Here is a 57,671-nt window from a genome sequence, read left to right as displayed (position 1 = left end):
TTCAAGAAGAACGGTTGAATTTTTTTAACTTTATTTTTGATCTACTACTGTAGAGATTGTTTGTGTTAACATGATGAATATTCTCTTGATGAGGGAGGGGTCCTAGTTGAATATTCTGTCACTAGCTCGTAAGTGGTTTGGTCGACTTCGCTTTAAAAGCAAGGTTATAACGGTATTTCTTCCGCTAATTATTATTTCTCTGCTTGTTCTTGGACTGTTGTCCAACCAACTTTTCAGCCGTTCTTTGATAGAGCAAACCACCAGTAATGTTGTCGATGAGTCTCAGCTTATCTTGTCTAGGACCGATTACATATTCAGGAGTGTGGAAACGGCGGCCAATATTATGGTCACGAATATTAACCGGATGTATGATTCATACGGTGTCAAACCTGATACTGCCATGGAGCCTATTCAGTTTGAAAACTTGATGCAGAGCCGCCTATCCATTGATTTGTCAATCTTTCGTGAGGTGGATGCCGCTGTATTTATTGATAACGAAGGGACGATTTTCGCCTCTTATACCGAAAGCGGGGATGATCGCAAGATCTATAGCATGCTTAAGCGGGTAAGGGAATCTGAAAGTTATGGACAGGCCCTCTGGTTTGATATGGAGAAGAGGGATTTCCTAACACCAGATCCGAGCTCTCCCGTTTTGACGCTGGGGAAGACGGTCATTAATATAGACACCGGCGAACCCTATGGAACGCTTTTTCTGTTAGTGAAGGAAGAAGGTTTGTCCGATTACTTTCGTTCCAGCGATCCAGATGCGCCCAAATCTTATTATTTTTTAGATAACGAAATGCGCGTGGCTGTGGCAGAAGACAATGAGATGCTGATGAATCCGGTGAATCCACAGCTGGGTGAGTCCATCCAACGTTGTGCACCTAATGCATCCCATGGAACGTGCTCATTCGAGTATGAGGGCAATCTGGTAACGGTCACGGATTACAACCGGATGGATTGGAAGTTGGTCAATATTGTTTCTCTTAGCCTGCTTACGGCTGATGTCCGGCAAAATGTTAGACTGTCGCTCTTAATCGGCGTGTTATGTCTTATTTTTTCCTGGCTGGGCGCTAGCTTTCTATCTAAAATGGTCGTTAGCCCTCTCGAACAACTAACTAGGGCCATGCGGACTGTTGTAACCGGTGACTTGCAATCGGTTACAACAGTCCGCACAGAGGATGAGATCGGTACCATTGCTGAAGCGTTTAATTTTATGATAAGACGAGTTCGGGAGCTGCTGGATGAGGTAAGGCAGGAACAGAACCGTAAGCGTGAATATGAACTTGCACTGATAAGTGCCCAAATTAAACCGCATTTTCTGTACAACACTTTGGATACCATTTATGCACTCAATGAGTTAGATCGTAATGAGGAGGCTAGAGATACTACAAAAGCGCTGGCAGATTTTTATCGAATGGTGCTGAACAAGGGACGGGAATTAATCACTTTAGAAAAGGAAGCCCAGATTACTGATGATTACCTGACGATTCTGCAAATCCGTTATCCCGATGTGTTTCGCTATGAAGTGGATATCCCTCCCGAGCTTGCAGGTACACCGATCCCGAAGCTCTCGCTTCAGCCGCTTGTCGAGAATTCGATTTACCATGGTCTTAAGAAGAAAGAAACAAAAGGTTTTATCCGTATTTTTGCCTTTAAACAGGGCGATAAGGTGGTCGTTCGGGTGCAGGACAACGGTGTGGGGATGGATGAATTCCAAGTTCAGACTATCATGTCCAGACATTTACCGAAAGAAGGAATACGATCAATCGGTACCTACAGTGTTCAGCAACGACTGAGCCTGTATTTTGGCGAGGAGTATGGGATATCCGTGCAAAGTGTGCTCACGGAGGGAACAACTGTTGACCTGTTGCTGCCGATGCTGCCAAAGGGGAGTGAACACCAAGATGTATAAAGTGATGATTGTCGATGATGAACCGCTGTTCCGAGACTTTCTGCGTATTAAGATAGATTGGGAAAGTCATGGCTTTCGGGTTTGCTGCGAAGCAAGGAACGGCCAGGAAGCACTTCAGGAAGCCGAGCGGCATCAGCCGCATCTCGCCCTCGTAGATATCAATATGCCCTTTATTGACGGAATTGAATTAGCCGAGAGGTTAAAAGTCAAGTTCGAACGCATCGTTATTGTATTCATATCCGGACATAACGAATTTGAATACCTACAGAAGGCGGTTCGAACCGGAGTACAGGATTATTTGTTGAAGCCGTTCAATGCAGAAGAAATGCTCTCGATGTTGGAACGTATTAAGCCGAAACTACCAGTGTTTCCACAAGAGAGCGAAAGTACCGAGTGGGGTAAGCATGGTAGCGAAGCGTTGCACGGCAGAGCAGGTATGCCTGATTTGGGCCATCTGCGTGATGCGGTCGTGCTAGACCTCCGAATGAAAGACAGTGAAACGTTAGAGGAGGTCCGTAAGGCAATCCGGCAGCTTAGTATATACAAGTGGGGGGATGAATACGCGGATGCGATGCTTATGGGAATCGTATCTCTAGCACTTTCCTTTGCAAGTGAACGCGGTATTCCTTATGATCGGCTATGGGATGAAGGAGGGAACAAATCTCCTTACGACCGGCTGCGGGAGTTGGATTCCTGGGAGGCTGCTGAAGGTTGGATGCTCGCCCTATACCGCAAGCTGATCCAGCTGATGGAGAATATGCGTCCTACGAAGGCTTCCAATTTGTTTGCGGCGGCGATCAATTATATCGAGGACCATTATGCAGACACAGAGTTGTCTGCTGAGCAGGTTTCGTGCGGAGTTTTCGTCGATCCCAGCTATCTCCGGCGCGTTTTTCGCAAGGAGTCTGGCTTCTCCATAGTGGATCATATTACACACATCCGGATGAAAAAGGCCAAGGAGCTTTTGCTAAATGGAAATCGGAAGCTGTCAGAAATCGCTGAAAGTGTTGGATACAGTGACCCCAATTATTTCGGCAAATGCTTCAAGAAACGCTTTGGCATGACACCGACTGAATATGAGCAACTTAAAAAAAGGTAGCGCCTTTCCTACGAGGCAGGACAAATCGCTTTAAGCCTGGCGGTTTTCCTATATATGGAGAACCGCTGCTCTATTTGTCCCGTTTTTTACTGATTAAGCCCGTTTTATTCCTTAATCAAAAAAAGAAGCGGATGTATACTGTAGTCATGCAAATGAAAGCGTAATCATAAAAACACACTGCATGAGGGGGATTAAACACATGAAAAAAACTTACAGAAGTTGGAGTGCAGCTTTGCTAGTGCTCACCATGTCTATTGGATTGGTCGCTTGTGGCGAAGATAACTCGACCTCTTCCAAGAGCGAGGCAGGGGACGGTACGATCAAATTGAAGGTGTATGCGCAGCATTTTGATGACGATACCATAAAGCCGTTCGATTATGCGGTGGAAGAGCTCAAAAAGAAGATGCCAAACGTAGAGATTGAACTGGATCCTGCCGTGCAGGATGGAGGCCAGAAGCTGAAAACCTATGCCGCAACGGGAAACATGCCGGACATCTATTTAGCGGATTGGTCTGTTCTGCAAACTTTCGCAAAATCGAAAAATGTTGAGGTGCTGGACAACTATGACACAACGGCCGAATTCAAGAAGAATCTTAACCCTGGTGTTGAATCGCGTTTGGTAGCTCCAGACAATCATGTATATGCTTATCCCGAAACCGGTATAGAATTCCAAATGATCTATTATAACAAGTCAATTTTTGAGAAGGTCGGAATCAAAACACCGCTTAAGACGATTGACCAGATGGCCGATGCAGCGAAAAAGTTGAAAGACGCAGGTTATGTGCCTATGTCAATCTTTGCCAAGGAAAAATGGATAACGACCGCTTTTTATAATGGACTGGTTACAAGGGAGCAGCCACATGGATTCGGAGCACTTGATCAGAAAGGTGTAATAGCATTGCCGAAAGCATTTGTAACAGCAGCTCAGCAGATGAAGCAATTGCAGAGAGCCGGATTGTTCGACGCCAACGCCACGAATACCAATTATGATCAGGCATCGTCCTTATTTTATCAGGGGAAGGCTGCTATGTTTGTGAACGGACAATGGGAAATTTACAGTTCACAAGAAAAGCTGGGCGACCAGGTCGATTGGATGTACTGGCCTGCAAAGGATGAAGCAACCTACGAGAATTCCAAATATTTCATAGACGGCTCAGGTTCACCACAAGGTTACGCAGTATCACCGAGTAGCAAGAACAAGGAAACAGCTGTAAAGGTAGCGGCCTTCCTTGCCACCAAGTCAGCCGAGTATAGATACACCCAACTTGGAAGTCCAATTGTTTCGCAGAAAGTGGATAAGCCAATGGCCTCCAATGTCCCAGCAATGATGCAGCGAGTCGTCAAAGAGTTGCTGCCAAACGCGCAGGAATATGCTCAACTTCTGAGCAATACAAAAATTCAGAACACCATTAATGACAATACTCAAAATTTAATGGTAGACAATTTCTCTGAACAGGATTTTGTGAACAATCTGAATAGTACATTGGAAAAAGAAAACTGAGAATTCAGGAATTCGGCAACCCTTGGCGGATAAGTCGCTGGGGGATGCTGTTCCAAAGATAAGGGGTGGAAGCAAGACATGAATAAATATTTGGGGAACAAATCGGCGCTCGCACTGTTTCTCCTCCCTGCTTTGATACTGTATAGCGTGATACTGATATATCCCGTTCTGCAAACTGTTCTTCGCAGCTTTTATGATTGGGACGGCCTGAGTACGCTGACCTTTTCGGGACTGAGTAATTATCGGGAACTGTTCTCCGATCCTCTACTTGCTACTTCGCTTAAGAACGGATTAATCTTTGCCATTGTGCTGGCGGTCTTTCAGATCGGACTGGGAACACTATTAGCGCTAATCTGTGCGGACCCGCGCACACGCGGGCGAAAAATACTGAAAACGTCTTATTTTATCCCAGTTGTCTTATCGGTAACCGTGGTGTGCCAGCTGTGGATTGCAATCTATGACCCAACTAACGGATTGATCAACCGGCTGTTTGATCTCTTGAACATCCCTTATCAGCAAAATTGGCTAAGCTCCCCGACAGCATCGATTATTGCCATCGCCTTCGTTAATGCCTGGCAGTTTATGGGGTATCAATTTGCGCTGCTATATGCAGGAGTTAAGTCAGTACCCGAGGACTACTTTGAAGCCGCCACGATTGACGGCTGCAGCAAATGGAGAGCGCACTGGCATGTCACACTTCCTCTGATGAGGGAAACTTACAAATTCTGCTTTATTATTGCGATTACCTCTGGAATTGGGGCCTTTGTGCAGATGCTGATTATGACAAATGGTGGCCCCGGCACTACAAACTATACAATGACATTCATGATTTACCGCTATGCTTTCATGGAAAGCAACTATGGGTATGCATGTGCTGTATCCGTGCTGCTTGTACTAATCTCACTATTGGCAACTGTAGTCATCAATAAGCTGTTCGACCGCGGACAAACCGCCTGATAAGGCGTGTATCGAAAAGGAGAACGAAATGAGTAAAACCGCTTTGAGCAAGTTCAGACAAGCTGTTCTGCAGATACCGCTGTGGTTGTATTTTATTGTTTCGGTCTACCCGTTGTTCTGGATGGTTTCCTACTCGTTCAAGAACAACGATGAGATCTTTGTCTCTAATCCATTTGGATTGCCGACGCATTTTCGTTACGAAAATTACATTAATGCCTGGACGCAGTTTAATATTCCCCGTTACTTTCTGAACAGTCTGGTCGTATCAACGATTTCGACTCTGTTCATCCTTTTACTGGCTCTGATGTTTGCCTTCGCAGTGGCTCGTATGAGATGGAGGTTTCGTTCTGCCGTTCGGACTTATATGATCATAGGAATGTTTATGCCACTGCAGGTTATCATGATACCGCTGGCGATTCTGGTTCGCGATTTTCATCTTACCAATACGTATGGAGCTCTTATTCTTCCTTATATCGCAATTGGACTTCCTTTCTCGTCCATGATTTTTTACGGGTTTCTTATAGCAATTCCTAAGGAGATTGAAGAGGCGGCATGCATGGATGGAGCTAATATTTATAGACTGTTCCTGAAAATCATTTTGCCACTTGCATTGCCCGCAATTGCGACGGTGGCCATTTTTCAATTCTTGAATAACTGGAATGAGTTCACTTTGGCCTATATTCTAATTTCTGATGAAAATATGAAGACATTACCACTCGGATTGCTTTTCTTCCAAGGTTCCTACAGCACGGATTGGGGAGCCATGGGAGCTGTTATGACTATGGCTTCCTTACCGATGGTACTCGTCTACCTGTTCTTGAGTGAACAAGTGGAGCGGGCGATGACGGTAGGTTCGGCTGTAAAAGGATAGAAAGGATAAACTGCCCGGGGTTGAGAATCAGAAAAAGATTCTCAACCCCGGGCAGTTTTGTTATGTATATACGTTAGTTCAATCCGACGATGGTCTGTAGGTAATCAGAAACCTTACAGCAAAGAAATGTTTTTGTAAGATTCAACTGTTGTTCGTTATGTAGAAACTAATTATGCTGGTAAATAGCTAGGCAAGGAAAGAAGTGAGCAGAATTGAAAGATCCAAAGCAAAGTTTCAATGAAATATTAAAAAATCGTAAAAAAACCATTATAACAGTAATAGTTGTCGTTACTATAATTATATTGTTAATCACTCTGGTATTTGGCACCATGCATATTATCCGGGGTTCTATATACACCACCACGAAAACCTCCTAAATCTACAACCAAAGGGGGTTAGATTGTTGTTATTGCTTGAATGATCAAATAAAGGCATTATAGAGAAATCAGTTGTTAAAAATTCAAGCACTAAGAAGGTAGAAAACACAATGCAAAAGATATTAATAGTAGAGGATGACCCTCAAATCAGCTCCTTGCTCCAATCATATCTTGAAAAATATGGGTACCAAGGAGTTATTGTTTCAAATTTTGATCAAGTTTTAGTTGCCTTTCAAAAGGTAGAGCCTGATTTGGTACTACTTGATGTGAATCTTCCTCGTTTCGATGGATTTTATTGGTGTAGACAAATACGGACTCAATCTACATGTCCCATCCTTTTTGTGTCTGCACGCGATGATAAAATGGATCAGGTCATTGCTTTGCAAAATGGAGCAGATGATTACATTACGAAACCATTTTATCCCGAAGTACTGTTAGCCAAAGTAGAAAGTAATCTGCGACGTGCCTATGGTTCTTATGCCGTTGCTCCAAAATCACGTTCCTTAAAAGTGTCAGGTTTGACGCTATATCCCGATATTATGGAACTTGTGTTCCATGACAAGCAGGTCGAAATTAGCCAGAAAGAAGCAGCGCTGCTAGAGCTATTAATGACGTATCCTAAACAGGTTGTGGGTAGAGTTCATCTCTTAGAGGCTTTATGGGATGATCACCAATATGTGGGCGAGAACACATTAAATGTTTATGTCACTCGTGTCCGTAAAAAGCTGAGCGAGCTGGGACTGGGGGATATCATAGAGACGGTTAGAGGGGCTGGCTATCGGCTTCACTTGACTGAGGAGGATGAACGGTGAAGCTTTTTTGGCGTGACCATTTTTCGCTGGTGATTTTTAATATCATCCAACTTTTTCTTGTGTTAAGTATCTATTGGTTGGATGGTTACCGTAACTGGCCGACGGCCCTGTATTCCGTCTTTTTTGGGGCTTCCATATTGCTGGTTTATTTGCTCTTCCGATATGTCCTGTACTCTGGTTTATATCGAATATTATCCACTGCGAACCTAAGAGATTTAGATGAGCTTATTCAGATGAAGGTACTTAATCCGTTAGCCTCTTCTTTGCAACACTTGCTTTTACAATATTACCGATTGTATCAGTCTCGAATTCATCAGTTAGAGCATCAGCAGCGTGATCATATTACATTTATCAATCAGTGGGTTCACCAGATGAAAACTCCTCTTGCTGTTATTCATTTAATCCTCAAAGGAAAAATAGATCCTGAATCTGATCAGATTTACGATGAAATTGATCGAATGGGAAAAGGACTAGACATGATTTTATATATGTCACGGTTGGAATCCTTTGAACCTGATTTTCATGTGGAGCCTGTTGTATTACGAAAACTGGTTAGTGATGTGATCTATGATAACAAAAGACTATTGATTCGTAACGAAATTTATCCTTCCAATGAAGTGGACGAGCAGTTGTGTGTGATAACCGATGCCAAGTGGCTAAGATTCATAATTAACCAATTGGTGACCAATGCGGTGAAGTATTCTTCAGGTCATGCCCACAGTCTGAAACTGATGTCTCACGTAAGAGATCATGTCATTGTGATGGAAGTACAGGATGAGGGGATTGGTATCCCTAAAAAAGACGTAGAACGGGTATTTGAGGCTTATTACACAGGTGAAAATGGGCGGAAGTATCGTGAATCAACCGGGATGGGACTCTATTTGGTGTCTGAAATCTGCAAAAGACTGAATCATAACATTCAGTTAAAATCGACGGTTGGTGAAGGGACGACGGTTCAAATTCTGTTTCCAATTCGCAAATGAGAAACCTTACAACAGATTTAAGGTTTTTGTAATGTTAATCGATCGCTTCACTTGTCTGGATGGATTATGATCATGACATAGGAAAAAGAAAGGAATGAATTATGGAGATTGTACGAATGGATCAAGTCACCAAAATATACTATGGCAAGGTTCCCTACCGAGCCCTTAACAACATCCATTTAACGATCAAACAAGGCGAGTTTGTTGGCATTATGGGGCCGTCTGGTAGTGGGAAGACTACGTTATTAAACATGATTTCAACCATTGATATGCCGACTTCTGGCGAGGTTTGCATTAAAGGGGAAAATCCACATCAGCTCAAGAAGGATAAGCTGGCTTTATTTCGTCGCAAAGAGCTGGGATTTGTATTTCAGGACTATAATTTGCTGGAAACTCTCACTTTGGGAGAGAACATACTGTTTCCTCTGATGCTGAATAAAAAAGGATTAAAGGAAATGGAGCACAAACTGGAAGAGGTAGCGAAGAAACTGGATATTATTGATATTTTGGATAAACGGCCTTATGAGGTGTCAGGGGGACAAAAGCAAAGGGCAGCTATAGGCAGGGCTATTATTCACTCTCCTTCACTCTTGCTCGCAGATGAACCCACTGGAAATCTCGATTCCATGTCTTCACGTGTTGTGATGGAAATGCTGGGGCTTATCAGTCGTGTGGATCATTCCACAATCGTGCTGGTAACACACGGAGCCGTGGAAGCCAGTTATTGCGATCGGGTTATTTTTATAAAAGATGGTGAGTTATATAATGAAATCCATCGTAGTCATAGTCAGCAATTATTTTTTCAAGAAATTATAGATATACTCTCCTTTTTGGGGGGAAGTAGACATGCGCATGAGCTTTCGTCTGTTAGCATGGAATAATCTCAAGCACAATGTGCGTGCTTATGTACCTTACTATGTAAGCAGCTCATTGATGATTTCGATTTTTTTCGTATATGCGATATTTATTTTTCACCCGGATGTCTCAGATGCAATCACAGCAGCTAATGTGAAAAAGGGATTACAAGTTGCTGATCTGTTGATTTTTGTGTTTTCCTTTTTCTTCGTATTATACACAAACCATATTTTTGTTGCTGCACGAAAAAAAGAATTTGGTATACTGACCATTTTAGGGACACATCACAGACAGATTTATTTTTTGGTCGCATATGAAAATCTAATTATAGGCTTTTTATCCTTAATTACCGGGATTATCGGAGGATTTGTTTCAGCGAAATTCTTTCTACTTTTGGGCTCGAATGTCGTAAGAATGTATTTAACGTTTTATTTTCCTTGGAAAGCACTGGCTTTCACCGTGGTGGGCTTTATGTTTTTGTTTATATTGATCTCATTTGTGTCTGTTTTCTTCATACGCCATTTTAAATTACAGCAGCCTTTTAGCAAGGTTCCACAGCTAAAAAAAGGTTTAAAAGCTTCATGGAGCCTGTCCTTTCTTGCCATAGTATTAATAGGAGCGGCTGTATATTTGATGAGGATTGATTTTCCACCCTACATTTATCTGGCACCGTATCGTTTGGGGACTCTTTCTTTTTATATATTACACTATTCAGTTGGAGACACATTTAAATATACAGTTGTAATGGGATTTATTGGTGTTTACTTATTTTACACCCAATTATGTGTACTATTCATTCAATTGCTTAGAGCTAACAGAAAATGGTCTTGGAGCGGAATACGCTTATTATGGTTATCTGAGATCACATACAAAATTAGGAATAATGCCGGGCTGTTTTCATTAATTACCCTAATTTCTATCATTTCCTGTGTAGGAGCAGCGTCAACGTTTGACTCCATGCAGCAGCAAAAAAGATTTCTTAAGGAGCAATCTTATTCATTTGCACTTACTTCTGATGTTGTAAGTTCTATAGAGCTTGAAAAAGAGATTGACCAAAATCTTCATACGGCTGGGGTAGATTATTCGAAAGGTGAAGTGTTGATCTTTCCCTTTCATGAACAGCTCGCGCCAGTGATGAAACAATCCAATTATGAGGCTCTTGCTTCCAGGTTTAAGGAGCTAAAACAGGCAGTAGCGCTTCGGGATCATCAAGGCTTTTTCATTTTTGATTCAAACGGGATGTCTTTAGAAGAACAGAAAACCTTTTTTGAAAAAAAGCTAACTTACAATCAAGGAAAATCTCAGATTATGAATATTCAGATTATGGATACTCAGAAGTTGGACCATAACTTAAAGTCTGATGAAAACATCATCTCTGAACTAGCACGGTTACTTGTTGTTCCAGATCGAACTTACGACCATTTAATTGAACAACGGTATTTCAATGATCCATTGGCATACAAATCTGTTTACTACTTTGTGCCAAAATGGAAGAATGGTCAACTTTCTTTAGATACTTCAGAAACTCAACAGGAGATATGGTTGTATTCCATGTTGGCCCACAAGGTGAATAAAGGGGTGCTTAACTCTAGAGCAGTGGATTATTTGACATCGGAGATGGATCTGAATATTAGCGAATTTATTGGCGGATTTATCGCCATTATTATGTTGGCAAGCACTGTAAGTCTGTTGTATTTCAGATTGTATGTAGATCTTCAACGGGATGAGGAAATATACCGAGCTTTATCGAAAATCGGACTAAACTCAAGAGAAATGAGACGAGCTGCCTCCAGACAAATTGCTTTCTTATTTCTTCTGCCATTAGTCGTATCATCCATAGGAATAGTGCTTTGTTTAGTTATGTCAGAACCATCTGGAATATATGTAGCACCCTTTAGCATTACGCTTATTCAGATTATGCTGTGTTTTTGGGCAATCCAATTCTTTTCCTTTCTTATTGTACGGTTCCTGTACCTTCGTCAATTGGATTTGAAGATGTTATAAGGAACGATAAGCTGTGTGTAAAAAAGTTGCAGAAAGGGGAGGAGTGGTTCCTCCTTTCTGGAATCTCCACGGATTATAGACGATGCAGCTCTCAATTCACGATTTCCTTGATGGGGAGTCATACAAAGAAATTGTAGTGTAGAGGAAAAATTGTAATTCATATAACAACGTATTTATTAGACTTAATAAACTTAGAAAGAGGGGGGATATCTATGAAAAAAAGTGTGTTTATTTTATTGTTGTTGGCCTTATCAACCAGTTCTTTTTCAGGGTCCTTTGTTCAAGCAGAGGGGCAGCAATTGGTTTCCAATGCAAGTGTGAAGCTAACATTGAGTCAAGCCCAGCAATGGGCACGGTCTAATAGCTTTAGTTTGAAAGAAGCCCAGCAAACGATAGATCGTAATCGGATTAACCTAAAAAATGCAGGTAAGAATCTGGATTTCATTCCAGCAGGTGCAGGCAACGGTGAAGAAGACGCGGCTAGTAGCTCAGCTTGGAAGGGGTATGCTTCATCGACGGTTTCTTATTTGGAATCAAAGAAGCAAATCGAACTTGCTCAAGATCAGACAGACTACACCACAATGAAGGACTACTACGACGTACTTTTGGCTGACAACAAAGTGAAGAGTAGTGAGGATGCACTTGCGCTTGCGTTATTGGAGGAAAAAGCTGCTGAGGCGAAAGCCCACCGTGGAAAAATATCTCCAGGTGAACAAAGCACCGTTATTCAGACTCGTTTAGAAGCAGAAAAGAATGTAGAGATTGCAAAATCTGCGCTGCAAAAAGCGTTAGAGGTGCTAAACACCCAAATGGGGCAACCGCAAGGTACGGTATATGAACTGGTTGATCGACCCGCTTACCGGAAAATGGATAACACGAATTTGGATACGCTTGTGACGCGTGCAATCTCGGCGAGTCCTTCTGTATGGAGACAGGAGGAGGCTGTCAAGCTGGCGAAAATGGAAGTTAAATATTACACATGGAACTCGGGAACGGACGATTATGAAATTAAACAGATTGATGTAGACTCGGCAGAAGGTGGACTCAAAAATACCAAGGACCAATTGGCAGAATCACTAAAGAGTATCTACTTTAACTTACAGCAAAATGATGAACAATACGAACAAATGCAAAGTAATTTACAGAACGCTATTAAAGTGTTGGACATATCTCGTAAAAAAAGGGAACGTGGATTTGCCACAGGTACGGAGGTCGCCACGAATCAGTTAAAAGTGAAGCAAATTGAACGGAATAAAGATGAACTCATTATTCAAATGACAATGCTGCAACATGCTTTAAACAAACCGTGGAGCGTATAGGTTTTAGAAAAAATACATTTTAAGGGGATATAACATTGTCGGAAACAGAAAAGAAAGATGCATTGCAAGTGTTAAAAAGGAAAAAAAGATTGAAAGGGATCATAGGTATTCTTGTCTTGATTATTATAGCGGGAATTGGCAGTACTGTTTATATGAATAGAATTCAGGAAAAGCCCGTGGAGGGTCCTGCGAACCAGATCGTACAGGTACAGAAAACAAACATGACCGAATCGCTTAAAGTAACTGGAACCGTTCAGGCTTCTAAGGAAGTCAATATCAATTTTACAAATGTTGAGGGTGCCAAGCTCATTGCCGTCAATGTTAAAGCAGGAGATAGTGTTAAAGCGGGTCAGGTGTTGGCTCGTTTGGATGATTCGGATTCCAAGTTACAAATTAAAAATGCTGAATCCAATGTAGCGATTGCCCGAGCCAAGGTGGAGGAAGCCAAGCGTGGACCAAAGCCTAGTGATATTGAGCTCCAGAAGGCAAATGTCCTAAAGGCTCAGATGGCCATTAAAACAGCCAAGGATTCCATGGAGCTGGAAGAAGTCGCTGCACAAAAAGAGGCGGCTCAGATGACTTTGGATAAAGCCCAGAAGGATTATGATGACCAGACTTATCTAGTCCAGAATGATGCAGCTGCAGAAAGTGACCTGGCGACGGCCAAGCAAAACCTGGATAAGGCAAAATTGGATATGAATAATGTTGAACTTCAATACAAGAAGGCAAGGAATCGACAAGTTCAGGCGATTGAGGATGCGGAAATGGGCTATAAAACAGCTTTAATACAATTAAAGGCAGCACAGTCCCCGCCTGATGCCTCCAATATTCAATCCGCACAGGCTTCTTTACAACAGGCTGAAACGGAATTGGAACAGAAGAAAAGTGTTCTGAAGAAATTACAGGTTACGACACCGTGGGATGGAATTATTTTGAAGGTTAATGGCGATGTGGGTACCAGTCCTACAGCCCCTTTCATTGTTATGAACAACTCCAATACAGGCGTTATGAAGGTTAGTGCCAAGGTTAACGAAAGTGACATTGCTAAAATGAGGACTGGGCTCCAGGCTACGTTACACACGAATTCATTCCCGGACAAACGATTTAAAGGCGAAGTCCTCTTTGTTTCTCCAGAGCCGGTTACGGAATCCAATGTGACTACATACAAAATTGAATTGTCTTTGGATAGTCAAAAGATAAGACTACAACCAGGGATGAACATGGATGTGTCACTCCTCTTGGCTGAACATAAAGATGCGTTGTCTGTTCCATTGTTCGCATTGAGATCCGAAGGTGGAGTGGACGGAGTATATGTAGCAAAGAACCCGGCTAACCCTGCAGATTATGAATTCAGACCAGTGAAGCTGGGGGTCTATACAGCGGATCAGGCCGAAATCAAGTCCGGTGTCAAGGAAGGCGAAACCATAGTAATTCCGCCTCAGGGTGGTAGTGCTGGTCCGAATGGCAGTCAAGAGGGTCAGGACCTTGATGGAGGTCAGGCACAATGAACGAAGTTCGTTTGAATAAAAGCGTTATTGAAATTAAAGAACTAAAAAAAATATATGAGGTGGGCGGTCAGGAGATTCAGGCTCTACGTGGTGTTGATTTATCTATTAGCGAAGGTGAGTTTGTTGCCATAATGGGCCCCTCTGGTTCGGGTAAGTCCACTATGATGAATGTCATTGGTTGCCTTGATCATCCTGATACGGGGAAGTATTATTTGGATGGGTATTCCATTTTGGATGCTCGTGAGAACGAGCTTTCCGAGATTCGAAATCAGAAACTGGGTTTTGTATTTCAGAAATTTTATCTACTTCCCCGAACTACAGCATTAGCCAATGTAGAGCTACCAATGATGTATGCAGGTATACCTGCCAAGGAACGCCGGGAACGAGCTGTGGAGGCGCTTCGAAGTGTAGGGCTTGCAGAACGGATGTACAACAAGCCTAATGAGCTATCTGGTGGTCAGCAGCAACGTGTCTCCATTGCGCGTGCGTTGGTGAATAATCCTGTTATTCTGCTGGCGGATGAGCCAACGGGGGCACTAGATACAAAGACGAGTGTCGAGATTATGGAGCTGTTTCAAGGTTTGAATGAACAGGGGAAAACCATTGTCTTGGTTACTCATGAGCTGGAAATTGCCGAATATGCCAAGCGCCTGATCAGCTTTCGTGATGGGAATATTGAGCGGGATGAGAGCATTATGAATAGAAGAATTTCATCAAGGATGGCAAGCCTATGAATTTAATGGAAACGATCCGTGTATCAATTAACAGTTTAACAACCAATAAGCTACGCTCCTTTTTAACAATACTCGGTATTATTATCGGGGTGGCAGCGGTTATTGCCATTATGGCGATTGGAAACGGCTCTACAACCCGCATAAAGGCGGAAATTAATAAATTAGGGAATAACGTATTGATGGTTGCGCCAGCTATGACAATGGTCGATGGTGAAATAGATTATGACAACACTCCATCGTTTACTTGGGCTGATGTCGAGGCGTTGGAACAAAAGAATTCCATAGATGCGTTGATGCCAAATATAACGAGCAATTCAAAAGCTACGTGGGGGCGATATAACTATAACGCCACTATTGTAGGGACTTCCGCTTCATTCTATAAAGTCAAAAAGTTTTCCTTTGCCGAGGGCAGAACATTTACCAACGATGAGATGGATAAACGCATGAATGTCGCCATTCTTGAAAGCCAGGCGGTTCAACGTCTTTTTGGTGGAGATACCCAAAATGTATTGGGACGAACGTTTCAAATTAAACAGATCCCTTTCAAGGTAATTGGAGTATTAAATACTCAGCCAGTAACGAAATTAAGTTACAGCACTAATGAACAAATTTACATCCCTGCTACAACCATAATGAACCGTCTGGGTGAGAAGAACATTACAGGATTGGACATATCCGCCAAGTCACCAGCTTTGATGGATCAGGCTCGTTCAGACATATTGGATAGCTTGCGTTTAACGCACCAGCTAAAACCCTCGGAACCGGATCAATTTCAAATTATGAGTCTGTCAGAAGCAGCAGGTGCTGCTTCAGGTGTAGATAATATCATGACCAGCTTGCTAGGAGGTGTAGCCGCGATATCGCTCGTAGTAGGGGGAATCGGAATTATGAATATTATGATGGTGTCGGTTATAGAGCGTACAAGAGAAATCGGTATTCGAAAAGCTATTGGCGCCAAGCCGAGAGATATTATGATTCAATTCCTATCTGAAGCGGTCATCTTTGGTCTATTAGGAGGTACAATCGGAGTTGTAACAGGCATAGGGGCATCCAAAATACTTGAGGCAACTGCACATATGACCATTGAATTTACGATCTCGCCTATCATATATTCGTTTCTTAGCTCTGCGGGCACAGGCATCCTATTTGGAGTATACCCGGCTTATAAAGCAGCAAGTTTGAAGCCTATAGATGCATTGAGATACGAATAATAAGCAGGGATATGAATTTAAAACTATCAAGTAACGTACCGATTTAAATCAAAACAGAAGGGATAAGCAATAATATGGATATTAAAGATGTGGAGGATCTATATTTATCTTGCAAATCAGATCTCTTTGGATATCTATTGAGGATATTGCATAACAAACAGGATGCCGAAGATTTGTTGCATGAGTGCTTTATTCGGTTTATAAGAGCTTCACCTGACTTGCCTCAAGATCGTATTCGATTTTATCTTCTGAGAATTGCCAAAAATTTAGCTATAGATTTAATAAGAAAACGAAAAAAGATGGATGAATACAACTTACGTAAGGAGCTGCTTTACTACCACTGGGATACCGTCGATTTTGAAATTCAGGAGGAGGTCAATCGAATTCTTTTGATGGCAAGTAATACCGAGCAAAGGACGGTACTTGAATTGCGTGTAGTCCGAGGATACTCCATAAAAGAAACGGCTAGAATCTTAAACAAGAGTGAAAATTCAGTAAAGTCTTCGCTGCACAGAGCTTCAAAACGCATTAAATTAAGATATATTTCCTGAACTGATTTGGATGAAAAGCGGAGTAGACATAGAGTCTGCTCCTTTTTTTGCTTGATACAGAGATATAACAATAAGATCGATATTTTCCACCATAATAGATAATAAATATCCCCTTTTTTTGGATTGTTTCTATTTATAATGAAAGCGCACCCATAACAATCAAAGGAGCTGATTTGTTTTGACACGTAACAAACGCTTAAGAAGATTGTCCACCGCCATGTTAACGGTGCCTATGCTCACGATGTTCGCTTCAGGTGCAATGGCAGAGCAGGAATTGAACAGACATAAGCCTCCGGTTTCTACTGGAAGCGGCGTATTTTATGAAATTTATATCAATTCTTTTTATGATTCGAATGGAGACGGACACGGTGATTTGAAAGGAATCACACAAAAACTTGATTACTTAAACGATGGCAAACCCCATTCGGGTAAGGATTTGCAGGTCAGCGGCCTCTGGCTTATGCCCCTAAATCCATCTCCAAGCTACCATAAATATGATGTAACTGATTACTATCAGGTGGACCCGCAGTATGGGAGTCTAAATGATTTTCGCACCTTGATGAAAGAAGCGGACCGAAAGGGCGTCAAGGTGATCATGGACCTTGTTATCAATCATTCGAGCAGCGAGCACCCATGGTTTAAGGAGGCCAGTGCCAACCCACAAAGCAAATACCACAACTATTACGTATGGGCGGATGAGAACACAGATCTGGATGAAAAGGGCTCGTGGGGTCAGCAGGTATGGCATAAGAATCCGAACGGCGAAGGATATTTCTACGGTACATTCTGGTCGGGCATGCCGGATCTGAACTTTGACAATCCCGAAGTCCGCAAAGAAATGATCAAAGTCGGCAAGTATTGGCTGCAGCAGGGTGCAGACGGGTTCCGGCTTGACGCGGCGATGCATATTTTTAGAGGACAGACGAAGGATGGTGCGGATAAGAACATCGCCTGGTGGAATGAATTCCGTTCCGAGATGGAGAAGGTAAATCCAAATGTATATCTGGCAGGAGAGGTATGGGACAAACCGGAGACCATTGCTCCTTATTACGGACCGCTCCACTCCCTGTTTAATTTTGACCTGGGTGGAACGATTTTGAACTCCGTGAAAAACGGCCGGGATCAGGGTATCGCGACATTCGCCGAGAAAACGCTGCAACTGTACAATTCGTATAATAAGGCGGCACTCGATGCTCCGTTCCTGAGCAACCATGACCAGACCCGTGTCATGAGCGAACTGGGCGGGGATGTACGAAAAGCCAAGCTGGCCGCTTCCATTCTTTTGACGCTTCCGGGGCAGCCATTCCTGTATTACGGGGAAGAAATCGGCATGAAGGGAGAGAAGCCTGATGAGTATCTTCGTGAGCCTATGCGCTGGTACAAGGGAGATGGCCCTGGTCAAACGACGTGGGAGAAACCCAAATACAACACAGGCGAGGTATCGGTGGAAGCGCAGCTGAGGGACGATGATTCCTTACTGGAAAGCTATCGCACACTCATCCGTCTGAGGGAAGAACATGAAGCTTTACGCAGCGACAGTCTGCAACCTATACAAGCAGGTTCTGCCAGCGTGACCGCATTTAAACGTACTTCAGGCAAAGAAACAATGTATGTATATCATAACCTGTCTGGAGAGCCGGTTACCTTGCAGATAAAAGATTTCGATAAGGGTAAATGGAAAGTGGTCTTCTCCACCTCAAAGGATGTAAAGGTGAAGAAAGGAACAGTTACAATTCCAGCTTACAGTTCTCTAATTACCGAAGAAGACAGAAAGAGCTGAATATAGGGCAAAATTACCGTTCAGATGAAGCAGGATATATATCGATGAATCCAGTTTGGGGTGTTAACAGCACCCCATTTTTCTATATAAGTTTTGCTACATACGAATAGAGGATTTAAAACCGTCAGGAGATCAGTTATATGTCAAAAAGACAGTTTTTACGACAGTTGTGTGTTGAACCGGGAAATTACTGGTTTCAACTAGACCACTTCGATGTAAAGCACGCCCCTTAGAGTACACACAGGGAAGGATAAATGACATTCTCCCGTATATATTCCAAGGGGCATTATTTAATACCCTCAATCATAGTAAAGATCGGACGATTCCATATGATTATAAAGGAGGTATACCTTCCGGTACCTTTCAGCTCTTGCTCTTAGCAAGCAACTGCTCATCGAACGGTAGATTCTCTTTGATCGCCCACAGGTCGTCATAGCTGAGAATCCAGCGATCGGCTCTGGACAGATCCTGCCGGCCGGAGCCGGGGTTGTGAAAGCCGATGCAGTACATTCCTGCACTTTTGGCTGCCTGGACCCCGTTCTGTGAATCCTCAATAACGATGCAATGGGCCGGTGCAATGCCTAGCTGCTCGGCGGCGTATAAGAAGATGTCCGGTGCAGGCTTACCCTGCAATACCTCTTCACCGGTGATTCGAATGTCGAAGTAACGGCCAAGTCCTGTCTTTTCCATAATGAGATCAATCAGCGCCCGTGGAGAGGAAGAGGCCACCGCGACCGGAATCCCTTTCTCTTTCAGCCAGTCCAGCCACCGCTCCAGTCCGTCAATCGCCACAAGGCCCTCGTGTGCAATCATCGTCTGCATCACATTTTTTCGGTGATAGGACAGGACCTCTTCCACCGTATTGGTGAGCTGATGCCTGTCCAGCACTTGACGCCACATGGATTCGAGTGTCACTCCGACATAGGTGTGATGCTCTTCTTCCGTCATGGGCGCACCGAAATGGGCAAAGGAGCTGCGTTCGACCTCAAAGTAAATCGGTTCGCTGTCTACTAACACACCGTCCATGTCGAAAATGACCGCTTTGACCGGAACGGACGCTGATAGGTCTCCTGTGCATTCATTATTGGTCGGTGTAACATGATGGATGCTCGTCATGTCCATTCTCTCCCTTGTTAGTAGCTAAATTTAGTTGCCGGAGCCATTAGATTGCAGTACAATCTTGATCGCCTGAGACGAAGGCTGAAGTGTCCGCTCGCTGATATTGCATCCAAGCGTCTTAAAGGCTTCATGGTAGTCATCAAGCGGATACGAGTGGGTTATGATTTTTTTGGCGGGAATGATTTGTTGCTCAATCAGGTAATGCGCCGTGGAAAACGTGCCCAGAGAATCAATCGAGCCGATGATTTTAAGGCTACGGTCAACTACCTCTTTCGGATTAAACGAACTTATCCCATCTCTCAGCCCCACCAGCATCAAATACCCGCCGCTCGCAAGCTGGCTTAGTACCTCAGTGCCGACCACTCCTGTGGTATCCACAATCATGTCCACCTGATTTTTTAACGGAGCCAGCTCATGAATGGCCGACTCCAGTGTGGCGTGCGCGGACCACCGTTCGGGAGCAATAGAATCCGCTATAGCGAGCCGTTCCTCCGAGATGTCAACAAGGCAACCAGTTATGCCTTTCGAAGCAAGAGCATAACTGTACAGAATCCCGATCGGACCTGCGCCTAAAATAACGGTTGTGAAGTTCGGCAGCAGGTGAATCTGGTTGATTCCGGTCAGCATACAGCTCAGCGGTTCGGTCAGCGTCGCTTCTTCGTAGCTGATATGGTCCTTCAGCTTGTACAAAAAACGGTCCTCAGTCACATAATAATCGGTGAACGTACCGTCGGCGCTGACTCCGGTCTCGGTTACGGATTTGTGTGTGCAATGATTCTGTCTTCCTGTCCGGCACATTTCGCATTGGCCACAGTAGTATGTTGGATCAATCACCACCCTGTCCCCAGGCTGCAGTGAACTGACGGCTGATCCTACAGCGATCACATCCCCCGCTGATTCGTGGCCCAAGATAGTGGACGGAACGGCATGATATTTGCCACTAATGATACCTAGGTCCGTACCGCATACGCCTGTCGCCCGAATTCGGACGAGTACATCGTTATCTTTTTTTATCTCCGGGATAGGTCTTTCCTCAAGTGCGACATCCCAAGCCGATTTGTATACCAGTGCAAGCATAAATAGTCCTCCTTTTGCCTGTTAGGCAGATGGTTAGTGAAGGGTGGTCAGAACAGCGTCAAGCCGCTTGGCAATTTCGACAATTTCATCTTCCGTAGCCGTGAGGGAAGGTCTCACTTTGACCACATTGCCGTAACCGTAACGGGAGCCTCTGAGAATCAGCTGCTGTTCGGCAAAAGCGCGGTCGATAATCGCATTGCTCTTAACTGCGTCTGGGGCATTATCCTCGTCGACAATTTCCAGTCCCCACATCAAGCCGACTCCGCGAGCCTCACCAATGATACAATCGTGCTTGTCGGCCATCTCCGTCAGCAGGGTCCCGAGCAGGCTTCCTTTGGACCGAACGGCTTCCAGAAAACCGGGTTCAGATACAACCTCTAGCGTGGCTTTAGCTGCCGTAACCGAGATTAGATTACTACCTGAGGTGAAGGAGTGCTCGTGCTTCTCGAGCACATTAAGACGAGACTGCATCAATACTGCTGCTACCGGTACACCAATGCCGCCGAGACCCTTGGCGAGAGTAATGATATCTGGCTGGATATCAAACAGTTCACTTGCAAACATATAGCCTGTCCGCCCAATCCCGGTCTGCACCTCATCAGCGATTAGGATCAGCCCGTACTCGTTGCACAGCTGACGGAGACGCTTAAAATATCCTGCAGGTGGGATGATATTGCCTCCGTTGCCCAGGATGGGTTCAATAATCATACAGGCCACAGAACCTGAGCTTGCATACTCAATGGCATCCGATATGGCTTCGACGCATTGATAGCCACACTTGTCAGGCGAAGAATTAAACGGGCAGCGATAGCAGTAGGGAGCAGGTACATGCAGGGAATTCGCTGCAGCCGAGTTGGGAAACTTCCTCCGCCGGAAGGCGTTGCCGGATATGCCTGTTGCGAACTGGGTCTGCCCATGATGGGATAGATACAGGCTGATTATATCGAGCGCTCCCGTATATTTCTGGGCTAGCTTCACAGCGCATTCGTTCGCCGTGGAGCCGGTAATATCTCTCATCCATCCCGCGTCGATGCCGTTCGGCGTATACTGGATCAGATGATCCAGGACTTCCTCGACGTAAGGCTCGGTAAAGGATGAGGACATGTGGGCAAGATTGGCGACTTGTTCCTGTACTTTGGTGACGACATGAGGGTGATTATAACCGAGCGATAGATTGAAGGTGCCAGACACGCCATCCAAATATTCCTTACCGGAATCGTCAATCAGAGTAATGCCTTTTCCGTATCTGAAGCGTTCTTTGGTTAAGGTATGCACGATGTTTCCCTCCATATCAGAATATACATTCTCATTAAGTACATCCTTAAAAAGTGTACTGCCCTGTTACAACATAAAGCGGTGGGCCTCACCTCCCCCAAGAATAAAGAATCTCATCCCTCCTTGCCCTGATGGACAAGGGAGTCAACTACCCGTCTGCTCCTGCCATTCCACAGATGCGAGAAAATGACCGCCAGCAGCAAAATTAGGCTGAAAGCCGCCAAAATCCAAAGGGTAGCCGTCACCGACCATTCGCTCATGCTCCAGCCTGTTACATATTGAAGCACTGCTCCGCCAATTCCGCCTGACGCAATTAGAATGCTGGTCGTTCTCTCGGTCATTCCCGGAATCAGCACGTTCGCATAGACGAGGGCAATACAGAAGAGACCGGACATGAATAACCCTGCACCAAAAATCAGAAGGTATGTAGCCCACTGACTGGAGACAAACGCCATTGCGACCAGAAAGCAGAAAGTTCCGATTCCGCTCCAAAGCAGGAAAGGAATATATCCTGCGGACTCTGCAATCTTCCCTGAGAACATGCGGCCGATGATCATCGCAATCCATAGTATGCTAACACCCAACGAAGCTACGGATTCCCGAATCTGCAGGGTCTCGATCAGAATAGAGGGCAGGAAGTTCATGAGCCCCAGTTCAAGCCCCATGTAAACAAAGAAGAATACAATGAATATTCCCAGTAACACACGGTGCTGTAGAGAGTACCGGGCTTGTTCGACCGATCGCTCAGAGGTTTGGAGATCTGCTTGGATAAGGTGGGAAGAGGAGGAAGTAGGCATGGTAATCCAGAATAGCCCCAGAATAAACGTCAGAAGGGAGATGGTGTAGAAGGTCAAATACCACATTCCAAGCCAGATATACAGGCTTACCACTGCGGGAATGAGCAGTGCACCAAGTGCAAAATAGACATCCAGCTTGGACATGGCTACGGCTTTCTGCTCTTCGGTGAACTCAATCGTGAACGCTCCGATGGATGACTCAATGATGCCTGAGCCGAAGCCAACCCAGATGGTCATCACGATAACCCAGGTCCATGAGGGGAGTACCCCCAAGATGGCATACCCTGCTACGATACTAACCAGGGCAATGGACAGCATAGACTTGCGACCGATGTGTAGAGCCATGAAGGGGGAGAACAGAACACCGACAAGAAATCCGAAAAACTGAAGGAACAACAATAATCCGCCATCGCTGTACCCCAGTCCATAGTAAGGCAGTAGGACCGGCAGTAATGCTCCAAGCACCACACTAGTAATGCCGATTAACAGATAGAAAGCACAACTTAAAGCGAATAGTCTCTTCAAGGTCCGTCCCTCCATAAGTCTATATTTTTTATATGGATTCTGTTGCTTTACTAGATTATACCTTTTTCTTGGAAATGTACATATGTAATTATATAAAAATTGTAAAAATAATCGTTCGACAATTTTACACGTATTTGCTTAATCCAGTTAAGGCGAAACCTGTTTATCTGAAGAAACTGCATGCGGAAGGGAGAAATAAGATCAGCCCAAATTGTTTTCGGGCGCCAAACCGCTCATAATTGAGGCATAACTTTGTGTTTGCAAAATTAGGTTAGTAAGGATACCTAATAGTTGTTTTACTTAATACAACTATGATTGATAGGGTAGGAAAAAGAATGTTAACCGCTTACAAGTTAAAAGGGAGAGGGAATTTATTCGAAAGTCGAGAAGGAGAAAAATGAAGAAGGCAAGAAGAAATGCAGTGCAGCATAATTATCAATAGTCATGTGTACGGCTTTTTTGAACTTTACAACAAAAGGAGTCTACCAAAATGAATTTTTATTTAGAAATCCCGGAGCTTGACCGACATTTTCCTTTCCGGAGTTTTATTAATAAAGGCGACGTGCTTTGCTATCCTCATTGGCATAAAGAAATTGAAATTATTTATGTGACCCAGGGAACCTTGGATCTGGGAATTAACGATATTTCGATACGCATGAAACAAGGTGAAGTTCAGTTTATAAATGGGGGTGATGTTCATTATTTCTTGGCTTCTCCCGACAGCGAACGGGTGGTTATTCAATTTGATCTGAGCTTTTTTCAAGAGGTTTCCACATTAAGTGATCAGAAACGCCCTCTTAGATATATATTTACGGAGATGGAGCAATCAAGCTGGAACTGGCCAGAAGAAACAGTAGCTAAAATGCTTCCTCTGATTCAAAGCATTTATGATGAGAACGTCAACCACCACGAAGGTCATGCCTATATGATCAAAGCCAAGTTGTTTGAGATGTTGACTCTTATTATGCGTGAAGTGCCGAGAAGCATGACGCCAAGGCTTCCTGAAATCTCTGAAAGACCCTTAACACAATCAAAGGACACCCTTAATAAACTGGAACGTATTTTTGAATATGTGGAATGCCATTATCATGAAACCATTTCGCTGAAGAATGTCGCTGATTATATGGGGTTCAGTCCCTATTATTTCGCCAGGCTATTTAAGAAGAATACGGGGATGACCTTTGTGGCATTTTTGAATGATTACAGACTGAATAAGGCAAAATGGATTTTGTTGAATGAAAATAATCCGATCACTGAGGTCGCAGAGGCAGCAGGGTTCAGTAGTGTAAAGACGTTTCATCATCTCTTTAAAGAAGCAACAGGAACATCACCATTGAAATACCGCAGGACAATATTCGGGAATAAAACAGCAAGAAATGAGGAGGAAAGCTTTTCATGAGATTTGTATGATAGAGCTATCCGACGAAGTGAAGGGAGAGTTACGAGGACATTAAAATTTATTGATCTATGAGCAACCACTTGATATGCGGTGGGCTTAAATCAGGAGTGGAGGAAGATGAAAATGGGCAATCGTATATACAATGTAGTCATTATCGGTTATGGAGGCATGGGAAGCTACCATGTTCAATTGATCGAATCTAATCAGCAACTTGCCGTTGGCGGTGTATATGATATTGTCGATTACCGAATGGAACTGGCTGCGGCTGCCGGCTATAAAACCTATGCCAGCTTGGATGCCGTCCTTGCCGATCAGGCCGTGGATATTGTTTTGATAGCAACACCTAATGATGTTCATAAGGAAATCGCGATCCAGGCACTGCAAGCCGGAAAACATGTCATTTGTGAAAAGCCGGTTACGATAACGAGCGCGGATTTATTGGACATTGTCGAGGTGGCGAAGAAAGAAAATCGTGTGTTTACAGTACATCAGAACCGTAGATGGGATGAAGACTTCCGAATTATCAAAGATATAATTGGCAATAAGACCGTGGGTGATCTTTTCCACTTGGAATCGCGAGTTCAGGGGGCTAATGGCATCCCAGGTGACTGGCGGCAACTAAAGGCGTATGGAGGAGGAATGCTACTGGATTGGGGAGTACATCTGTTGGACCAGCTGCTTCAGATTACGGACAGCAAAATAGAAAGCGTAGCTGCTACCCTTAGCTATATTTTGGGGACTGAAGTGGATGACGGCTTTACCAGCTTTATTGAGTTCAAGGACGGTCTGACCGCAGTCATTGAAGTGGGTACAACCAATTACGTAAAGCTGCCGCGCTGGTATATTAAAGGAACTGAAGGAACCGCAATGATTAGAGATTGGGATTTGAGTGGAGAGATCGTCACCCGAAATCCAGATGTCGCTCACGTGGAACCCAAGCCGATTCAAGCAGGTCAAGGATTGACGAAAACGATGGCGCCGCCGTCTGAGGAATCCACCCTTAGGTTCCCGATTGAGAAAATACCTGCTGCTGCAGAAAGCTTTTATGAGAATTTTGTCTCCACCATCGAAGGAAAAGCGGAGATTGCGATCAAAAATGAAGAAGTACACCGTGTATTGGTGCTGATTGAGACGATTTTTGAGGCGGCAGCAACCAAAAGCGTGATTCGAAGAACTATTTAAATCCGCTCTATTTTTCGATCCATCATAAGAGAGAGATATAGGATCCTGGAGAGAACCAAACAGTATTGATCTAATGAAATTTTGGGATTCATTTAAGTAATCAGTAAACCTTTGAAATGGTGAGCAAAATAATTTTGCCCACCATAAAACCAAGCGGGTATCGCTCCACAACCGAATTCTATTGCTTGATCATTTTTAAGTTGCTGAGATTTCAAATAGGTTTAATTAACACGTAACAAGAGAAAAGAAGTTTTTACATAAAATCCGCTATTTCCTCCTTATAAATCAACATATTCTACTCTGAATTCTTCCATAAAAACATAAAATAATCCATGAGAGTGATAGAATAATCATTTGTACGAGAAAAGAGGAAGGGAGAGATCGTCACGGGGATACTTGTATTAACATCTGTAATTGTTGTAACGCCGATCAATGCTGATCAATGCAAAAAACGTCGATGCTGACCCTTCGAACAACCGAGGTGGTGCGAATCATGTTTCAAGCGGCAATGCAGCCAACAGTGATCCAATGAGAGTCACCAGGTGCAACCTACCAGGATTTGATTAATGCTGAACACGATAAAGATATAAAATCATACAGGATGTTGTGTACAACTACTCTAGCCGCTGGGGTGCAAAAGGTTTATTGTACTTGATCTCCCGGATAATCCTGCCTCCGGTAAGATCGGTGAAAACGGGCCTTTCTTGAAGCCTTAATTTTTAAAATATAAGAAGCATGAAGGAATGACATTCCTAGGAGTGTCGGTGATTTGAGGTTTTAAAAACACACTCATAAACATATGGGTGTGTTTTTTGGTGTTGAGGATGAGTCGTTCATGCCATTAACTGAATTTTATCATGATTAAGTAATTCGCCATATTCCTCTTCATTGATTGAAAGTAGCACAGATGACAAGAAGATGTAGCATTTTCTGCAGCTTATTACGTTAATGTAGACACCCTAACATACTTAAGAGTATTCTTATGTGTACTTAAGAGGGACCCCATCGCAACCAAAACTAATGAATATGCAAGTAGATAAAGGAGGCCCATATATATGAAGTCTCACACCTCTGACCGTATTAAAATCCCGCTAGGATTGTGGGCAGGATTATGTCAGTTAGGGTTTGGCGCCCACGACGTAGCTCGCAAAGCACGATTGCCGATCACCATTAGTACTGAAACAGTAGTCACCACCGCTCAATATTTCGCGATTTGGCAGGCATATTCTGATCTCATTGGTGACACTGCACAAGGAATCATCAAGCTTGCGACCGTCTTTGATACAGCGAAGTACCCACCGACTGTCTTAGCGACTTACCATGCTCGGGACTACCGCGACGCTCTAAACCGAATGGCTCGGTACAAACAACTGTGTCCCCCGGAAAACCTACATATCACTGAGAAGGGCGAGCACTGTACAATTGATCTGGAATGGCTGTCTCCCGAGCAATCTGGCCCGCCGATGCTGGTGGGTATTACGCTGGCTTGTCTTCTGGAGATTGGACGCCGGGGGACAGGTCAACCTTTGACAGCGCAGCTTGTTGAATTTTCGCACTCCATGGGCGATGTACAAGCCCTTGAAGCATACTTCGGCTGTCGCATCCGAATTGGTGCAAAATGTAACCGACTGACGCTACATCGAAGAGATCTGGACCGTCCCTTTGTCTCGTACAACAAAGAGTTGCTGGAAATCCTGACTCCTGCTCTGGACCGATCGTTGGATGAGCAGCAGCGCAGCCGCTCAATTGCTGAGATGGTCAAATGGATCATGAAACGTAGCCTTACAGGAGGGCGTCCTGACATTCAGGCTGTGGCGAAGGAGCTCAGTATGAGCGATCGTACCTTGCAGCGCCGGCTTACTGACGAAAATACGAGCTTCAAGTTTCTATTGACACAAGCTAGGCATGAGCAGGCACGAGAGTACTTGGCAGACCCCTCGCTCGATATTAAAGAGGTGGCATTTTTGATTGGATATGAAGACCAGAATTCGTTTTATCGCGCCTTCCGCCAATGGGAGGGTGATACACCTTCAAATTGGCGGACTGAACACTTAGGTACAAACTCGATATCAGGAGCACGTTAGGACTGCCTAATGAGTTTTATCATTTGGCGTGTTAAACAAGAACTTTGGCGCAATATGCTAGTTACTGGACAATCCAGACAAGATAATATAATCACTATCCAGAGCTCAAGACTGTTTTGAAAAAGGAGAAGTGTATTATGGATATGGGGTTAAAATATAAAACAGCTTTAGTTACAGGATCAACGAAAGGCATAGGTAAAGCAACTGCCATTGAACTAGCCAAAGAAGGTGTTAATGTACTAATTAATGGACGAAATTATGAAGAGGTAGAACGAACTGTAAATGAAATTAAGTCAAATTTCCCAGCGACCTCCCCTCAAAATGCGACAGCCGATATTGTGGATATTGGACAAAGAGAAGCTTTATTTGAAAAATACCCTAGTATTGATATTTTGGTTAACAATACGGGCATTTATGAAATTATGCAATATGAGGACGTAGACGATGAAGTATGGGAAAAATACTTCCGTACTAACGTTCTTGCTGCAAATGGATTATCAAAATTTTATTTACCTAAAATGTTGAAAAATGATTATGGCCGCATTATTTTTATTGCGAGTGAAGAAGCAATTATGCCTTCAGGACAAATGCCGCAGTATTGTATGACAAAATCTATGTTGTTATCATTGTCAAAAAGCTTATCTAAATTAACAATAGGGACAGAAGTTACAGTCAATACGATCATGCCAGGACCAACACTCTCTGAGAATGTGCACCAAATCATTGAGAGTATGTATCCTCATAAAGATATGACTTTTTCAGAAAAAGAGAAAGATTTTATGGTTACAAACCTGCCTCAATCTGAAATACAGCGATTTATCAAGCCTATTGAAATAGGTAGACTAGCTACATTTGTATGTAGTCCTTATGCATCTGCATTTAAAGGTTCTCCAATCCGTATGGATGGGGGAATGGTACCGACTATTTTTTAGCGCTTGTGGAGAAGCTTGCTGAAATTAGCGCTGACATTGCGGAACATTATAATAAGATGAAGTCAAATATCACTCGAGGGTAGGATGAGGATCATGAACCATTTTGCTATGTATGGAAAGTTGACGGCACGTCCAGGGCAAAGGGATGCTCTTGCAGACATCTTGCTAGAAGCGGCCGATCTGTTGAAGTCGAATAATGACTGCTATTTGTATATAGTCAATGTGTCAGACGACGACCCGAATGCGGTGTATGTGACCGAACTGTGGAAAGATGCAGATGCCCATGCAGCCAGCCTTAAGAACGAAGAGGTACTGGCGTCGATACAACGCGGCCGACCGTTGATTATTGGAGCGGAGCCCATTAAACTGCGTGCTCTAGGGGGAAAAGGCCTGTAGGGTCATGCTGCAGTTGCTGCTACCACTGCAGCCGATCACTCGGTTGCTTTTAAGCTAACCAGCAGGATAGTCCTAATGAAACACTTTTGAAACATGTGAAAGGTTGGCAGATAAAATTGGCCCTGGTATAATAAGGGTAATTCACTAAGGAGAGATTTTTTTGTCTGGAGCTGTTCTTTACTAATCCAATTCCATAAAAAGAGGTTTTCATGCACCTACTATTCGTCTGCCCAATTTTTGTATTACGGGTGGGGATTTGAAAGCTTCGGAATTAGTTAAGAACAACGGATACTACCAGATCCTTAGGGATACCTGTTATAATGAGTCCAATCCGTGCTGGTTCAGCGCGGATTTTTTTGTGGCAAAATAGCAGGTGATATGAGGGTAGGAATGACGTATGTTCATTCCTGCCCTTTTCTAATTTTAGCAAAGGGGGATAGAAGGGAATTACTCCAATTTGGTCCAATACAACCAGACTTCTTGAATGAAAGATTCAATCTAAGTAAGTAGAAAGGTGGACAATACATGAAACTTCAAACGAATCGGCTCCTATTAAAAACACTTGATCTTAATTTAATCGAAGCAGCAGCCCAACGTGATATAGGTGCTATTGAAGCTTTGGGTTATAAAACCAGTGATGAATGGCCGGGTCCTGATTTTTTTGAAGCTTTACCTTATTTTCGAGAACTTTTGATAAAAAATAATGGCACTAGAGGTTTTGATTCTTGGATCATTGTGGAGAAGGATACCCAAGAAATTGTTGGAGGGATTGGTTTTTTAGGAGATCCTGATCAGAACGGTAAGATTGAGATCGGTTTTGCAACGAATGAAAGTCATCGCCGCAAAGGCTATTGCTATGAAGCCGCTCAAAAATTAATAGAGTGGTCCTTAAATCATGAAGAAGTCCAAATCGTAACGGCAAGATGCGTACCTGACAATAACAGCTCTAAGAATTTGTTATTGAAGTTAGGATTTCAAATTGATCACAAAGATGAAGAATTTCTTTATTGGAAATATCAAATGAAGAAAGTAGGAGGGGGTCAGCAGAAATGATCCGTCGAGATCTAGATAACGTAGATTTCATAAGAGCAAATTTAATGGGGCCTAGTTCGATTATCATGCTCGAGGAGCTATCGAAAAATTTGATTCTGCAGAAAGGAATGCGAGTGTTGAATTTGGGCTGTGGGACCGGACTTACTTCTATCTATCTGGCGCAAAAGTTTGACATAACCATATTTGCTGTCGATTTATGGATTAGTGCAACTGAAAACTATAGAAGATTCAGAGAGTTTGGTTTGGAAAGCCAAATTATCCCCATCCATGCAGATGCCTGCCACTTGCCTTTTGCGGAACAATACTTCGATGCAGTTATAAGCGTAGATGCGTATCAATATTTTGGAGCGAATGAGCTTCCCAGTCCTATGGGGTGGAATTCGCTAAACTAACTAAAAACGATAGTTCAACGCTACCAAAAACAGCCGAGCGCTCGGCTGTTTTTTAACTAACGGGCAGATTACACTAATGCAGATTCCTCATCGCATGAAGCGGTTAATCGATGCTAGGATCGAACTTACAGGCTTAGGTCAAAAGAGTAAAAAGCGAGAACGGGCCATGAAGGCCTCCACAAGCTTCCTCAATTCCCGACGGGTCTACCCGAATATGGAGAGGCTTTAGAACTTGTATCCATAACATTTTTAAACACAGATTGTCGATATTCCAAAATACTGTTTAACAGTGCTTTTTTCTCTCTAATATCATCATTTTCTTTTGAAATGCCGATATAAAATTGAGTCTATAGAACTATTTTATACATAAATTTTACCTAAAGGAAGTGGAAAGAGATGTTGAAAAAGAAATGGCTTATCACTCCGTTGGTTGCGACGACACTGTTTTTCGGTCAATCTGCATTCGCGGCAAACACGTTTCCTGATGTGGAAGGAACAAAATATGAATGGGCTGCCGAATCGATTCGTTCCATGGTCGACAAGGGCGTTGTCAAGGGCTATGCAGATGGGACTTTCAAGCCAAGCAAAACCATAACGAAAGCGGAATTTGTACATATGTTTCACAAGCTTTTTCCAGAAATCGATCATTCTTCCGGCGAACCTTCCGACTTTGTGGATGCGCGTAAACACTGGGCGAATAAAGATTTTGCAGCAATATTCAACGGGGACTACGTCTGGCCGTATGCTGAAAGTGTTGGCGGGAAATATCCAAACTATCAATTCTATGTCAAACCTGACAAACCATTGACCCGCTGGGATGTGATGATGATCGCCTCTCTTCGGACGGATTATACCAATCAGACGCTTCATCCTGAGATTGAGGAAGTGATTTCCGCAGCTGCGCAGTACAAGGATATGAAAGTTCGTCAGGCCAATTACAATGACAATTTCTCGGCCTACTATCCGGTGCTGTACATCGACAAGACTGGAGAAGAGTACAACTATGATGGAGATTCCCAGGATCAAAAGGCAGAAGCATTCTACACCCTAACCAAGATGGGAGTCCTTACTGCTAATGAAGGATACCTTCACCCAAAAGCGCTAGTCACACGGGCTGAAGCTGTTACCATTTTACAGCGTTTGTACGAAGCTACAACGAAGTCAGTGGAGGATCGACACTAGCCGCTTGCACATTGTAGCCATTAAGGAAACTGCATAAGAGATAAATCGCTTTGCATTTTTCTACTTATTTAGTTACGTATCTATGACGATGCCTAACCGTCGATTACTGTCGAATGAAACAATGTATAAAAGTCGCCAAATTGGCGGCTTTTTTGTTTTAACGATAGATGCCAGTCAATAGTTTAGAATATGAAATTTTCATGTAAATTCATTAAAAAGCTGAAAACAATTCCTTTTTTTAAACAAAAGAGGGGATTGTTTTTGTTTATAAAATATATGTATTATATATCACTGTACTTTAATTCATTTTAATGTTTATAATAAATTAATAGCCTTAATCTATGTTTTACTACACTCATCTATGATGCTGAAGTTTCTAAGTATCAAGCCTGAACTTCCAGCACTCTCCATTTTTTTACACTTCCAAGTCTACTTACACACTTTTTATTTCTAACTACATCATGAAACTCAAAAACGATTTACTTTAACATGTCGATTACTGTTTGTTTGTGGCAAGACATTTTGTTGTTTTTGCTGTATCTATTTTAAATACATAGGAATGTGAACATCTGGATCCCATAAAACATTTGTTTTACCGCTTTTTTTATGGTGAGGAAAGGGGTTGGACATGAACCGCATGACTTTGCTTTTTTCGGGACAAGGGTCTCAATATGTCGGGATGGGAGCGACATGGCATGATGGTTTTTCAGAGGCAGGTCACATTTTTGAAGAGGCTGCTGATATTTTGGGGTATGATTTGAAAACTTTATGTATGGAAGGACCCATCTCTCAATTATCGAGAACATCCTACACCCAGCCGGCACTTCTCACGATCAGTGTCATCGCATTCAGACGTTACATGCACGATGTTGGGATTATTCCTGAATTTTCGGCAGGACATAGTTTGGGTGAGTACTCTGCATTGGTAAGCAGCGGAGTCTTGTCGTTTGGCGATGCTTTGCGGGTGGTGCAAGAACGAGGACGCTTTATGGAAGAAGCCTCAGAGGCCGGAGTGGGTTGCATGGTTGCTGTTCGTGGGGCTGATTTAAATCTGCTAGAAGAGCTGTGCGATCATTATGCCGTAACCAGTCAGCCTATTACCATCGCATGTTATAACTCTTCCTATCAATACGTCGTTTCTGGTCATCATGCCTCTGTTGCTGCGGTGGCAGGACAATTAGAGCAACGCGGGTTCCAAATTACCCGCTTGCAGGTCAGCGGCCCTTTTCACAGCCCGCTTATGCAGCATGCTGCTGACCGATTAGCATTGGAACTGCAAAAATATACGTTTCATGAACCACTGTGGCCTGTCATTTCTAATGTTACAGCACTACCATATTCGGATGCCAACAGCATTCGTCAAGGTTTGCATTTGCAAATGATCCGTCCAGTGCGGTGGATACAAACGATGCAGTATATGGAGAAACATGGGGTGAAGCAGGGGATTGAATTAGGACCGCGAACGGTGCTGAAAAACTTGGCAAAGGAAACAAACATCGCTATTGAGGTGCTTTCCTTGGACAGAGACTTGGATCGGATTGAACTGGAACGTCGTTTTTCGATCCGTGATTGGTTGGTCAAACCGCTGGCGGTGGCGGTGTCCATACCCAATGCCAATTGGAATGAGGATGAGTATCATAAGGGGGTTATTTTACCTATTCGCAGGTTGGAGGAGTTACTCAAAAGCATAGAATCGGGCAAATCTTCTTCTGCTTATGAACTAAGACGCGAAGCGCTGAAGTGTATTCGCCTGATATTGCAAACCAAACAAGTATCTGCAGGAGAGCAGGAGGAAGTTTTAGACCTTTTGAGGAGGGATCAGGATGGAGCAGTTTCAAACTTTAATTGAAATCATTCAGGACCGAGCCAGTAGAACTGAAAATGGAATTATTTTCATTTCGGGTGATACACAGGAGGAGTATGTAAGCTACAGTCAGCTTCTGGAGCAAGCACTGCAGGTACTTCATCAATTGCAGGAAAAAGGAGTACAGCCTGGCAATAAGCTAATTATGCAAATTGAAGACAATCATACCTTTGTGAATGTGTTTTGGGGCTGTCTGCTCGGGGGAATCGTCCCCGTACCTGTAAGTATCGGAAATAATGATGAACATAAAATGAAGCTGTTTAAAATCTGGAGTACCCTTACTTGTCCTTACATGATTGCGGATCATAAAGTATTAGAGCAGCTAGAAAAGTATTCTCACCAGCATGAGATGCTGGATTTCTTTGATTCTGTAAAAAAAGCGACCTTTTCTAGTCATGATTTTAATTATTCCGATCAGAACAAAGGGACCATACATGAATCCAGACCGGAGGATTTGGCGTTTATTCAATTTTCCTCTGGTTCGACAGGTGATCCAAAGGGAGTCATGCTGACGCATGAGAATCTCGTATACAATATTCGGGATATCGCCAGTCAAACGGGAATGACTTCAAGTGATGCGTATCTGGGCTGGATGCCACTCACACATGATTTGGGATTGATCGCTTTTCATTTAACCTGTATCATCGCCCATGCCAAGCAGCTCATTATGCCAACAGCTCTTTTTATAAGACGTCCTTCATTATGGCTAAAAAAGGTGTCGGAGCATAAGGTGACTCAAATCTGTTCTCCTAACTTCGGCTATAAATTTTTCCTTGATCAATATAAATCTAAAACAGCGGATAACTGGGATTTGTCAAGTGTTCGCATGATTTTAAATGGGGCTGAGCCCATATCGGTGGAGCTTTGCCATGTTTTTATGGAAGCCATGAGTGTACATGGATTAAAAAAAAATATCATGTATCCTGTATACGGCTTGGCAGAGGCAAGCGTAGGTGTCTCCACTCCACCTTTGGATAAAGATAATTTTGTTACCATTCATTTAAATCGGCAGCAGTTGCATGTAGGTGAACCTATAGAAGAAGTAGATTCATCCGATAAGCGTTGTCTTACGTTTGCAGATTTGGGCTACCCCATGGCCAACACCTCCGTTCGTATTTGTGATGAGCAAAATCAGGTGCTAAAGGACAATATAATCGGATACACTCAAATTCGCGGCAAAAATGTGACTGCGGGGTACTATAATAATCCCGAGGCTACCGCAAAGGTCAAGACAGAGGATGGCTGGCTCATTACCGGAGACTTGGGTTTTATGAGAAACGGACGACTGGTGATTACAGGTAGAGCCAAGGATATTATTTTCGTGAACGGTCAGAACATTTATCCGCATGATATCGAAAGGATTGCAGAGGAACTGGACGGGGTGGATCTGGGGAAAGTAGCTGTCTGCGGTGTACATGATGCACAAACTCGACAGGATCGTATTGTTGTTTTTGTGATGCACACGAAAAAAATAGAGTTATTTTTGCCAACAGTTCAAAGGCTGAAAAGCCATTTGAACTATCGGGGAGGATGGCATATTCAAGATGTAGTTCCAATCCGCCGTATTCCCAAAACTACTAGTGGAAAGGTTCAGCGCTACAAGCTAGCTCAGAGCTACGAGAAGGGAGAATTTGATGCAGTATTGGCATCCCTGGCGGAGGCCACTCAAATTACACAGGTAGCGAACCATGCCCCTATTCATCAAGGTGAGATCGAGCAAAAACTGATTGGGATTTGCCAAGCTATTTTAAATGTACAGTTAATTGGAACGGAAGACAGCTACTTTGATATCGGCGTAACTTCCTTACAACTCGTTCAGATCGTGGACCAATTAGAGGAACAACTCGGGATTCATATTGAGGTAACGGACTTCTTCTCTTATCCGACTATCGCCAAGCTAGCTGGATATATATCCAGTCAGGATTTAGGTCATAAGGTGATTACAGCACCGCAACCAGAATCCAAAGAGGAGGTAGAGGACTTGGATATTGCTATCATTGGCATGTCCGGTAAGTTTCCTCATGCGGATACACTGGAGCAGTTTTGGGCGAATGTAGCTTCCGGTACAGACCATATCAGTCCATATAGCGACGAAAGAAAAAAGGATGCCGAAGCTTTTATTTCCCGTCTGAATATGGAAGGGAGAAACATGCAAATCGCCGAAGGTGGCTATCTGGATGAAGTCGACAAATTTGACTACACCTTCTTCAAGCTAACTCCACGGGAAGCTTCTCTGATGGACCCGAATCAGCGTTTATTTCTGCAAACTGCTTGGAGCACGATTGAGGATGCAGGCTATGGAGGAAAACAGCTGTCGGGGAAAAAGGTAGGAGTGTATGTTGGATTCTCCAAAACCAGCTTTGAATATGAACGATTGTTGTCCGAAGTGGAGCCAGGGGCGCTTCCAAACTTTGGCATAGGCAATCTTCCGTCCGTTATCTCCAGTCGGATTGCGTATTTGCTTGATTTAAAAGGCCCGGCACTGACCATTGATACGGCATGCTCCTCGTCACTCGTGGCGGTACATCTGGCGTGTAAGTCGATTTTGAATGGAGACTGCGAGATGGCTTTGGCCGGTGGAGTGAAGACCATTTTGCTGCCGTTGAAAGCTGGCATTGGCATGGAATCCTCCGATGACCGGGCACGAGCATTCGACGATCAGTCGGACGGCACTGGCTGGGGCGAAGGCGTTGGAGCCGTTCTCTTAAAGCCGCTTCGTCAAGCGGAAAAAGACGGAGATCACATTCTGGGTGTGATCAAAGGAAGCGCGATTAATCAGGACGGCAGTACGATTGGAATTTCCGCGCCCAATGCGCTGGCTCAATCAGAAGTCATTTCGCAGGCGTGGCGTGATGCACGGATCGATCCCGAGACGGTAAGCTATATTGAAGCCCATGGTACTGGCACCAAGCTGGGTGACCCCGTTGAAATTAAGGGCATTACCCAAGCATTCCGCAAATTTACACAGCGCAAGCAGTTTGTGGCGATAAGCACGGTCAAAACGAATATTGGGCATTTATACGAAGCTGCTGGGATTGCGGGATTGATCAAATGCGTGCTGTCAATGAAACATCAGCAAATTGCACCGCTCGTTCATTTTCGCACACCCAACCGGAACATCCATTTTGAAGAATCTCCGGTGTATGCCAACACTAGACTGAGGGAATGGAAGACAGACGGATTCCCGAGAAGATGCGGGGTGAGTTCCTTTGGCTTCAGCGGGACAAACTGTCACGTGGTGCTGGAAGAATATATAGCGAAAAAGGGTGCGGACCAAGAAACCACCGACCGAAAAAATGGATCATCGCCATTGCTGCTGACACTATCGGCGCGAACTGAAGGAGCTTTAAGCGAGTTGATTGCACGGTACGTGGATTGCTTTGAACGTGAGGAAGAATTGCCGATGGAGGATGTCTGCTATACGGCTAACACAGGCAGAAGTCACTTAACATATCGAGTGGCTGTGATAGCCGAAGGAGCGGAGGCCCTGAAAGCGAAATTACATCAGCTTCATGAGCAGGGCAAGGCCATTGAAGGTGTATACATTGGGAAAGTAGATAGTAATGTTGGTACAGAAACAGCCGTCGGAAGCTCAGACACTTTGCAAGCACTGAAGCAAGTAGCAGTGAAGTATGTACAAGGGGCACAAATAGATTGGGACACGCTATACGCAGGTCACCCGTACAAAAGGATTTCGCTGCCTACGTATCCGTTTGAAAGGAAAAGGTGCTGGATTCATGTTCCAGAACAGGTTCGAGCGGAGCAGACTACACCCGTTTATAAAAATACTATAGTAAGGGAGTCTGAAATTATGGGGAATGAGTATTCGACGTCAGCGTCGTTTACTGAACAGCATAAATCTTCCATTCAACAAAAATTAGCGAAAATGATCGGTAATGTGTCACAACTTAGTCTTGAGGAACTGGAACCGCAAACACATTTTCTAGAACTAGGGCTGGACTCCATTAATTTGTCCCAGGTCCGCCACAGCATCAAGGATACATTCGACCTGGATGTCCCAATGAATGAATTTTTTGAATCGCTGACCACGCTCGAATTGTTGACTAGCTACGTTGCAGATCAGGTGAGTTCCGTTTCTGACGAGGCAGCAGTTGGTGCTCTGGAAAGCCAACCGAAAATACCCCTTAATCGGGTAGATGCTACTACAGTATCAACCTGGACAGGGCAGGATTCCAGCGCAATTGGTACATCGACTCATGGAATAGTTACGTCCGGGCAAGAGCCATTTCAAAGCACAACAGTTATAGCGACTTCTGCTGGTATCGAGCAGATTTTGCAGCAGCAGCTGCACGTGATGTCACAGCAGCTTGATGTGCTCCGAACTCAACCGACTCCTCCGACATCCGTTTCTCAATCATTTCAACCGGAAAGGGGTTTGTCGTCAGCAAATAGAGGAAGCGCAGAGATCATTGAAACCAAACAGGAAGTCGCAACTGCATTAGCTACTGTTTCACCGGTACTAGCTGTTCCGAAGAAGGCAGGCCATGAAGCAAAACCGTTTACGCCTTATAAAAAGCTGGAGGTCAAAGCCCATGAATTGCTTTCACAACGACAAGAACAACATCTGCAAGAGCTGATTGAGCGCTATACTGCTCGGACGCGAAGCACCAAGCAGTACACTCAGCAGTATCGGTCTGTCTACGCGAATAACCGTAATGTAGCCGGATTCCGGCCTATTTTGAAGGAAATGGTCTATCAAATTGTATCTCAACGTGCAGACGGCTCCAAAATCTGGGACTTGGATGGGAATGAATATGTAGATTTAACCATGGGTTTTGGTGTTAATCTGTTTGGGCACAATCCAAGCTTTATCCGTGAAAAAATTGAGGCAGAGCTAAAGAACGGCATGTGTGTCGGACCTATGTCCAACATGGCAGGACAAGTCGCCGAGAAGATTTGCAAGCTGACCGGTGTAGAACGGATCGCTTTGTACAATTCCGGCACCGAGGCGGTTATGGTTGCCCTCCGTTTGGCGCGTGCTGCCACCGGACGAGCCAAAGTAGCCATTTTTGCCGGCTCCTATCACGGTACATTCGATGGGGTGCTTGCGTTGGGTAGCGCTGGCAACAATAAGGAGCATTCCACACCTCTTGCGCCTGGTATCTTGCAGCACATGGTGGACGATATCGTTGTACTTAACTATGGAACGGAAGAATCGCTGGATTATATACGTACACATGGGCAGGAGCTGGCTGCTGTGCTAGTGGAGCCGGTGCAAAGTCGTCGTCCTGATTTTCAGCCGAAGGCCTTTTTACAAGAGGTTCGTCAGATCACGGAGCAATCCGGTACAGCTTTTATTTTTGATGAAGTGATTACAGGCTTCCGAATTCAACCGGGAGGCGCTCAAGCGTGGTTTGGTGTACAAGCTGACCTTGTGACCTACGGTAAAGTTATTGGCGGAGGGATGCCAATCGGTATCGTAGCAGGGAAGGCCGCCTTTATGGATGGGATTGACGGTGGCACCTGGAGCTTCGGAGATGGTTCCTATCCTCAGAATGAGCATCGGCGAACCTTTGTAGCCGGTACGTTCTGTCATCACCCGCTGGCGATGGCGGCATCTCTAGCAGTGTTGGATTATTTGGAGAGCCACGGCGAACAGCTGCAAAATCAGTTGAACAGCCGTACTTCGGCGTTGGCAGCAGAGTTAAATAGTTACTTTACCCATGAGCAGATACCCATGAAGATTGTTCACTTTGGTTCACTATTTCGCTTTGTACTCAAGGGTGATCTGGAGCTTTTCTTCTATCACATGCTGGAAAAGGGTATTTACATCTGGGAAGGGCGGAACTGCTTCTTGTCGACCGCTCATACGGAGGAAGATATTGCGCGGATCATACAAGCTGTCAAGGACAGTGTAGATGAGCTGCGTAAAGGGGGCTTCCTGCCTGATCTGACCTTAATCGGGAAAGGCCCAGGTCCAGGTAAGCGAAGTGTGTCTATAGCCGACCCTTCAGAAGTATCGACAGTGGATGTGGATGAAACGGTCATTCCACTAACCCCGGATCAAAGGCAGTTCTGGTTCGCTTAATGTCAAGAAACGAAATGACTTCTTAACATGCGAACGTATATTAATGTGAGACGTTAAGTGAATTGGCCAATCCCGTATTATTTTGCCGAAAAATTGAGTAAAGTGTACTTCGACGTCTTTACGCTCCAAATTTGGTAAAATGTCAGGTTCTATTCTTAGGACTTGGCATTTTTAGTAGTGTGGGCATCAGTTATGAAAGAGTCGGTCGGAGAGGAAATCGCAATTGGGCCGTGAGGCTGCGCTGAATCGACAGGAGTCAACAAAGGTCATATTTTGTAGGTGGTTGTAATCCTCGTAAAGGGCAGAGCAACCATATTAAAGCTTTTGAGTCTTTAATTTGAGATTTAAGTGTCATAAATTTTAAAGTTTATGAGGACTCATGTCAGCGGGTAAAAGAAAAGATTTGAGTTTTTAAGAATCAATACTGGAAAAAAACTATATCCTGCATAATAAGTTGAATTAAAGAATTTAGCCATTAATGGTTTAATAAAACAAATTAGATCCTCGCTTTACCAGATGGATAATTATATTTTATTAGTATAAGGATGGTTTCCTTATACAGTGGACCGTTCATAATTACCTTCCTATGAGAACTTTATCTCTACCCCTAGCTAGGTTATATCGTGCTTTTTAGGCTAGCGTCACAGCTGGAAAGGATAAAATTATTCCTTGAATACCCCACAGTAAAGGAGTCTGAAAAGATGGTGAATGAGTATTTCTCGACGGAATCTGCTTCCAATCCGCAAAAATCTACGATTGCTAATAAACTGTCAAAAATAATCGAAAGTGTATCCCAACTCAGTCCAGACGAATTAGAGCCGCAAAAACATTTTTTAGAACTGGGTTTAGACTCTATTCTTCTATCTCAGGTTAGACACAGCATTAAAAGTACGTTTGGCTTGGATATCCCGATGAACGAGTTTTTTGAATCACTGACTACGCTGGAGTTGCTGACAAACTATATTGCTGATAGGGTAACCTCGACCTCTGAAGAATTGACCCGGAATTCGGAGGAGCTTCAGTTGACTGCGTCGTCCAGTGTCACCTCTTCGGTGCCTTCCGTCTTGCCGGACTGGAGTCAAAAATCCACTATCCCTATAGAAGATCCTGCATCCCATGAAAGCAAGCTATCAAATAAGGATATATTTGCGGGGAGAGAACGAATTTTAGAAATGCAACTTCAACTCATGTCGCAGCAGATAGAAATACTGTGTCAATCTCGGCTTGCACCAGTGGCAATGCCTGAATCGCATTCACTACAAACTGCTGTCGAGCCTCAGACATCCGCGATGAAGGAGGTAGCTGCCACAGTTACTTCTGTTTCCCCCGTACAGGCTTCCATGTCAGCTGTTTTGCCAGACAGAAAAAAACCGAAAGCATTTGTTCCCTATCAAAAAATAAATGTACAAACCCATAATTCACTTTCACTTAGGCAGGAAAAGCATCTGCAAAAGCTGATTGAACATTACACGATGCGCACACGAAAGACCAAAGAATATACTCAGCAATACAGATCTGTATACGCCAATAACCGGAATGTGGCCGGATTTAGGCTTGCTCTCAAGGAAATGGTGTATCAGATTATATCCCAACGTGCAGAGGGTTCTAAAATTTGGGATTTGGATGGTAATGAATATATTGATTTGACGATGGGGTTTGGGGTCAATTTGTTTGGTCACAACCCATCCTTTATTCGTGAATCGATAGAGAAGGAAATACATAACGGGATGTGCCTTGGACCGATGTCTAATATGGCCGGGCAGATTGCCGAAAAAATTTGCAAAATGACAGGCATGGAACGAATTGCGCTATATAACTCGGGGACAGAGGCGATTATGGTCGCTCTTCGGTTAGCACGGGCTGCCACCGGGCGGGATAAAGTGGTGATTTTTTCTGGTTCCTATCACGGTACTTTTGATGGAATATTGGCATTGGGGGGAGCAACGGATGACAGGGAACAACTTTCCACTCCTCTGGCACCTGGTGTACTACAGCACATGGTGGACGATGTCGTTGTGCTCAGCTATGGAACGGACGAGTCACTCCAATATATCCGCTCCCATGCCCATGCACTTGCTGCTGTTCTCATAGAACCAGTGCAGAGTCGGCGCCCTGATTTCCAGCCCGCAGCTTTTCTGAAGGAAGTACGCCAGATTACGGAGCAATCCGGGACCGCGTTCATTTTTGATGAGGTAATTACGGGCTTCCGTATTCAGCCGGGGGGTGCGCAGGCGTGGTGCGGCATTGAAGCCGACCTTGTAACTTACGGTAAAATCATTGGCGGCGGTCTTCCGATCGGTATCGTGGCAGGGAAAGCATCGTTCATGGATGGAATTGATGGAGGAATGTGGAGCTTCGGAGATGACTCTTATCCACCGCGTGAGCAACAGCGAACGTTTGTAGCGGGAACTTTTTGCCATCACCCCCTGGCTATGGCAGCTTCGCTGGCCGTACTAGAGCGGTTGGAGAAGGACAGGGGGCAACTGCATAACGAGCTGAATAGTCGTACGAAGGCGCTCGCAGCAGAACTGAACCACTATTTTACGGAGGAACAGATACCTATAAAGGTCGTTTACTTCGGTTCCTTGTTCCGCTTCGTCCTTAAAGGTGACTTGGAACTATTCTTCTATCACATGCTGGATAAAGGAATTTATATATGGGAAGGCCGTAACTGTTTTTTGTCAACGGCTCATACTTCGGAAGATATGGAGCGAATTGTACAGGCAATTAAAGAGAGCGTTAATGAGCTGCGCAAAGGAGGATTTCTGCCGGATCTGCACCCTCATGAAAGCGATCTAAACAAGGCTTTTTTTCCTGAAACTGCAACTGCAGACCTTAAGGAATCGACGATTAAGCTGACTCCGGATCAGAAGCAGTTATGGTTCGCCTCAGTCTCGGATTCAAAGGGGTCGGAGTCGCTTCATGAGACTGTTTTACTGCGTTTCCGGGGCCCGCTACATGTTAAGGAATTTAATGAGGCTGTCCATCACATCGTTGAGCGCCACGAAGCCTTACGCACCTTTATGGGGGAGGACGGAGAAACGCAGATCATCGCCCCGGCAATGACTGTCAGCATTCCGCTACATGATATCAGCAGTCTTTCTGGAGAGGAGCAGAAACACGATATCCGTGCTTGGATGGAGAAGGACAGGGAGACCGTATTCCCAATAAGTGCGGGGGAACCTTTATTCCGTATCCAGCTTTTAAAAACGTCGAATGAGAAGCACATCGCTGCATTTACATTTCATCATCTGATTGCAGATGGCTGGTCCATCGGTGTATTTTTCCATGAACTGGAACAACTTTATTCCGCTTGTGTACGGGGCGAACGCTGCACGCTTCCCGATCCTGTTCCGTTCCGAGTTTTCGCAGCATGGCAGCAAAACCAGTTAGAGGCAGGTGGAGCAGCTGCCCTTGCTTTTTGGTCGGATGTACTTGCGAAGCCATTGCCAGTTCTTGACTTGCCGTCTCTCCAACGCAACATCAGCTCTCCCTCTTCGCGCGGAGCACGGCACACCATTGTGGTGGATGCGCCTCTGGTGAAGCAACTGAAATCAGTCAGTATTCGGCTTGGCAACAGCTTGTTTGTGACTTTATTGTCTGCTTTTCAGCTTTTATTGCACAGACTGACAGGCCAAAATCAAATAATAGTAGGTATTCCAACCGCAGGGCAATCTCATATGGGTGTGTCCCCGCTAATTGGCCACTGCGTTAACTTACTTCCAGTGATTTGTGAGGTAGACTCTGGAGCAACGTTCACGGAATTCACGCAGACGGTCAAGCGAGTAATGCATACGCTGGATGCTTATCAGAAATACAGCTTTGCCGGACTTGCCCAGCTAGGATTAAGCCATTTGCCCATTCTTAAGGTGTTGTTCAATATGGATAGGCCCATTCCGGAGTTTCACTATTACGGACTGGAAACAGAATTGTTGGAACATGAAATATTGTCCTGTCAGTATGAGTTGTTCCTGAATGTTACGGAGTCTGGTCAGCAATTGCGGCTTGATTTTGACTATGCTGCGAGTCTTTTTCAACAAGACACTATAGAGGTATGGGCGCAATACTTTTTACATCTGCTAAGCTCGATTGTGCAGGAAGACGGAATGCGTGTATCTGCGCTGTCTTTGCTTCGAAGTACGCAAAGGGAGCGGCTTCTGGAAGTGTGGGCGACACACTCGGATTCTAAAGGGAATTATCCTTGTGTCTTGGATAAATATAAACATCCGTCTCCTACGGGTACCATCGGACAAGTATATTTGGCCACATCCGCTGGTTTACTGGGAACGACGCTGGAATGGGCTTATGTCGAGGTTGGAGGGAGAATTCGACATATTGGTGCAGTTAACCGAGATGTTCTTATTCGCGGGCATCAAGTGAATCTTGAGCAGATAGAGAAACATCTTTTGCGAGCACTGGATTTGGATGCCTGTGTTTTGACGGCACGGAAAGACGGCGAGAGCAGTAACTCATCGTATCTAGTAGCTTATATAGTGGACAATAATTCTAATTCGTGGGATATAGCGAAGCTGAAAGAGAGTGTAAGCTCAATACTTCCTGATTATGGGCAACCTCGCTTTTGGGTTTTGATGGATAGCATCCCTCTTTTGGCTGATGGGAAGCCGGATTTTCAATCATTACCGAAACCAGAAGATATCAGGATAGAGGATTCGCAGAAGCAGGTTTCTGACGGTAATATGATTGAGGACAAACTGATATCCATATGTAAGGAAGTTTTGAATGTATCTAATATCGGATACAACGATAATTTTTTTCAAATGGGTGGAGACTCCTTAAAAGCGACTGTTATTCTAAGCAGAATTAACAAGGAATTCGAAGTATATATTCCGCTGGTACAAATTTTACATTTGCAAACGATTGCACAACTGGCGGCACATGTAAGAGGAGGACAAAAGCGAAAGTTTGAGCCGCTTGTTCCGGCAGATTTACAGCCCTTTTATCCGGTATCTCCCGCTCAAAAAAGAATGTATGTGCTGGATCAACTGGGTGGAGGTGCAGCGTATCATGTATCGGGTCAACTGCATATAGAGGGAGAGTTACACGTTTCCAGGTTCATTGATGCAGTGAAGGAGGTTTTTTCACGGCATGAATCCTTTCGGACGTATTTTGAGTTAGTAGACGGGGAAACCGTACAGAAGGTACAGGATATGCTTTCACTGGACATTCCTGTTACTCCAATTTCCGAAGAGGATGCTAATCACGCCCATGAACTGTTTATTCAGCCTTTTGACCTGAGTAAAGCTCCTTTAATTCGTGCTGAGCTGTTCGCAATCCATCGTGACCAGTTTATGTTGCTGATCGATATGCACCATATCATTTCAGACGGCTTCTCGATGGCAGTATTAATGGATGAGATCAGCACGCGGTATCAGGGTATGCCGCTTGCCCCCATTGACGTGCACTACAAAGACTATGTCGTTTGGCAAAAACAACATTATGCCGGAAACAGCCAAGTAAAGGATGAAGCATTTTGGTTAGACACGTTGCACGGCGAGCTCCCTGTATTGGACCTGCCAACTGACTTTGCTCGTCCGCCAAGTCAGAGCTTCGCAGGGGACAGCCTTACCGTCATTGTGCAATCCAAGCTAACGGATAGACTTAATCAATTGGCAAGAGACACGGGAGCAACGCTCTTTATGGTGCTCTTGGCAGCTTATAATGTGCTGTTAAGCAAATACTCCGGGCAAGAGGACATCCTCGTAGGTACGCCGGCAGCGGGTAGAGGGCATGCGGATACGGAAGCGATGATCGGCATGTTTGTGAATACTTTAGTTCTCCGTAATCGACCGCTAGCGTCCCAGCCATTCAGTGCTTTCCTGGAGGACGTCAAACATAACACTCTGCTTGCGTTGGAGCACCAGGATTATCCATTTGAACAACTGGTCGACAAATTGGATCGAGTACGCGATGTAAGCCGCAATCCCATCTTTGATACGATGTTCAGTCTGCAAAATAAGGGAACAGAGTTCATTGAATTCGAGGGACTTCGTTTGCAACCGAATGAGTTTAATGCAGGTGTATCGAAGTTCGATCTTTCATTACATGTAACGGAAACTCAAGACTATTTAACTTTCACCTGGGAGTATTCGACCAGCCTGTTTAAGTTGGAGACGATTGAGCGATTTGCCCTCCATTATATAAAAGTGTTGGAAATCGCAACTCAAGATGTCGGAATTCGCTTGGCTGACATGGATATGCTGACAGAAGAAGATAAGCACTTATTACTATATGAGTTCAACAACACCTCTGCCTATTTTCCGCGGGATGCAACGATTCATGGAAGGTTTGAGCAGCAGGTTAGCAGGACTCCAGATGACATGGCAATCATATTTGGAGATAAGTGTATGACTTACCAAGAGTTGAATGAGCTGGCGAATCGTTTAGCGCGAACGCTGCGGGCGGAAGGAGTGGGACCGGATCAGCCGGTGGGGATTATCGCTCAGCGTTCACCTGAGATGATGATTGGCATCTATGCAATTCTAAAAGCGGGTGGAGCTTATGTACCCATTGACCCGGGATACCCACAAGAAAGAATTCAATATATGCTTGAAGATTCAAGAACACAACTGGTGCTGACACAACCACAGTTTGCAGAACAGCTGAAGCAATATGCGGACTGCAAGGTAATGGTGCTGGATTATGCTTCCACGATCATGGCTTTGCAAGCGTCCAGGTCGACGGAGCCTATGACCGACTGCATGAGTAGCTGGCATGAAGATGCCTCCAACCTTGCGCCTCTAGCAGAACCCAACCATGCGGCCTATATCATCTATACTTCCGGTTCCACAGGGAAACCGAAAGGGGTTATTGTTGAGCACCGCTCCGTCGTGAATCGGCTCTGCTGGATGCACAATAGATATGGGCTGAACGTAGAAGATACGATTTTGCAAAAAACTGCCTTTACTTTTGACGTATCCGTATGGGAGTTGTTCTGGTGGTCGATGGTGGGCTCTAAAGTAAGCTTGTTGCCAATCGGCGGAGAAAAGTCTCCCGAACAGATCCTGAACACGATTAATGAAGACAAGGTAAGCACCCTTCATTTTGTACCTGCGATGCTGCATATTTTTCTGGAATATCTGGAGCAGCAACCAAGGGAAGTCGTGCAAGCCAAATTGAAAACGCTAAAGCATGTATTTGCCAGCGGCGAAGCATTGCCTCCTCAGCAGGTGGCGCGTTTCTATCGAATTATGTCAGGGATTGGAAGCGCAAAACTAATTAACTTGTATGGTCCAACAGAAGCTACTGTAGACGTTTCATTCTTTGAATGCGAGCCTGTGGAAGAGCACTCGGTGATCCCGATCGGTAAACCGATTGATAATATTCATTTGTACGTTGTACAGGAAGGTACGGAGCGATTGCAACCGATTGGAGTGGTGGGAGAACTTTGTATCAGTGGTATAGGAGTAGCCCGGGGCTACCTTAATCGACCGGAATTGACAAAGGAGAAGTTCGCTACCAATCCGTTTAATAGCGGAGCGGAGGGTTATGAGCGGATGTACCGCACAGGAGATTTGGCTCGTTGGATGCCTGACGGCAACATTGAATATCTGGGGCGGATCGATCAACAGGTTAAAGTAAGAGGATATCGCATTGAACTGGGTGAGATTGAAGCGCAGTTGCTGTCCGTAGACGGAATCCAGTCAGCAGTGGTCGTAGCTCGGGAAAACAAAGACGGCTACAAGGATTTGTGTGCATACTTTGTGGCTTCTGAGCCATTAAGTCCGCTGGACGTGCAAAATGCGCTCAAGCAGAAGCTGCCGTTTTATATGATTCCAGCATATGTGGTGCCTTTACAGCAGCTTCCTCTTACGGCCAATGGAAAGACTGATCGAAAGGCTTTACCTGAGCCGGACCGAGATGACTCTTTACAAACGGAATATGTTTCCCCGAGAAATGATGTGGAAAAGGCGCTGGTCATGGTATGGCAAGACGTTTTGGGATGTGATCATATAGGCGTTCGAGATCATTTTTTTCTACTTGGCGGCGATTCTATTAAGGCCGTTCAGGTGGCCTCACGTCTCCGTCAGCATGGCTATTCCCTTGACATTTCTCTTTTAATGGAGCACCCGTTCATTGAGGACCTTAGCAAGCTTGTGACAACTTTGTTCCGCTACACAGACCAGAATTCGATACATGGAGAGATTCCAATAACATCGATTCAGCGGCAGTTGAATGAACTGGGTACATTTTACACCTTGCGTATGACAACATCCATGCTATTTGCGGGTAACCCGGACTTCGATGAGGATCTGTTACGGTCTGTGCTGCAAACATTGACTACTCATCACGAGGGACTACGGCTTGGTCTGGCGGCGATCGATGAGCCGAATATCCTTATGTACCGAGATGAAAATGAAGAATTGTTCACACTTGATGTGTTCTCACTCTCAGATGATGCCTATGAAGCTAGCAAGCAATTACAGACCGAATGCTTCCGAATTCAAAACAGTTATGGAATGTTTGAGGGACCCAGAGTACGCGCAGGCTTATTCCGGATGTCGGGCTCCGACCAGTTCTTCCTTTCTGTAGATCCTCTAGTGGCTGATCCCACATCTTGGCGTATCCTGCTTGAGGATTTCACAACTGCCTATGAACAAGCTCTTATCGGGGAACCGATAGTGCTTCCTGACAAAACAGATTCTTACCGCTCCTGGATGCGGTGGCTAGAAGACTATGCAGACAGCAAAAAGCTGGCCAAAGAGAAACTCTACTGGCTGGATAAGGTTCATTTCGATGGCGAATTTATACCGAAGGACCATAAGGCACCTGTACATTCAGAAACACTTCGTCCAGTAGAACATTGCATCATACAGCTTTCGGACGAGAAAACAAGCCAGCTGTTAACACGGGCTAACCAAACCTATAATACGGTGACCGCTGAGTTACTGCTTGCTGCATTGGGACTGACTATAGTGGAATGGTCCGGACAGTCTAAGATTTCCATTGGATTTGAACATTATGATCGGGAGCAACAAACTGTGACTTCGGACAAACCGGACCTTTCAAGAACCGTAGGTCAATTCGGTTCCATATATCCGCTTGTCCTGGATATGGAGCCTGGGAAAGACAGTTCTCTTTTGCTCAGAAACGTAAAGGAGACAGTCCGGCAAGTACCCAACCAGGGTTTAGGATATGGATTACTAAAATATGGCTCTGCAACCTCCGGTAAATCGGAACTTAATGCTAAGTATTACCCGGAAATTGGCTTCCGCTTGATTCATTCTGAATCGGTTAGTTCCTCTCACTTTCATACATCACCTATGGATGTTGAATTATGGTCCGACCAGAATTGTAGCGTTTCAGATTTAGCCTATCACCTCTATCTGGATGGGCGGCTGAAAGACGGTAAGCTTTCCATCTGCATGCTTTATAACCGTCAAGCGTATGAAGCAGATACTATCCGAATGCTTCTGTTGCGTTTTGAACATCATTTGTCGGGCATTATTCAGCATTGTCTGGACCAATCCGGACGGCAACTAACACCATCGGATGTGGGAGCACGTGGTTTGGATCTGGATGAGTTTGAAGACATGAAGCAGTTTTATGAGAATCTATAACGATTCGTACGAGGAGGATATCCATGATCAAAGGACTTGAAATTGAAAAAGTGGTCAACTTGACTCCCTTACAGGAAGGAATGCTCGTCCATGCGCTGATGGAACCAGAATCACAGGCTTATTACGAGCAATTACGTATTTCTATTCGAGGAGATCTGGATTGGAATGCCCTACAAAAAAGCTTTCAGTTACTGGTTCAGCGTCATGAAACGCTGCGCTCGAACATTTATCATAAATCCGCTTCTCGTTCGCGGCTGATTGTCTTTAAAAAGCGAAACACGGCGATTACTTACGAAAATATGACAGAGCTGACCGGAAAGGAGCAAGCCGACGCTATTCGTAGATTTATGGATGTGGACCGTAACACCCATTACGATTTGAGCAGGGATATGCTCATCCGGATGGCTGTACTTCAGACGGATAAAGATGCTTATACGTTGCTTTTAAGTTTTCACCATATTATTATGGACGGCTGGTGTCTTGGCATCATAATGGACGAGTTGTTAACGGCCTATGAGGCCTATCGTACAGGCCGTTCCGTTCAATTGCCTGAACCACGACCTTACACCGGGTATGCCGACTGGCTTGAAGAACAGGATCAGGAGGCGGCCAAGGACTACTGGAGTTCTGTATTACAAGGTTACGAACAAACGGCTGGACTTCCGATGCTAAAAACTCCAGCTACAACTCCTGAAAAAGGCGGCTATCTGCTGCAGGAATATAGAACGACGCTGACGGAAACAGAGACCAGCACTTTGCGTACGATTGCTGAATGCAATGGGACCACGCTTAGCAGTCTTTTTCTGGCCGCCTGGGGAATTGTACTTGGTCGTTACAACGGAAGCAAGGACGTAGTTTTTGGCACGGTGGTATCTGGCCGCCCGTCGGAATTGGATGAAGTAGAGCGAATTGTCGGATTGTTCATTAATACCATTCCATTACGAATTAGATTAAATGAAGAAAAGAGTTTTGTTGAATTATTGCGCGATGTCCAGAGAGCCTCTGTCCAAGGAAGGATGAACGGTTACTGTTCACTTGCTGAAATCCAGTCGCAATCTGCACTCAAGCAACGCTTGCTTGATCATATCGTTGTATTCGAGAACTATCCGTTGGAAAACATGATCGGGAGACGGGACTGGCAAGACAAACTCGGATTCATTATTGAAGACGCCCGGTTATTTGAAGAAATACCGTATGACTTTAACATTGAAGTTGAAGACAAGAAGGCAATGAGTTTCATATTGTCCTATAACGGTAAGGTCTATAGCAGTGAAGCGATGAAGCATCTGGCCCATCATTTGAAGCATGTCTTCCTCCAAATTGCCAGCAATCCAGATGTTTGCCTTCGTGACGTTCGGCTGTTAACAACCGAAGAAGAGGCTAATATGACGAAAATATGGAGCGGACCCGTTGTCCAGTTTCCTGCACTTACTTTTCACGGGATATTCGAAGCGCAGACGGAGCGTACACCAGAACGAGCGGCCGTCATATATGAAGATACGATGCTCACTTACAGACAACTTAATGATAGGGCAGATGCTCTTGCCCATCTTTTGCAGAAGCGTGGAATTACACGGGAGAGTCTGGTCGCTGTCATGGTTGACAGGTCTGTTGAGATGATAGTGGCGGTGCTGGGAATTATGAAAGCAGGAGCTGCCTATGTGCCAGTAGATCCCGTGTATCCAGAAGAACGTATTGAATATATGCTGCGTGACTGCGGAACGACGATTGTGCTTACGCAATCTCACCTGACGGGCTGGCTGAAAACAATGGATTTTATGGGCGAGGTAGTTGATCTCGCTACCTTGCCACTCCAGCCCGAGATGGATTCGAACAAGCAGTATATCTCCACATATGAGCCCGGCTCTTTGGCGTATGTCATTTATACATCGGGTACCACAGGTAAGCCCAAGGGCGTTATGGTTGAACATCAACAATATGTCAACACTGCACTCGGCTACAGACACAGCCAAGGATTCAAAGATTTCCCAGTTAAGCTACTGCAAATTGCCAGCATGTCGTTTGATGTGTTTGCATGCGATTTGGCCAAGGCATTTGTCAATGGAGGTACCTTAGTCATTTGTCCTGAAAACGTGAGAAATGATCCAGCTGCCCTGGCTACACTGTTGGAGCAGCAGAAGATTACTACGTTTGAGACGCCTCCTGTGCTTTTAGCTCTGCTATTGAATTACATCTATGAGCACGGTACAAATATCAGTTCACTAAAGCTGCTTACTACTGGAGCAGATAGCTTGGCTGTTGCAGATTACCGTAAGATGTTGACCCGTTTTGGCAGCAAGATGCGAATTATTAATACGTATGGAGTTACCGAAGCCGCAATCGAGTCTAGCTTTTATGAGAACGAGCTGGAAAAATTGCCGCTGTCCGGTATTGTGCCTATCGGCAGAGCTCTACCGAATCATAAGTTATACATTGTTAATGACAGGATGCGTCCGGTCCCTGTCGGTGTAACGGGCGAGCTGTGTATTGGTGGGGCTTCTGTAGCGCGGGGATATCTGAACAGACCGGAGCTTACAGCGGAGAAATTCGTGTCTGATCCTTTCTCGCCCGGTGGACGCTTGTATCGTACGGGGGATCTGGCACGCTGGCAGCCAGATGGGAATATAGATTTTATCGGGCGAGCTGACTACCAATATAAAATTCGCGGATACCGGATTGAGCCTGGAGAGATTGAATCTATTTTGCTCGAAACGGAAGGAGTACGCCAGGCGGTTGTTGTTGATCGACTGGACACGGCGGGACAAAAGTACTTATGTGCCTATGTTGCAGGTGCAGCTGAGAAAGACATGCTGCGAGATAAACTGGCTCAGCAGTTACCAGTCTACATGGTTCCAGCCCAAATCATTGTATTGGAACAGTTGCCATTGACCCATAACGGGAAAATAGACCGATCCAATCTGCCCGAACCGGATGAAATAGCACTGTTGGATAGCGTGTATGAGGCACCACAGGATGAATTGGAAAAAACAATCGCTTTGATCTGGGAAGAAGTGATTGGCGTTAAACCAATTGGATTACACAACAACTTTTTCGAGCTTGGCGGGGACTCGATTAAAGCCTTGCAAATTGCAATCCGCTTAAATGCCAAAGGCCTGAAAATGGAAGTAAAGGACTTATTCCGTTACCCTGAAATTCACTTGATAGCACCGTTTATAAAAAAAATCACCCGTATCATTCCCCAGGGGATTGTAGAAGGTGAGGTAGAATTGACACCTATTCAACTCGATTTTTTTCAGCATCATCGGAGAGATCGTCACCATTATAATCAGGCAGTCATGCTGCAAAATGATAGAGGATGGAATGAATTATGGCTGAAAAACGCTATGGACAAGCTGGTAGCTCATCACGATGCATTACGCATCATTTTTGTGGAAGAGGAAAAGGGAACCACCGCCTATAACAGGGGAGTGAACGAAGGGGAGTTCTTTACATTAACGAGCTATGATTTGACACAATCAAGCCAGCCTGAAGAAGAAATCCGACACATTGGCGATGAGCTGCAAAGCAGTTTGGATCTGCAACGAGGTCCTCTCATACGCTTGGCTTTATTCCATTTATCCGGTGAAGATCATCTGATGATCGTTATCCACCATCTTATTGTAGACGGTGTGTCTTGGAGAATTTTGCTGGAAGATTTGGGCACCGCCTATGATCAGGTAGCTCGGGGTGAGATGCCGAATCTGCCCGCCAAGACTGATGCTTACAAAGAGTGGGCTTCAGGACTGGCCACTTACGCCGAAAGTGTACAGGTACGCCAAGAAATCAGCTACTGGAACAATGTAGATTCACGCAGGATACGTCGGTTGCCAAGAGATCATGAAATCGCGGTTAGCCTGATGCAAGATCGACGCCAAGCGGAGGTGGTACTCAGCAGGGATGAGACGGAAAAGCTATTGAAGCATGTACATCATGCCTATCATACGGAAATGAATGATCTGTTGCTTACAGCCTTGGGCCTGGCTTTTTATGAATGGAGCGGTTACAACGAAATCCCGATTTTGCTGGAGGGACACGGCAGGGAGGAGATCATTAAAGATTTGGACATCTCTCGTACAGTCGGCTGGTTTACCTCCCTGTATCCCTTTGTAATCGAGGTCAACAGACCCGAGAACTTGGCCTATCAGATCAAAATGGTTAAAGATAAGCTGCGGCGGGTGCCTAATAAGGGCGTCGGTTATGGTATTTTACGTTATTTGACCAAGGACCAGACTAAAGCCGCTTCTCTAGTAGCTGCACCATTCCCGGAAATCAGCTTCAATTATTTGGGACAATTCGACGAAGAAAACAAGACAGACATGCCTTGGCGTATTTCCCGATTAGCAGACTTAGCCAATGGTGAGAGAAGCCCGCGTGCGGAAAAGACGAATACATTTGACATTAACGGCATGATCACGAACGGAATCCTTCGGTTTGAATTTGAATATAACGGGCTTGAATATGGTGTAGCGACGGTAGATCGATTAACGATCGGCTTTAAAAAACATCTATTGAATATTATCCATCATTGTTGCACTAAAGATCAGGCGGAGCGCAGCCCTACGGATTTTACATATAATCAATTGTCTATGGGGCAATTTGAACACATATCAAGCCGATTATCGGATAAGTTGGGAAATCTGTTGAAATAAAGGATATCAGCAAGTTGAAACTCAAATTCTGCATGGATAAAGGAAAGGTGAATGATTTGGCACAGGTAAATATTAAAGATATCTATCCGCTATCCCCGATGCAGGAGGGAATGTTGTTTCATTCCATCCTCGACGCAAAATCAGAAGCTTACTTTGAGCAGACCGTTATTACCTTTAATGAAGTGCTAGATGTTCATTTGGTTCAGCAAAGCTTGCAGCAGCTCATGAATCGATATGATATATTCCGTACCATTTTTATGTATAAAGAAACAGAACGTCCGCTTCAAATTGTCCTGGAAGAACGTGAAGCGTTGCCTGTTCATTTCGAAAATATCAGTGTTTTCCCTGAAGCTGAGAAAAGGGGGCATTTTACTGACTTTTTAAAGACAGAGCGTCAAGCGGGTTTTGACTTGGAAAAAGATGTTCCGATTCGGCTTGCCCTGTTTCAATGGGATGATAACTCTTGCAGGCTTGTCTGGAATGTTCATCACATTATAATGGATGGTTGGTGCATGGGAACGGTAGCCCAGGAATTTTTTACTATATATACTTCCCTTCGGTCTGGAGTGCCTGCGCAATTGGATACGGTATATCCGTACAGCAGTTTTATTCAGTGGCTGGAGCAACAGGACAAGGAAGAAGCGACAGCCTATTGGCGGGGGTATTTAAATGGACTTGAAAATGAAACAATTTTGCCGGGGTATAACCGTCCATTGAATCCAATCTTCGAAGCAGAACGTTACACATGCAAGCTGGGGAAAGAACTGACTCAAGGAATGGAGAGAATAGCTAAACACTACCACACGACAGTCAGCACTGTATTTCAAACGGTATGGGGATTATTGCTTCAAATGTACAACCGCAGCCGGGATGTTGTGTTCGGGTCCGTAGTATCCGGCAGACCAGATGAAGTTCCGGGAATTGAAAATATGGTTGGATTGTTCATTAACACAATACCAACACGCATAACCAGTGATGCGGACCAGAGATTCTCAGATCTGCTGATATCTGTTCAAAACTCCAACATCGAGTCTACTCAGTACTCTTATTCTTCCTTGGCAGATATTCAGAATCACACGGATTTGAAACAAAATTTAGTCCGTCATATTGTTGTTTTTGAGAACTATCCTTATTCAGAGGAGCTTATTCATGCGGAAAAAGGGCCTGATACACTTCAGGTTACCGACGTAGAGGATATTGTACAGACCAACTATGATTTTAATGTGATTGTCGTTCCTGGATCACAGTATGAAGTTACATTTAGTTATAATCGACTGGTTTACGATGAAAATTGGATTAAGCTAATTGCAGCTCATCTTAAACGGGGACTGGAGCAGATTGTTCAACAGCCGGATCTACCGATTTCCGCTTTGGAATTTCTGACAACGGAAGAGAAAAGCCAGGTTTTATCCGAATTTAGCGGAGTACAGATCTCATATCCTTCTAGTGATACCATCCATCTTTGTTTTGAAAAACAAGTAGAAAAGACACCGAAGGCAACAGCAATTGTCTGTGAGAACTCCAGTCTGACTTATGTTGAGCTGAATGAACGTGCTAACCGACTGGCTCGTACCCTGCGTAGTTACGGCACAACAACCGATCGGCTAGTTGGACTCATGACTGATCGTTCTATAGATATGGTGGTTGGCATTCTTGCTATTCTTAAAGCAGGAGGGGCATATGTACCCATCGATCCGTCATATCCAGAGGAACGTATCCGTTATATATTTGAAGATTCCGGTGCAGACCTGCTTTTAACACAAACCCATCTTGTGGAAAAGGTCAAAGAAGCCGCCTTTGGAGGAAAAGTTCTGGTATTGGATGGAGATCCAACTGTATATCACATGGAAGGATCAAATCTGGAAGCCGTATCAGGAGCAAACGATCTAGCCTACGTCATATATACTTCAGGTACTACAGGACAGCCTAAAGGTGTAATGCTGGAGCACCATGGATTGTGTAACCTGAAAACGTATTTTGATGAAACATTGCAGATAAGTCCGTCAGATCATGCCCTACTGTTTGCGAGCTACGCATTTGATGCTGCATGCTGGGAAATATTTCAGGCGCTATTTTGTGGTGCGACACTTTACGTGCCTACTTCGGAAATCATTCTGAACTACAACCAGTTTGAACAGTATATGGCGGAACATAAAATTACGGTAGCGGCATTACCTCCTACCTACGCCGTGTATCTAAACCCAGAACGAATGCCGGATCTGCGTATTCTGTTCACCGCTGGTTCCGCTTCCTCGATGGAGCTTGTAAACAAGTGGAAGGATCAGGTTGCCTATTTTAATGGCTATGGCCCGACAGAAAACTCGGTAGCAACGTCCATTTGGCCGGTGTCGGAACACCCCGGAGCAATCGATACCATTTCTATAGGACGTCCCGTACCCAACCACCGGGTGTACATGATCGATGCTCTTGGTCATCTTTTACCTGCTGGAGTAGCAGGAGAGTTATGTGTATCCGGTCCAGGATTGGCACGCGGTTACTTGCACCGCCCAGAATTAACGGCTGAGCAATTTGTGGCTAATCCGTTTGTAGATGGGGAAGCGGGCTATGAACGCATGTATCGGACAGGCGACCTGGCAAGATGGATGCCGAACGGCAACATTGAGTATCTGGGCCGGATCGATCAGCAGGTCAAAATTCGCGGTTACCGGATTGAACTGGGCGAAGTTGAGGCGGCTATGCTGAAGGCAGATCGCATGCAAGAGGTCATCGTACTGGCACATGCAAACAGCCAAAACCAACACGAACTGGTTGCCTACTACGTGGCGGAACGCGAAGTGACGGGGAGCGAACTTCGCAAGCAGCTGAGTGAAGAACTCCCGAATTATATGGTTCCCTCGCACTTTGTTCAGATGGAGCAAATGCCGCTCACACCCAACGGCAAAATCGACCGTAAGGCATTGCCGGCACCGGAGCAGATTTCCCGTTCCACGCAGGAATATAGGGCTCCGCAGACAGCAGAGGAGCAGGCGCTGGCCCATGTGTGGGAGGCTGTACTGGGCGGCGGTCCTGTCGGATTGACGGATCAATTTTTTGATCGGGGCGGGGATTCGATCAAGGCGATTCAGGTATCCTCACGCCTGCTGCAGGCAGGCTACAAGCTGGATATTAAAGACCTGTTTAAGTACCCTGAGGTTGCTGAGCTAGCCACGCATCTGCGTGTGTCGGATACCCAATTAGCTGATCAGGAAGAGATCGAGGGAGCCGTTCTACTGACGCCGATTCAGCAGTGGTTTGTGGAGCAAGGGCAGCCTGTGCCGGACCACTTTAATCAGGCGGTTATGCTTCATCGGGAACAGGGATTCGAGGAAGAGCTGCTACGTCAGGCATTGACGCAGTTGGCGGTGCATCATGATGCGTTACGGATGGTGTTCCGCAAGGGGGAGCAAGGCTGGGAAGCGTGGAACCGCGGAGTGAAGGAAGGGAAGCTGTATGATCTGGAAGTGGCCGATTTCAAAGACGTGCCGATCGGTCCCGTATTGGGTCAAGCTATAGAAGCCCGTGCGAGCACTATTCAGAGTAGCATCCGACTGAATGAGGGGCCTTTGCTGAAAGCGGGCCTGTTCCACTGCGCTGATGGGGACCATCTGCTACTGGCTATTCATCATATGGTGGTAGACGGC

At 44.7% G+C, this 57,671-nt stretch carries 32 protein-coding genes; 28 read left to right on the top strand and 4 right to left on the bottom strand.

All coding sequences use genetic code 11. The features are described 5' to 3' along the window. Positions 1-106 precede the first annotated feature (106 nt). The 15 genes from G9G54_RS23855 (at position 107) to G9G54_RS23785 (ending at position 18,477) form a co-directional block, all read left to right on the top strand. Positions 107-1,915: a cache domain-containing sensor histidine kinase gene (locus tag G9G54_RS23855; RefSeq protein WP_165179853.1), complete on the top strand. Its 1,809-nt coding sequence runs from the start codon at positions 107-109 to the stop codon at positions 1,913-1,915. Then, entirely contained in the window at positions 1,908-3,014 is a 1,107-nt protein-coding gene (locus tag G9G54_RS23850; RefSeq protein WP_165179852.1) for a response regulator transcription factor, read from the top strand. Before G9G54_RS23855 ends, G9G54_RS23850 begins: the two co-directional genes overlap by 8 nt. 199 nt (positions 3,015-3,213) lie before the next feature. Then, positions 3,214-4,515: an ABC transporter substrate-binding protein gene (locus tag G9G54_RS23845; RefSeq protein WP_165179851.1), complete on the top strand. Its 1,302-nt coding sequence runs from the start codon at positions 3,214-3,216 to the stop codon at positions 4,513-4,515. 78 nt (positions 4,516-4,593) lie between these two features. After that, positions 4,594-5,472, top strand: a complete 879-nt coding sequence (locus tag G9G54_RS23840) for a carbohydrate ABC transporter permease (protein ID WP_061830977.1) — start codon at positions 4,594-4,596, stop codon at positions 5,470-5,472. A gap of 28 nt (positions 5,473-5,500) precedes the next feature. Further along, complete coding sequence (locus G9G54_RS23835; RefSeq protein ID WP_165179850.1) at positions 5,501-6,343, top strand: carbohydrate ABC transporter permease; 843 nt, start codon at positions 5,501-5,503, stop codon at positions 6,341-6,343. Positions 6,344-6,830: 487 nt separating this feature from the next. Beyond that, positions 6,831-7,532: a response regulator transcription factor gene (locus G9G54_RS23830; protein ID WP_165179849.1), complete on the top strand. Its 702-nt coding sequence runs from the start codon at positions 6,831-6,833 to the stop codon at positions 7,530-7,532. After that, positions 7,529-8,515: a sensor histidine kinase gene (locus G9G54_RS23825; protein ID WP_165179848.1), complete on the top strand. Its 987-nt coding sequence runs from the start codon at positions 7,529-7,531 to the stop codon at positions 8,513-8,515. The genes G9G54_RS23830 and G9G54_RS23825 overlap by 4 nt, the downstream gene beginning before the upstream one ends. A 101-nt stretch (positions 8,516-8,616) precedes the next feature. Continuing rightward, on the top strand, positions 8,617-9,396 hold the full coding sequence (locus tag G9G54_RS23820) for an ABC transporter ATP-binding protein (protein WP_061830969.1): 780 nt from the start codon (positions 8,617-8,619) through the stop codon (positions 9,394-9,396). Continuing rightward, positions 9,362-11,374: an ABC transporter permease gene (locus G9G54_RS23815; RefSeq protein WP_165179847.1), complete on the top strand. Its 2,013-nt coding sequence runs from the start codon at positions 9,362-9,364 to the stop codon at positions 11,372-11,374. Before G9G54_RS23820 ends, G9G54_RS23815 begins: the two co-directional genes overlap by 35 nt. Before the next feature lie 212 nt (positions 11,375-11,586). After that, positions 11,587-12,693, top strand: a complete 1,107-nt coding sequence (locus tag G9G54_RS23810) for a TolC family protein (RefSeq protein ID WP_165179846.1) — start codon at positions 11,587-11,589, stop codon at positions 12,691-12,693. A 35-nt stretch (positions 12,694-12,728) separates the two neighbouring features. Further along, positions 12,729-14,201 carry an efflux RND transporter periplasmic adaptor subunit gene (locus G9G54_RS23805; protein ID WP_165179845.1) on the top strand — a complete coding sequence of 491 codons (1,473 nt, stop codon included), beginning with the start codon at positions 12,729-12,731 and terminating at the stop codon, positions 14,199-14,201. Then, positions 14,198-14,935: an ABC transporter ATP-binding protein gene (locus G9G54_RS23800; protein ID WP_061830961.1), complete on the top strand. Its 738-nt coding sequence runs from the start codon at positions 14,198-14,200 to the stop codon at positions 14,933-14,935. Before G9G54_RS23805 ends, G9G54_RS23800 begins: the two co-directional genes overlap by 4 nt. Continuing rightward, positions 14,932-16,146 carry an ABC transporter permease gene (locus G9G54_RS23795; protein WP_165179844.1) on the top strand — a complete coding sequence of 405 codons (1,215 nt, stop codon included), beginning with the start codon at positions 14,932-14,934 and terminating at the stop codon, positions 16,144-16,146. The genes G9G54_RS23800 and G9G54_RS23795 overlap by 4 nt, the downstream gene beginning before the upstream one ends. A gap of 74 nt (positions 16,147-16,220) precedes the next feature. Next, on the top strand, positions 16,221-16,697 hold the full coding sequence (locus tag G9G54_RS23790; protein ID WP_165179843.1) for an RNA polymerase sigma factor: 477 nt from the start codon (positions 16,221-16,223) through the stop codon (positions 16,695-16,697). Between the two features lie 178 nt (positions 16,698-16,875). Continuing rightward, a complete protein-coding gene (locus tag G9G54_RS23785; RefSeq protein ID WP_165179842.1) occupies positions 16,876-18,477 on the top strand; it encodes an alpha-amylase family glycosyl hydrolase in 1,602 nt (533 codons plus the stop codon). 363 nt (positions 18,478-18,840) lie between these two features. On the opposite strand, the gene G9G54_RS23780 is transcribed toward G9G54_RS23785, so the two are convergent. From G9G54_RS23780 to G9G54_RS23765, 4 genes are all read right to left on the bottom strand, one after another. Beyond that, a complete protein-coding gene (locus G9G54_RS23780; protein WP_165179841.1) occupies positions 18,841-19,593 on the bottom strand; it encodes an HAD family hydrolase in 753 nt (250 codons plus the stop codon). Positions 19,594-19,623: 30 nt separating this feature from the next. After that, complete coding sequence (gutB1, locus tag G9G54_RS23775) at positions 19,624-20,673, bottom strand: 2-amino-2-deoxy-D-mannitol dehydrogenase GutB1 (protein ID WP_069291925.1); 1,050 nt, start codon at positions 20,671-20,673, stop codon at positions 19,624-19,626. Between the two features lie 33 nt (positions 20,674-20,706). Beyond that, a complete protein-coding gene (locus G9G54_RS23770; protein ID WP_165179840.1) occupies positions 20,707-21,948 on the bottom strand; it encodes an aspartate aminotransferase family protein in 1,242 nt (413 codons plus the stop codon). 113 nt (positions 21,949-22,061) lie between these two features. After that, positions 22,062-23,270 carry an MFS transporter gene (locus G9G54_RS23765; protein ID WP_165179839.1) on the bottom strand — a complete coding sequence of 403 codons (1,209 nt, stop codon included), beginning with the start codon at positions 23,268-23,270 and terminating at the stop codon, positions 22,062-22,064. A gap of 490 nt (positions 23,271-23,760) precedes the next feature. Between G9G54_RS23765 and G9G54_RS23760 the strand changes: the two genes are divergently transcribed. The 13 genes from G9G54_RS23760 to G9G54_RS23695 form a co-directional block, all read left to right on the top strand. Further along, positions 23,761-24,669, top strand: coding sequence for an AraC family transcriptional regulator (locus G9G54_RS23760; RefSeq protein ID WP_165179838.1), 909 nt, complete (start codon positions 23,761-23,763; stop codon positions 24,667-24,669). A 117-nt stretch (positions 24,670-24,786) separates the two neighbouring features. Further along, positions 24,787-25,851, top strand: coding sequence for a Gfo/Idh/MocA family protein (locus G9G54_RS23755; protein ID WP_069291929.1), 1,065 nt, complete (start codon positions 24,787-24,789; stop codon positions 25,849-25,851). A gap of 1,055 nt (positions 25,852-26,906) precedes the next feature. Then, positions 26,907-27,935, top strand: a complete 1,029-nt coding sequence (locus tag G9G54_RS23745) for a helix-turn-helix transcriptional regulator (RefSeq protein WP_165179837.1) — start codon at positions 26,907-26,909, stop codon at positions 27,933-27,935. Between the two features lie 137 nt (positions 27,936-28,072). Then, positions 28,073-28,867, top strand: coding sequence for an SDR family NAD(P)-dependent oxidoreductase (locus tag G9G54_RS23740; RefSeq protein ID WP_165179836.1), 795 nt, complete (start codon positions 28,073-28,075; stop codon positions 28,865-28,867). Between the two features lie 93 nt (positions 28,868-28,960). Further along, the gene (locus G9G54_RS23735; RefSeq protein WP_028541298.1) at positions 28,961-29,263 is read left to right on the top strand and encodes a putative quinol monooxygenase; all 303 of its coding nucleotides are present in this window, start codon (positions 28,961-28,963) and stop codon (positions 29,261-29,263) included. 525 nt (positions 29,264-29,788) lie between these two features. Next, positions 29,789-30,316 carry a GNAT family N-acetyltransferase gene (locus G9G54_RS23730; protein WP_165179835.1) on the top strand — a complete coding sequence of 176 codons (528 nt, stop codon included), beginning with the start codon at positions 29,789-29,791 and terminating at the stop codon, positions 30,314-30,316. Beyond that, the gene (locus G9G54_RS23725) at positions 30,313-30,708 is read left to right on the top strand and encodes an SAM-dependent methyltransferase (protein ID WP_238808385.1); all 396 of its coding nucleotides are present in this window, start codon (positions 30,313-30,315) and stop codon (positions 30,706-30,708) included. The genes G9G54_RS23730 and G9G54_RS23725 overlap by 4 nt, the downstream gene beginning before the upstream one ends. Positions 30,709-31,104: 396 nt before the next feature. Beyond that, positions 31,105-31,890: an S-layer homology domain-containing protein gene (locus G9G54_RS23720; protein ID WP_165179834.1), complete on the top strand. Its 786-nt coding sequence runs from the start codon at positions 31,105-31,107 to the stop codon at positions 31,888-31,890. 628 nt (positions 31,891-32,518) lie between these two features. Then, positions 32,519-33,739: an ACP S-malonyltransferase gene (gene fabD / locus G9G54_RS23715; protein ID WP_165179833.1), complete on the top strand. Its 1,221-nt coding sequence runs from the start codon at positions 32,519-32,521 to the stop codon at positions 33,737-33,739. Continuing rightward, the gene (locus G9G54_RS23710; RefSeq protein ID WP_238808383.1) at positions 33,714-39,803 is read left to right on the top strand and encodes an aminotransferase class III-fold pyridoxal phosphate-dependent enzyme; all 6,090 of its coding nucleotides are present in this window, start codon (positions 33,714-33,716) and stop codon (positions 39,801-39,803) included. Before fabD ends, G9G54_RS23710 begins: the two co-directional genes overlap by 26 nt. 704 nt (positions 39,804-40,507) lie before the next feature. Then, positions 40,508-49,381 carry an amino acid adenylation domain-containing protein gene (locus tag G9G54_RS23705; RefSeq protein ID WP_446723032.1) on the top strand — a complete coding sequence of 2,958 codons (8,874 nt, stop codon included), beginning with the start codon at positions 40,508-40,510 and terminating at the stop codon, positions 49,379-49,381. Positions 49,382-49,404: 23 nt separating this feature from the next. Further along, complete coding sequence (locus tag G9G54_RS23700) at positions 49,405-54,030, top strand: non-ribosomal peptide synthetase (RefSeq protein WP_165179831.1); 4,626 nt, start codon at positions 49,405-49,407, stop codon at positions 54,028-54,030. 32 nt (positions 54,031-54,062) lie between these two features. Beyond that, a partial coding sequence (locus G9G54_RS23695; protein ID WP_238808374.1) for a non-ribosomal peptide synthetase occupies positions 54,063-57,671 on the top strand: 3,609 nt, incomplete at its 3' end.

Origin of the sequence: Paenibacillus sp. EKM212P (genome assembly GCF_011066115.1) — a bacterium.
GTDB lineage: Bacteria > Bacillota > Bacilli > Paenibacillales > Paenibacillaceae > Paenibacillus > Paenibacillus polymyxa_B.
This window is presented reverse-complemented; position numbering and strand designations above follow the sequence as displayed.

What these genes read in the sequence shown, in the direction of transcription:
- G9G54_RS23850 (WP_165179852.1), top strand. Translation starts at nt 1,908, where the DNA reads ATGTATAAAGTGATGATTGTCGATGATGAACCGCTGTTCCGAGACTTT.
- G9G54_RS23845 (WP_165179851.1), top strand. Translation starts at nt 3,214, where the DNA reads ATGAAAAAAACTTACAGAAGTTGGAGTGCAGCTTTGCTAGTGCTCACC.
- G9G54_RS23840 (WP_061830977.1), top strand. Translation starts at nt 4,594, where the DNA reads ATGAATAAATATTTGGGGAACAAATCGGCGCTCGCACTGTTTCTCCTC.
- G9G54_RS23835 (WP_165179850.1), top strand. Translation starts at nt 5,501, where the DNA reads ATGAGTAAAACCGCTTTGAGCAAGTTCAGACAAGCTGTTCTGCAGATA.
- G9G54_RS23830 (WP_165179849.1), top strand. Translation starts at nt 6,831, where the DNA reads ATGCAAAAGATATTAATAGTAGAGGATGACCCTCAAATCAGCTCCTTG.
- G9G54_RS23820 (WP_061830969.1), top strand. Translation starts at nt 8,617, where the DNA reads ATGGAGATTGTACGAATGGATCAAGTCACCAAAATATACTATGGCAAG.
- G9G54_RS23815 (WP_165179847.1), top strand. Translation starts at nt 9,362, where the DNA reads ATGCGCATGAGCTTTCGTCTGTTAGCATGGAATAATCTCAAGCACAAT.
- G9G54_RS23810 (WP_165179846.1), top strand. Translation starts at nt 11,587, where the DNA reads ATGAAAAAAAGTGTGTTTATTTTATTGTTGTTGGCCTTATCAACCAGT.
- G9G54_RS23800 (WP_061830961.1), top strand. Translation starts at nt 14,198, where the DNA reads ATGAACGAAGTTCGTTTGAATAAAAGCGTTATTGAAATTAAAGAACTA.
- G9G54_RS23795 (WP_165179844.1), top strand. Translation starts at nt 14,932, where the DNA reads ATGAATTTAATGGAAACGATCCGTGTATCAATTAACAGTTTAACAACC.
- G9G54_RS23790 (WP_165179843.1), top strand. Translation starts at nt 16,221, where the DNA reads ATGGATATTAAAGATGTGGAGGATCTATATTTATCTTGCAAATCAGAT.
- G9G54_RS23780 (WP_165179841.1), bottom strand. Translation starts at nt 19,593, where the DNA reads ATGACGAGCATCCATCATGTTACACCGACCAATAATGAATGCACAGGA.
- gutB1 (WP_069291925.1), bottom strand. Translation starts at nt 20,673, where the DNA reads ATGCTTGCACTGGTATACAAATCGGCTTGGGATGTCGCACTTGAGGAA.
- G9G54_RS23760 (WP_165179838.1), top strand. Translation starts at nt 23,761, where the DNA reads ATGAATTTTTATTTAGAAATCCCGGAGCTTGACCGACATTTTCCTTTC.
- G9G54_RS23755 (WP_069291929.1), top strand. Translation starts at nt 24,787, where the DNA reads ATGAAAATGGGCAATCGTATATACAATGTAGTCATTATCGGTTATGGA.
- G9G54_RS23745 (WP_165179837.1), top strand. Translation starts at nt 26,907, where the DNA reads ATGAAGTCTCACACCTCTGACCGTATTAAAATCCCGCTAGGATTGTGG.
- G9G54_RS23740 (WP_165179836.1), top strand. Translation starts at nt 28,073, where the DNA reads ATGGATATGGGGTTAAAATATAAAACAGCTTTAGTTACAGGATCAACG.
- G9G54_RS23735 (WP_028541298.1), top strand. Translation starts at nt 28,961, where the DNA reads ATGAACCATTTTGCTATGTATGGAAAGTTGACGGCACGTCCAGGGCAA.
- G9G54_RS23730 (WP_165179835.1), top strand. Translation starts at nt 29,789, where the DNA reads ATGAAACTTCAAACGAATCGGCTCCTATTAAAAACACTTGATCTTAAT.
- G9G54_RS23725 (WP_238808385.1), top strand. Translation starts at nt 30,313, where the DNA reads ATGATCCGTCGAGATCTAGATAACGTAGATTTCATAAGAGCAAATTTA.
- G9G54_RS23720 (WP_165179834.1), top strand. Translation starts at nt 31,105, where the DNA reads ATGTTGAAAAAGAAATGGCTTATCACTCCGTTGGTTGCGACGACACTG.
- fabD (WP_165179833.1), top strand. Translation starts at nt 32,519, where the DNA reads ATGAACCGCATGACTTTGCTTTTTTCGGGACAAGGGTCTCAATATGTC.
- G9G54_RS23710 (WP_238808383.1), top strand. Translation starts at nt 33,714, where the DNA reads ATGGAGCAGTTTCAAACTTTAATTGAAATCATTCAGGACCGAGCCAGT.
- G9G54_RS23700 (WP_165179831.1), top strand. Translation starts at nt 49,405, where the DNA reads ATGATCAAAGGACTTGAAATTGAAAAAGTGGTCAACTTGACTCCCTTA.